The sequence below is a fragment of the Rufibacter sp. JT20002 genome (assembly GCF_056491185.1).
In genome coordinates this window covers 1-57,671 of the sequence record NZ_JBSZJY010000005.1, presented here as the reverse complement: position 1 = coordinate 57,671, position 57,671 = coordinate 1, and the positions used below count along the sequence as shown (strand labels likewise).

Annotated in this window: 46 protein-coding genes and 1 tRNA gene (1 of these 47 running past the window's edge); 19 read left to right on the top strand and 28 right to left on the bottom strand. The window is 48.2% G+C overall.

Features of this window, described 5'->3' with window-relative positions; all coding sequences use genetic code 11:
• Positions 1-1,316: the beginning of an alpha-2-macroglobulin family protein gene (locus ACW9SV_RS19810; RefSeq protein ID WP_479558508.1), read on the bottom strand. It extends 4,066 nt beyond the left edge of the window; only the first 1,316 of its 5,382 coding nucleotides appear in the window; it begins with the start codon at positions 1,314-1,316; its stop codon lies off the left edge, out of view.
• A 546-nt stretch (positions 1,317-1,862) separates the two neighbouring features.
• On the bottom strand, positions 1,863-2,321 hold the full coding sequence (locus tag ACW9SV_RS19805) for a hypothetical protein (protein ID WP_479558507.1): 459 nt from the start codon (positions 2,319-2,321) through the stop codon (positions 1,863-1,865).
• 278 nt (positions 2,322-2,599) lie between these two features.
• Here ACW9SV_RS19805 and ACW9SV_RS19800 point away from each other — a divergent pair, with 278 nt between their 5' ends.
• Complete coding sequence (locus ACW9SV_RS19800; protein ID WP_479558506.1) at positions 2,600-3,736, top strand: glycoside hydrolase family 26 protein; 1,137 nt, start codon at positions 2,600-2,602, stop codon at positions 3,734-3,736.
• Positions 3,737-3,864: 128 nt separating this feature from the next.
• Here ACW9SV_RS19800 and ACW9SV_RS19795 read toward each other — a convergent pair whose 3' ends face one another.
• The 4 genes from ACW9SV_RS19795 to ACW9SV_RS19780 all read right to left on the bottom strand — a co-directional run bounded on the left by ACW9SV_RS19795 (position 3,865) and on the right by ACW9SV_RS19780 (position 8,340).
• On the bottom strand, positions 3,865-4,797 hold the full coding sequence (locus ACW9SV_RS19795; protein ID WP_479558505.1) for a hypothetical protein: 933 nt from the start codon (positions 4,795-4,797) through the stop codon (positions 3,865-3,867).
• Positions 4,798-5,027: 230 nt separating this feature from the next.
• A complete protein-coding gene (locus tag ACW9SV_RS19790; protein ID WP_479558504.1) occupies positions 5,028-6,158 on the bottom strand; it encodes a YsnF/AvaK domain-containing protein in 1,131 nt (376 codons plus the stop codon).
• 45 nt (positions 6,159-6,203) lie between these two features.
• A complete protein-coding gene (locus ACW9SV_RS19785) occupies positions 6,204-6,698 on the bottom strand; it encodes a YsnF/AvaK domain-containing protein (protein ID WP_479558503.1) in 495 nt (164 codons plus the stop codon).
• A 379-nt stretch (positions 6,699-7,077) separates the two neighbouring features.
• On the bottom strand, positions 7,078-8,340 hold the full coding sequence (locus ACW9SV_RS19780; protein WP_479558502.1) for a DUF2382 domain-containing protein: 1,263 nt from the start codon (positions 8,338-8,340) through the stop codon (positions 7,078-7,080).
• A 559-nt stretch (positions 8,341-8,899) separates the two neighbouring features.
• Here ACW9SV_RS19780 and ACW9SV_RS19775 point away from each other — a divergent pair.
• From ACW9SV_RS19775 to ACW9SV_RS19755, 5 genes are all read left to right on the top strand, one after another.
• Complete coding sequence (locus tag ACW9SV_RS19775; RefSeq protein ID WP_479558501.1) at positions 8,900-9,112, top strand: hypothetical protein; 213 nt, start codon at positions 8,900-8,902, stop codon at positions 9,110-9,112.
• 403 nt (positions 9,113-9,515) lie between these two features.
• Positions 9,516-9,926: an SPW repeat domain-containing protein gene (locus ACW9SV_RS19770; RefSeq protein WP_479558500.1), complete on the top strand. Its 411-nt coding sequence runs from the start codon at positions 9,516-9,518 to the stop codon at positions 9,924-9,926.
• A gap of 279 nt (positions 9,927-10,205) precedes the next feature.
• Positions 10,206-10,487, top strand: a complete 282-nt coding sequence (locus tag ACW9SV_RS19765; RefSeq protein ID WP_479558499.1) for a hypothetical protein — start codon at positions 10,206-10,208, stop codon at positions 10,485-10,487.
• 256 nt (positions 10,488-10,743) lie between these two features.
• The gene (locus tag ACW9SV_RS19760) at positions 10,744-12,078 is read left to right on the top strand and encodes an NAD(P)/FAD-dependent oxidoreductase (protein ID WP_479558498.1); all 1,335 of its coding nucleotides are present in this window, start codon (positions 10,744-10,746) and stop codon (positions 12,076-12,078) included.
• Positions 12,079-12,547: 469 nt separating this feature from the next.
• Entirely contained in the window at positions 12,548-13,141 is a 594-nt protein-coding gene (locus ACW9SV_RS19755; RefSeq protein WP_479558497.1) for a hypothetical protein, read from the top strand.
• 435 nt (positions 13,142-13,576) lie between these two features.
• On the opposite strand, the gene ACW9SV_RS19750 is transcribed toward ACW9SV_RS19755, so the two are convergent.
• From ACW9SV_RS19750 to ACW9SV_RS19705, 10 genes are all read right to left on the bottom strand, one after another.
• Positions 13,577-14,065: an ankyrin repeat domain-containing protein gene (locus ACW9SV_RS19750; RefSeq protein ID WP_479558496.1), complete on the bottom strand. Its 489-nt coding sequence runs from the start codon at positions 14,063-14,065 to the stop codon at positions 13,577-13,579.
• 269 nt (positions 14,066-14,334) lie between these two features.
• Positions 14,335-14,961, bottom strand: coding sequence for a class I SAM-dependent methyltransferase (locus tag ACW9SV_RS19745; protein ID WP_479558495.1), 627 nt, complete (start codon positions 14,959-14,961; stop codon positions 14,335-14,337).
• 15 nt (positions 14,962-14,976) lie between these two features.
• Positions 14,977-15,594, bottom strand: a complete 618-nt coding sequence (locus ACW9SV_RS19740; protein WP_479558494.1) for a GNAT family N-acetyltransferase — start codon at positions 15,592-15,594, stop codon at positions 14,977-14,979.
• 554 nt (positions 15,595-16,148) lie between these two features.
• The gene (locus tag ACW9SV_RS19735; protein ID WP_479558493.1) at positions 16,149-16,400 is read right to left on the bottom strand and encodes a hypothetical protein; all 252 of its coding nucleotides are present in this window, start codon (positions 16,398-16,400) and stop codon (positions 16,149-16,151) included.
• A gap of 183 nt (positions 16,401-16,583) precedes the next feature.
• A complete protein-coding gene (locus ACW9SV_RS19730; RefSeq protein ID WP_479558492.1) occupies positions 16,584-16,979 on the bottom strand; it encodes a hypothetical protein in 396 nt (131 codons plus the stop codon).
• A 184-nt stretch (positions 16,980-17,163) separates the two neighbouring features.
• The gene (locus ACW9SV_RS19725) at positions 17,164-17,496 is read right to left on the bottom strand and encodes a hypothetical protein (RefSeq protein WP_479558491.1); all 333 of its coding nucleotides are present in this window, start codon (positions 17,494-17,496) and stop codon (positions 17,164-17,166) included.
• A 1,364-nt stretch (positions 17,497-18,860) separates the two neighbouring features.
• A complete protein-coding gene (locus tag ACW9SV_RS19720) occupies positions 18,861-19,184 on the bottom strand; it encodes a hypothetical protein (RefSeq protein ID WP_479558490.1) in 324 nt (107 codons plus the stop codon).
• A 19-nt stretch (positions 19,185-19,203) separates the two neighbouring features.
• Positions 19,204-19,503 carry a hypothetical protein gene (locus tag ACW9SV_RS19715; RefSeq protein WP_479558489.1) on the bottom strand — a complete coding sequence of 100 codons (300 nt, stop codon included), beginning with the start codon at positions 19,501-19,503 and terminating at the stop codon, positions 19,204-19,206.
• Between the two features lie 585 nt (positions 19,504-20,088).
• Positions 20,089-21,270 carry a hypothetical protein gene (locus tag ACW9SV_RS19710; RefSeq protein ID WP_479558488.1) on the bottom strand — a complete coding sequence of 394 codons (1,182 nt, stop codon included), beginning with the start codon at positions 21,268-21,270 and terminating at the stop codon, positions 20,089-20,091.
• Between the two features lie 316 nt (positions 21,271-21,586).
• A tRNA-Arg gene (locus tag ACW9SV_RS19705) sits at positions 21,587-21,658 on the bottom strand.
• A 178-nt stretch (positions 21,659-21,836) separates the two neighbouring features.
• Here ACW9SV_RS19705 and ACW9SV_RS19700 point away from each other — a divergent pair.
• A complete protein-coding gene (locus tag ACW9SV_RS19700; protein WP_479558487.1) occupies positions 21,837-22,256 on the top strand; it encodes an organic hydroperoxide resistance protein in 420 nt (139 codons plus the stop codon).
• Positions 22,257-22,375: 119 nt separating this feature from the next.
• On the opposite strand, the gene ACW9SV_RS19695 is transcribed toward ACW9SV_RS19700, so the two are convergent.
• The 6 genes from ACW9SV_RS19695 to sucC form a co-directional block, all read right to left on the bottom strand.
• Entirely contained in the window at positions 22,376-23,521 is a 1,146-nt protein-coding gene (locus tag ACW9SV_RS19695; RefSeq protein WP_479558486.1) for a VWA domain-containing protein, read from the bottom strand.
• Positions 23,521-25,725 carry a DUF5682 family protein gene (locus tag ACW9SV_RS19690; RefSeq protein ID WP_479558485.1) on the bottom strand — a complete coding sequence of 735 codons (2,205 nt, stop codon included), beginning with the start codon at positions 25,723-25,725 and terminating at the stop codon, positions 23,521-23,523. The genes ACW9SV_RS19695 and ACW9SV_RS19690 overlap by 1 nt, the downstream gene beginning before the upstream one ends.
• Positions 25,726-25,860: 135 nt before the next feature.
• Positions 25,861-26,940, bottom strand: a complete 1,080-nt coding sequence (locus ACW9SV_RS19685; RefSeq protein WP_479558484.1) for an ATP-binding protein — start codon at positions 26,938-26,940, stop codon at positions 25,861-25,863.
• Positions 26,941-26,945: 5 nt separating this feature from the next.
• Positions 26,946-28,412: a DUF5691 domain-containing protein gene (locus ACW9SV_RS19680; RefSeq protein WP_479558483.1), complete on the bottom strand. Its 1,467-nt coding sequence runs from the start codon at positions 28,410-28,412 to the stop codon at positions 26,946-26,948.
• A gap of 2 nt (positions 28,413-28,414) precedes the next feature.
• Complete coding sequence (locus ACW9SV_RS19675; protein WP_479558482.1) at positions 28,415-29,734, bottom strand: SWIM zinc finger family protein; 1,320 nt, start codon at positions 29,732-29,734, stop codon at positions 28,415-28,417.
• A 255-nt stretch (positions 29,735-29,989) separates the two neighbouring features.
• Positions 29,990-31,186 carry an ADP-forming succinate--CoA ligase subunit beta gene (sucC, locus tag ACW9SV_RS19670; protein WP_479558481.1) on the bottom strand — a complete coding sequence of 399 codons (1,197 nt, stop codon included), beginning with the start codon at positions 31,184-31,186 and terminating at the stop codon, positions 29,990-29,992.
• Between the two features lie 472 nt (positions 31,187-31,658).
• Here sucC and ACW9SV_RS19665 point away from each other — a divergent pair, with 472 nt between their 5' ends.
• Positions 31,659-32,345 carry an ABC transporter ATP-binding protein gene (locus ACW9SV_RS19665; RefSeq protein WP_479558480.1) on the top strand — a complete coding sequence of 229 codons (687 nt, stop codon included), beginning with the start codon at positions 31,659-31,661 and terminating at the stop codon, positions 32,343-32,345.
• Positions 32,346-32,483: 138 nt separating this feature from the next.
• Here the strand turns inward: ACW9SV_RS19665 and ACW9SV_RS19660 are convergent, their stop codons facing one another.
• Complete coding sequence (locus ACW9SV_RS19660) at positions 32,484-33,713, bottom strand: MFS transporter (protein WP_479558479.1); 1,230 nt, start codon at positions 33,711-33,713, stop codon at positions 32,484-32,486.
• Positions 33,714-33,831: 118 nt separating this feature from the next.
• On the opposite strand from ACW9SV_RS19660, the gene ACW9SV_RS19655 reads away from it, so the two are divergent.
• From ACW9SV_RS19655 to ACW9SV_RS19635, 5 genes are all read left to right on the top strand, one after another.
• A complete protein-coding gene (locus ACW9SV_RS19655) occupies positions 33,832-34,140 on the top strand; it encodes an HNH endonuclease (RefSeq protein ID WP_479558478.1) in 309 nt (102 codons plus the stop codon).
• 121 nt (positions 34,141-34,261) lie between these two features.
• Positions 34,262-35,329 carry a DUF6687 family protein gene (locus ACW9SV_RS19650; protein WP_479558477.1) on the top strand — a complete coding sequence of 356 codons (1,068 nt, stop codon included), beginning with the start codon at positions 34,262-34,264 and terminating at the stop codon, positions 35,327-35,329.
• Between the two features lie 143 nt (positions 35,330-35,472).
• Positions 35,473-35,871 carry a hypothetical protein gene (locus ACW9SV_RS19645; protein WP_479558476.1) on the top strand — a complete coding sequence of 133 codons (399 nt, stop codon included), beginning with the start codon at positions 35,473-35,475 and terminating at the stop codon, positions 35,869-35,871.
• Positions 35,872-35,972: 101 nt separating this feature from the next.
• The gene (locus ACW9SV_RS19640) at positions 35,973-36,827 is read left to right on the top strand and encodes a universal stress protein (RefSeq protein WP_479558475.1); all 855 of its coding nucleotides are present in this window, start codon (positions 35,973-35,975) and stop codon (positions 36,825-36,827) included.
• A gap of 6 nt (positions 36,828-36,833) precedes the next feature.
• Positions 36,834-37,745, top strand: a complete 912-nt coding sequence (locus ACW9SV_RS19635; protein ID WP_479558474.1) for an EamA family transporter — start codon at positions 36,834-36,836, stop codon at positions 37,743-37,745.
• A gap of 213 nt (positions 37,746-37,958) precedes the next feature.
• Here the strand turns inward: ACW9SV_RS19635 and ACW9SV_RS19630 are convergent, their stop codons facing one another.
• On the bottom strand, positions 37,959-38,750 hold the full coding sequence (locus ACW9SV_RS19630) for a transporter (RefSeq protein ID WP_479558473.1): 792 nt from the start codon (positions 38,748-38,750) through the stop codon (positions 37,959-37,961).
• Between the two features lie 198 nt (positions 38,751-38,948).
• On the opposite strand from ACW9SV_RS19630, the gene ACW9SV_RS19625 reads away from it, so the two are divergent.
• Together ACW9SV_RS19625 and ACW9SV_RS19620 are read left to right on the top strand one after the other, a co-directional pair.
• On the top strand, positions 38,949-39,800 hold the full coding sequence (locus tag ACW9SV_RS19625; RefSeq protein ID WP_479558472.1) for a M28 family peptidase: 852 nt from the start codon (positions 38,949-38,951) through the stop codon (positions 39,798-39,800).
• A gap of 383 nt (positions 39,801-40,183) precedes the next feature.
• Positions 40,184-41,059 carry a WD40 repeat domain-containing protein gene (locus ACW9SV_RS19620; protein ID WP_479558471.1) on the top strand — a complete coding sequence of 292 codons (876 nt, stop codon included), beginning with the start codon at positions 40,184-40,186 and terminating at the stop codon, positions 41,057-41,059.
• 110 nt (positions 41,060-41,169) lie between these two features.
• On the opposite strand, the gene ACW9SV_RS19615 is transcribed toward ACW9SV_RS19620, so the two are convergent.
• From ACW9SV_RS19615 to ACW9SV_RS19600, 4 genes are all read right to left on the bottom strand, one after another.
• Positions 41,170-42,228 carry an NAD(P)-dependent alcohol dehydrogenase gene (locus ACW9SV_RS19615; protein WP_479558470.1) on the bottom strand — a complete coding sequence of 353 codons (1,059 nt, stop codon included), beginning with the start codon at positions 42,226-42,228 and terminating at the stop codon, positions 41,170-41,172.
• 196 nt (positions 42,229-42,424) lie between these two features.
• Complete coding sequence (locus ACW9SV_RS19610; protein WP_479558469.1) at positions 42,425-43,360, bottom strand: pyridoxal-phosphate dependent enzyme; 936 nt, start codon at positions 43,358-43,360, stop codon at positions 42,425-42,427.
• 232 nt (positions 43,361-43,592) lie between these two features.
• On the bottom strand, positions 43,593-45,212 hold the full coding sequence (locus tag ACW9SV_RS19605; RefSeq protein WP_479558468.1) for a catalase: 1,620 nt from the start codon (positions 45,210-45,212) through the stop codon (positions 43,593-43,595).
• Positions 45,213-45,613: 401 nt separating this feature from the next.
• Positions 45,614-46,882 (bottom strand): exonuclease SbcCD subunit D C-terminal domain-containing protein, encoded by a 1,269-nt coding sequence (locus tag ACW9SV_RS19600; protein WP_479558467.1) that lies wholly within the window; start codon positions 46,880-46,882, stop codon positions 45,614-45,616.
• 552 nt (positions 46,883-47,434) lie between these two features.
• Here ACW9SV_RS19600 and ACW9SV_RS19595 point away from each other — a divergent pair.
• The 4 genes from ACW9SV_RS19595 to ACW9SV_RS19580 all read left to right on the top strand — a co-directional run bounded on the left by ACW9SV_RS19595 (position 47,435) and on the right by ACW9SV_RS19580 (position 57,140).
• Positions 47,435-48,985, top strand: a complete 1,551-nt coding sequence (locus ACW9SV_RS19595; RefSeq protein ID WP_479558466.1) for an amino acid permease — start codon at positions 47,435-47,437, stop codon at positions 48,983-48,985.
• A gap of 434 nt (positions 48,986-49,419) precedes the next feature.
• On the top strand, positions 49,420-52,473 hold the full coding sequence (locus ACW9SV_RS19590) for an amidohydrolase family protein (RefSeq protein ID WP_479558465.1): 3,054 nt from the start codon (positions 49,420-49,422) through the stop codon (positions 52,471-52,473).
• Between the two features lie 57 nt (positions 52,474-52,530).
• Positions 52,531-53,826: an amidohydrolase family protein gene (locus tag ACW9SV_RS19585; protein WP_479558464.1), complete on the top strand. Its 1,296-nt coding sequence runs from the start codon at positions 52,531-52,533 to the stop codon at positions 53,824-53,826.
• A gap of 332 nt (positions 53,827-54,158) precedes the next feature.
• Positions 54,159-57,140, top strand: coding sequence for a PAS domain S-box protein (locus ACW9SV_RS19580; protein ID WP_479558463.1), 2,982 nt, complete (start codon positions 54,159-54,161; stop codon positions 57,138-57,140).
• Positions 57,141-57,671 lie beyond the last annotated feature (531 nt).

The following is a 57,671-nucleotide window of genomic DNA, read 5'->3' as shown; positions in this document are numbered from 1 at the left end:
AGCCCTTTGAAGTTGCTATCAAAGTCTAAGTCTTCCAGACCTAGGTGCAGCAGGTGGTTTTTGCCTTGCTTGCGAAGGCTGTTGGTGTCGTATTCCCGCTCAAAAATGGTTTTACCGTTGGTTTCGTTTACCTCGTAATACGCGTTTTCGTGGTACTCCTCGGTTTCCTCGTCATAGTACCCATCATAGGTCTGGCCCTCCTGAAGGTAGCGCAGGATGTTGTTCTCAAACACCTTGCTGATGGTTACTTTCACGCGGGGTACTTGGGTAAGGTTTAAGGCAATATCCCGAGCGCCCTGGCTGCCGAGATAAATGCTTTTCTGGTTAACAAAGGCCACTGTGGGTTGGGTAGAGGCGATGGAAACCGGGTGTTCGTAGGCTTTTCCCAAGGGTTTACCCACTACGCCGCTCAACTCCCCGGAGACCACCATTCTGTAAGTTTGGTCAGAGGCGAAGATGCCGCTCAACACCATGCCGTTTTCCAACCGTTCCACCGTGAAATCACGTCGGCCATTCAAAGACACCAAAGCGTTCAAGTCTGGGTTCACGATGGGCTGGGTCGTGAGTACGTAAATTTTATCCTGGCCTTCTTCCTGCAGCGCAACTACCTCCATGATCTGCATCTGACCCCGGCTGGGAACCGTCACGGTTTGCTGAAGCGGTTCTGGGGTCTGGTAAGTGCTGCCCTGTGTGGAGAGACCCTTGTGCAGCATCACCCGCAGCGGAATCTCCCCCGCTCCTGGAGCTTGGTCTTCCAGACCTTTCACCTTGATGGAGAGGTTCTCCCGACTACTGCTAACCAACTCAACGCCTAATTCAGTGGTGCCTCTATACACTTTCAATTTGTCCCGCAGGTTCTGAAACGAAACCGGATAGTTGAAGTCGAACAGCAGGTTTGCCTCCAATTGGGATGGGTTATTTTCATTTTGGGTCCAGTACGCCTTGGTGGTGGTTAAGGTAAGATAAGGGGTATGGAACTTCACCTCCTGCCCGGCCGGAATCTTAAACTTTGTAGCCGAGTGTAGAAGCAGGTTAGGTGTTAACTTAGCGGTATAATTGGTAGTGGGGGCAAACGCTTTGGTGGGTGAGAAAACCAGTTCGTCTGGGGCTGTCCACTTGAACTTGCCTTCCACTTTGGGGGTCAACGTAAGGTAGGGGATGGTGTCCCATTGGTTCAGGAGAGAATCAGAGACTAGTTCCTTGTCAAAGGTAAAAACCAAGTTCTGCTCCTGGGCGATTTCCGACTCAAAATTCCTTTGCGCCAGCCGGAGTTCGTCACTTTTGCCCCGGCAACTGAAAAGGTGAATAAAGAGCACAAGGCTAAGGCCCTTCAAGAGGGGGAACCAGGCAGAAGTGGTTTTTTGGGGTAACATAGAGAGGAGGAGAGGTAGTATCTTTCTCCTCTAAACTTACAAATAGTTTAAGATGGTGTACATAGGAAAAGGAAAATATTTTAGGAATAACTCTAGCAGGTAAAGAAGCACTTCACCCAAACGTTTTTGGTGCTTTTTACATAAGGAAAGTGACCGGGTTTTCAGCCTTTAACGTACTTGTAAGCCGCATTATAGCGCTTTTGATTTTCCTGTAAATACTAGATGTAGACTTAGAGGAATTCTTCTCCTCTCCAAAGGCAAAAACCTCCTGTTTTGAAGCTGCTTTTCTGAAAGGGGGCTTGGAACTGCTTGGAATAATCTAAGTAAAGAGGAAGCGTCGCAACGAGGTTAATTTGAACATTTCAAAACTCTATGTAAAAGAAAGGCTACAGAACTGCCTTCTTCTGTGGTAGAAAAAGGAACTGGTCTGTAGCCTACATAATTTTAAAGGAAAACTGGTTTATCTTGGGTTAGTTTGTGCCGGATGAGTTAAGGCTTCTCTGGAGAGGAGAGTTCTTTGTCATATTCGGAAAATAGCCAGTCTAAGGCGGCGGCCCGATTGGTGAAAGACTCAAACTCAGTTTTCAAGCCCAAACCTTCATTGATCAGCGAGCTGTAAATCCGGTGAATGTCCAGGAGGCTCATGCTTTCTTTGGAGGACAGACGGGCGAATTTTTTCAGAGAAGAGGTGACGAGTAGGGGTTTCATCTCGCGTAAAACCCAATTCTGATCGCCAAACTCAAGGAAAGGAATTTGTTGGGCATTGCTAAGCCAATACTCGCAGTGGTGTTCAAGGGATAGTGAACCCGCCCTGTAGAAGGCCTGTCTGAACTCCTCAGAACTGGGCGTCTTCAACCATTCTAAATAGATGTATTTGGCGTTCTCGTCAATTTCTACCCTAATGGTTTCATCCAGGTGAATCAACTGCGGGTGTAGATCAATATGCATACGTACCTTATGCCTCTTTTTGGAGTGCTGTTAAATGAACCAAAATGACATTGTCGCCGTCTGTGGGGGCAAGTTAAAAATAATTATATGTTTTTTCCTCCTGTTGGAGGGAAAAACCCTTCAAATTTCAACCTGTTTTCCTGTAAATTTTAGTTTAAAGGCAGTTTTTATAAAATGAGGCTTAATCAGGAAACGTACCATGTCCTGGGCAGAATTGCAGATTGGTAAACGGGTTCTTGCTTGCTATCTTGCAGGTTCTATCGTACAGATAAACTTTTATGCATAAGATCATTAGCTTTTTAGCTGCAGGGGTATTGCTGCTTTCTGGGTGTGCCGGCACCAGGCCCATTGATAAGAAAGCCACCCCAGAAACCAGGGCTTTGTACCGCAACATGGGGAAACTGGCCAAGAAGCATACGTTGTTTGGGCATCAGCACGCCACTGAGTACGGCCACGGTTGGTTTGACGGGAAAGACCGGTCAGATGTGAAGTCGGTTACTGGGTCACACCCGGCAGTGATTGGGGTTGATTTCAGCGGCTTTTCCGGAAGGTCCCCCGAAGCCATAGCCGCGGCGAAAGAAGCGGTGAGGCAAAACGTGGTGGACACCTATAACCGGGGTGGGGTTACTACGGCGGCCTGGCATTTCTCTAATCCGGTGTCAAAGGGAGGTTTTTACTGGGTAGATTCCCTTTCAAAACCGGCCGTGAAATACATCATCCCCGGGGGCGAGGCGCATGAGCAATACAAAGAGATATTGCGCGGAATTGGGGATTGGGCCCACAGCATCAAAGGAGCCGATGGAAAACTGGTGCCCATCATTTTTAGACCTTTCCATGAGTTTGACGGAGGTTGGTTCTGGTGGGGCAAGCCGCACACCAGCAGAGAGGAGTTTGTGGCTTTGTGGCAGTTCACTGTTTCCTATTTGAGAGACAGCTTAGGAGTGCATAACTTTATCTATGCCTTCTCGCCGGACAACAAATTCAGTTCTGAGGAGCAGTTTCTGGAGCGCTACCCCGGCGACAAATGGGTGGATATGGTGGGCATGGACAACTACGGAGACATGGGGCGTGACCGCTACGCCATTGATACCGCCGCTTATAAACTGAAGATCCTTTCAGATTACGCCCGCAAGGCAAATAAGCTGGCCGCGTTCACCGAGACCGGTTTGGAGTCTATCCCTAACACCACCTGGTGGACCAACACCTTATTGCCCACCATGCGCAAGTACCCCATGCGCTTGTCTTATGTACTGGTTTGGAGAAATGATACCCGAAGCCCCACGCACTATTATGCTCCGTTTCCCGGGCAAGCGAGTGAGCAGAACTTTCTCAAATTCTACCAGGACTCGTACACCCTGTTTGAGAAAGACCTGAAGAACATCTACAAAAGGAAGCGTTTCCTAGGCATCTTCTAACCGAAGGAATCAGGAACCATAACCTTCTTATAAACAGGAACTCCGTTTTCAGGCTATTTTCTAAAAGTAGCCTGTAAACGGAGTTCCTGTTTTATGTCCGGGTCAGTTAAGGAACGTAGGTTGTTGTTTTACTCACAGAACGTGTAGCCTTTCGCGCGCTCATTGGTTTTACCGGTGGCGACAATCAGGTGTTCCTGGTTTTTTTGTCCGGCAAGTACGTTATCCAGGAAATTGACCAATATCTGGTGGTTCTTGTGGAACAGTTCCCCGCTGTATTCATGGCCTCCTCCGCAATAGGTTACAAGCCGGGTGTTGCCGTTAAGTTTAACCAGGTGTTCATAAATAGAATGAGAACCAAACAGCATGAGCCAGTTAGAAGCGTTGCTGGGGCAATAGTGGTGAGCAGCGGTTCCGTAGGGCACTACCGGATCGGCATTGCCGTGGAAGAGCAGGACCGGTACCACGGTTTTACGGGTGATGAGATTCAAATCCATGATGGCACCCGAGCCCGAGATGACGCCTTTGTATTTGAAGGAAGCCGGTAAAACGGTTTTTGGATATAGGTTCATGGCCTTATAATCCCAGAAGGCGGCATGCAAGGCGGCCTCGGCTCCGGCGCTGCTTCCGGCCAGGAAAATCTTGGAAGGATCAATGTTGTACTTGTCGGCGTTCTGCAGGAAGAAAGCCGTGGCTAGCCAGAAGTGATTGGCCGCAAACTGGAAGGCTTTGATTTTCTCGGGTAATTTGCCGTCGCACCCAAAGTTCTTGCCTTTCATGTACAGGGTGTACGTAAGGGTAGCCGCTGCGTAGCCCTTATCAGCCAAGTAGGCGCTGAAACTATGCCCACTGCTTCTTTCCCCGCCCGAAAAGCCACCACCATGCTCAAACAGAACCAATGGTAGCTTCTGCTTGCCCGGTTTCTGGGGAAGAAACAAGTCTAGTTCCAGTTTGAGGGTGTCATCCTGGTAGTAGACAAGCGTCTTGAATTTCTGATTCTGGGCGTTAGCAAAGGAAATCATACCGGTTAGGAAGATAGCAATCAGCAGCAGCGATCTTTTCATAGAGGAAGGTTGGGGTTGAATACACGTAAAAACCATGATGGTGGTAAGTTAAGGCATGAACCCGGGCTTTGCCATATTTTAGTTTAGAGATTGGGACCTGAGAAGATTCCTTCAACCAAGCTTACGGCTTTCTTCATTGTTTCTAGCAACTCATTTAAAAGTAATAAAGGCACAAAAAAAAACGGCTACCCCAAAAGGGTAGCCGTTTCAAAATCATTTCCAAATCAAACTTAGATGGAGGTTGATCTGTCATTGTCCAGGTCTGTGCGGCCCGTACGGTTACGGTCTAAATCGCTGTCGGTGGTTCCGTAGCCGGTGCCGGTTGTGCCAGTTCCGGTTCCATAATTGGTGCCGGTAGTTCCTGTATCGGTGGAGCCGGTCAGGTTATCTACGTCTACTTCGGTGGAGCGAACAGTGTCTCTGATTACTTCATCCCGTTCTTCCACTTCTTTGCCTAAGGAAACTTCTTCCACCACACGGGCTTCTTTGTTTACGATAGGCACTTCGGCGTGCTCGGTTAATTCAACTTCTCCCTCACGGAAAGAAGCAAAGTCCGCATCCGTAGCGGGGCGGTCTACGGCGTGGCGCTCTACCCGTACGTGCTCAGAACGAAGGCGCAGGTGCTCTTCAACCGGACGCTCCACAATTCTGCTGCGCAGACGGGCGCCTCCCGTTTCTATTTCGCGTTTGCCTACCTGTAGGTTTTCCTCAATAATTGGAATGTTGGTAGTGTCATTCAAATCAGAGCGGGTGGTGTCTAAGGTTGAGCCAGTATAATCATTTGTGGAACCAACAGTTGAGCCGGTGTAGTCTGTGGTAGAACCTGTAGTGGAGCCACTGTAATCTGTGCTGGAATCAGCTAGGGCGTTGTTGGTGGTAGAACCTGCATAGTTGGTGTCAGCACCGCCAGCATAAGTACCGCCGCTGGTACTGCCACTTCTGTAGCCGTATTGCGTAGCACGTTCGTCAAAGTCAACGGAGCCATACTGATCCAGAATCTGGGCCGCACGGCGGGCTTCCTCATCTGTTTGAGCGTGCACGGTTACAATGCAGTCAGAATGGCGGGCCACATTAGAGTAAGTGGTGGCGCGGTCATCATCGTCACTGAACAACGAGCGGAAGAATCCGCCAATGCCGTCATTATTGTCATGGTCTCTGCTGGTTGTAGCAGAACTGGTTGAGGTGCTGCCATATGTTGAATCGGAAGTGGTGCTGCCACTGCCATAGGAAGAGCTGGAGCTGGAGGTAGATGCGCTGGATACATCTATGCGGTCATCATTGATGCCATAGCTTTTCAATTCTTGAACTGCTTTCTGGGCATCTGATGAACTATCGAAAATTCCAATTACTGTTTGTGCCATAGTTTTGTGGTGTGTTAGTGAATGATTATTGATTTAATGTATTTGTTATTGAAGGTTGTGGTGAGTTTGGGAGTCGTTATTGGCGGGTGCATCTGAGGAAATACGTTCCACCCTAATCTCTTCTTTGCGCAAGCTTACTTGCTGGACATCATTGGTATGAACCCGGTTTTTAGTGATGTGCAGTTCTTCTACCACCATCAGGCGTTTCTGCACTACCATTACCTCCTGTACAATGGGGATGATCATGGTGTCGCCCTCGTACCGGATGGGCGGTGGGGGAGTGTCAACATATTCATTGATAGGTACCCGCTGGATGTCATGCTCTTCCTGGATCAAGGGGATATTCACGGGCACTGCCTGCTCTGATACTGTTTTGGTGACTCTAACGGTGCCTTTCTCAACCACCTCCGTATCCAAATGTACCCGCTCTTCAATGACCGGAATGGTTATTTGCTGCTGGTCTGGCTGGTTCGCAGGTTTTTGGGGCGTGGAGTTTCTGTCTCCGTAAGTTTCATTTCCAAAATTCGTTGTCCGATCCATTTTCTTTTCTCTTTGGGTAAGTAAACGGGTCCTTTTCTGCTAAGTTTCTGAAAAACGGTAAATAAATTGTATTTTAATTGTTTTAGGTTACTTTGTTAGAAGGGTTTGTGAACCGGATGTAATGAGAAAAGTTTAAATAATATGTTAAAAATCAAAATATTATAAAATATAAAATAGAAAGATGCTGTAGGGTGTAGATATGTAAGAATTATAATATATTAAGAAAGGGATATCTTGGTAAATTGGCTGCAGAATGAGGTTTATGACAGGGGTAGACGTGAATAAATCCGGATAAAACTCATTATTTAGGGATAGAAAAATAGCCAGACCTGCAAGTCATATTATATTCTCGCAAGTCTGGCTGTAAGTATTGGATGTATTACACGGTAGGCGAATTGTTTCTTAAAGGGTCAACACTCCTAGAGCCGTCGTTGCTGATATCTTCAATCTGAATCTCCGTACTCCGGATTGTGTCCTGAATAACTTCTTCCCGAACCTCAACATCCTTACCTACGGTAATTTCCTCCACCACATGGGCTTCTTTGGTGATGATGGGCACCTCGGCGTATTCTTTCAATTCTATGGTTCCTTCTTGAAAACTGGCGAAATCTGCATCAGCCACAGGTCTTCCAAAGGGTACCCGCTCAATCTGGATTTGTTCTTCTGGTACCTTTGGGTGCTCCTCTACAGACCTTTCTGTCAAATGGTTGGGGAAGGAAGTGCTATCTACTTCTGTTTCCCTGTGGTTTGTATGCCTTTGTTCTTCGATAACGGATATAGAAGTCGTATCAGAAGCGGGGGGTAGGGTTGAGGCGTTTACTCTGGAAGCGGCATGTTCAACTTCTATGTCTAAGTTAGAATTTCTGGGAGAGTCGAGCAAATAAGCGGCCCGAGTGGCTTCATCCTGTGAGTAGGCATGTACCACTACCAAGGCATTGCTGTTCTGCATTTTTGCCTGGTGCGTAGTCGCTTCTTCTGGGGTGGAGAAAAGCGAGTAAAAAAACTGCTCAAAGTTGGAGGTGGAGTGACCTTCCGGTGTATCTGAAGAATGCCGAAGAGCAACTTCAATGCTATCTTGTGAAAAGCCGCTGTGGATCAACTCCTGCGTAACCCGTTGCGCACTTGCTGCATCTGGAAACAAGCCAATCACGTTTTTGGGTTTGCGGTTCCGGTACAGGTTGTTGTGGTTGAATTGTTCATGGTTATAATAATCCTGCTGGCCGGGCTGCCGGGTAGGAGAAGTGCCGTACACATGTTCGCCCACAAAAATCCGTTGCACCAGCCGTTCAGTTTCTGCGGTGAGGTGGTGAGTTTCATAGCGGGGGAGCGCCTGTATTTGCTCTGCTGTTATGTTAGGAACCGTGACCACATCTTCTGCCTCGTGCACCTCGGCTAACCCAATGGGTACCATAATGTCACGTGCTTCCAGATCTAGGGCGTTCCCAGTAAGATCTACAATAAGGTAGCGAACTTTCAGCGCCTGCGGGTCGCAAAGGAGTTCTTTTACTTTACCCACCATGTTCCCTTGTGAATCGCCTACCTTCCAACCCCTTATGTCCGATTCGCCTTTCGCCACCTCGTACTTACTGTCCCCTAATTCCCGAAGGTGGTAGTTTGTGGCAGCTTGGTTACTTCTTTCCATGGTATGTTGTAGTTAAAAGGAGGACCATTGTTTCTTCTTTTTCATGAATGTTTCAAGCATTTGACGGTAGAAACCTCCATCCATCCACTTATTATCTGAGTAACCAAAGTGCCTCATCCAAGTAATGCATGGAGAATACTAAAGCTTACGTGCCCCTCCATCAGATGTTTGTACCTCTTCTCTACCCTTGGACGGGGCAATTCAGATGCATTTGGCAATTTGGCTTAGAAAATAAAAGGTCAAGGGGGAGTTTTTAGAAGGGGATTTTATCAAAACAACTAGCAAAAACACATATTTGAATAAATTAAAATTTTATTTAAATATTTATATAAAAAGACGATGTAAGTATAATTAAGTTTTTTCGGCTATTAATACAGTTAAATTATTCTTAGCACAGTTCAATGAATACGCGTGAAAGGATAAAAACGTGCATCGTGTAAATCCCCAAAAGCCTTGCGGTAAATACCGTAAATGATTGATTATTACCATTTTCTGCTTTGATCTGGAATTTAAATCAGTTAATTTGGTTTTATCGTGTAAGCAAATCAATCAAATCTGTATGAAGAAAAAGATACCCCTGGAGACGGTGCTTCACATTATTTGTCAGGCAGATTTAGTGGCCTGTTCAGACGCTGTAGATTTCATCAATAGTTTAGATTTTTACGAATATTCGCAGGAAGAGCTGAAAGTGATCAGCGATACCTTGAGCGAACGCCTTACGACCCTCATTCGGTTGGAGCTTAGATCTGCTCACCGAGGCTATTCTGCCTAAAGGGTACTACTTTTAAGGGCTGCTTTCATAAACCAAGACCCAAAACAGTAAGAATTATAAAACGCGTGCCTTGAGGCCAATGTGGGTTTTAGGGTGTGACCTGCTTCTGAAGAGGTCCAATGCCAAAGGAAGCATTGATGGAAGCTTTGTATAAGTGATAGGCGCGTTTAAGCTAAGTCTAGCGGAAAAAATAGGCAAGTTTCTGGGGTATAGCGCCTTATAAGCTCCCATATGAAATTGGATTACGGGCGTTTAAAGCCCTTTTTTGGTTAAACAGCGGTATGATAGTTTTAAGCGGAAGGTACAAGGTAAAAACAAACCAACCTTGGTACCGTACAAATTCCAAAAGAAGAAAGCTGTGAGGTAACAGCTTTCATGTTTCAACTTTAAAACTAGAAAAACTATGTGGCAACCAATCACCCGGCCCATGCACGGTATTGCTGAAGTGGCCTATATCCCCACTGTAGCCTCGGCCCCAGAAGCAGTTGGCTTCACCGAAGAAGAAACCGCAACTACCCTTTGTCGCGCCATTGGAGGTGCTACCCTGGTATCGGCGCTTATAACCAAAGCCGAGTGGGGAGCGGTTCAGGTAATGCCGTATAAAGCCCACCTGGCCATTGATTTCGCCACCAGCGTTTTCTCCCTGGCGGCTCCCTGGATGTTCGGCTTCTCCCAAAACATCAAAGCCCGTAACACCTTCCTGGCCATGGGGCTGGTAGGTTTGGTGGTGGGTACCCTTTCCAGACCTGAAGAAATGGATCCTACCAGAGTGAGAACCCTCAGAAGAAAAGCCGATACGCACCCGGCCTTGTAATTACCGGCAAACAACCATTACGTTTGCCATAAAGCCTACTGCTGATTTTGAGCTGCTTTTATCAAAAGGCCTCCAAACCAGTAGTAGGCTTTTGGCTTATTAGCTTGATTCTTTGGGTGATCAATATATTTTCAAAGCGGTTTGCCAGAAATGGAAATGGGTCTGCTCTGTTCTTTAGCCTTAAAGTTTCCCCTAAGACTCACGTTTAATGTTGAAAAAGGCTGAAAAACAACTTTTTATCTTTAATCGTAAGGATAGGTAAATCAATATGTATGAAAGATGAAGAAGTTATTCAAAACTAATATTCTTGCTTTTGCTTTAACCTTGGTTTTCCCGTTCATGGTGGGCTGTTCAGCCTTAACCGGTATTGGGGGGTATTCCAGTGACCCCATCGTGGCAGACCAGCAACGAAGAATTGAATCGCTCAAGGCGGAGGTAGACAGGGCCGAGCAAGACACTAAAGAAGCCGAGCAACGAGAAAAAGCCGCTAAAAGCCGGTTGAAAGCGGCCCAAGATGAGCTGAAAGTGCTTCAAACAGAGGCTAAGAGAAGAACAAGCTAAAGAAATAACCGGCAAGAAGCGCATGCTAAATGCTGCTCCATTCCCGCCCTGTTGGTGGCCTTTTCAGAAGGGCTACCAACAGGGCTTTTTATTGGCTTCTTAAAACCTAGCCATTTACTTTCTGTATATACCCAGAACAGCACTGGCTTCCCACGTAAATGGACCCAAACCCTAAAAAAGCGTTAAACCAGCAGAAATCTGGGGAAGAGTGCCTTGTTTTAACTAGGTTTGGAGTAGATACGCTTGAAAGAGAATCATGGCAAATTACGCAAGAATCGCGAGTACCGGTAAGCCCAAGATCGTTATTATTGGCGGCGGGTTTGCCGGACTGGAACTGGTGAAATCCCTGAGAAACGCTGATGCGCAGGTGATCCTCATTGACAAGCAGAACTACCACACTTTTCAGCCCCTTATGTACCAGGTTGCTACCGCGGCTATTGAGGCTAACTCCATTATTCACCCGTTCCGGAAGGTTTTTGCCAATCAGAAGAACTTCTTCTTTAGGTTGGCCGAGGTGCAGCGCGTAGACACCCAGCAGCAATTGGTGGAAACCAGCATCGGGCTGATCCGCTATGATTACCTGGTCATTGCCACCGGGGCTACCACCAACTATTTCGGGGATAAGCTCATGGAGGAGAACGCCATCGCGATGAAAAGCGTGGAGGATGCCATCAATCTCCGGAACACCATCCTGGACAACTTTGAAAGCTCCCTGCAGCTAGATGACGATGAACAGCTGAACAGCCTCATGGATTACGTGATTGTGGGCGGCGGACCTACGGGCGTGGAGTTGGCCGGCGCCCTAAGCGAATTGCGCAAACACGTGTTTCCCAAAGACTACCCTGAGTTGGATTTCAAATCTATGGACATTCACCTTATCCAAAGTGGGGGCGAATTGTTGAAAGGCATGTCTAAAGAAGCCTCTTTGAAATCGCAGCAGTTTCTGGAAGAGATGGGAGTGAAGGTCTGGCTAAACAGAAGGGTGAAATCCTATGACGGGTACACCGTCACTTTGGACAATGGCGAAACTTTGATCACCCGTACTCTTATCTGGGCGGCGGGCGTTACCGGAAATCCCGTGAATGGGCTCAAGGCGGAAAGCCTCCTGAAGGGTAACCGGCTGCAGGTGGACGTTTACAACCGGGTGGTAGGCTATGATAATGTATTCGCCATTGGGGATATAGCCGCCATGGTAACCCCTGAGAACCCGCAAGGACATCCTATGCTGGCCCAGCCTGCCTTGCAGCAAGGAGAACTGTTAGGCAAGAACCTGGTCCGGTTATTTTATAATCAGCCGTTAGAGCCCTTTGTGTACAAAGACCAAGGCTCTATGGCTACCATCGGTAAAAACAAGGCCGTTGCCGACCTGAAGCTGTTTGGCAAGGACCTCAAGTCGCAGGGCTTCATTGCCTGGCTTATCTGGATGTTCATACACCTGATCTCCATTGTTGGCTTCCGGAATAAGTTGGGTGTGTTGGTGAATTGGGGTTGGAACTACTTTACCTACAACTCTGATAACCGGCTTATTCTAGGTAAAAAGCAGGAAAACATTCCCATCAGGGAGACCATAACCCACAAGACCGTCATCTAACCTTCCACGTAAAGCTGAAGAGCATTCATTGGGATGTACTCTCTTTCCTGTTGTCTTAAAAGTATAGCCCGCTTTTGTCTCATCAAAATTACCTGCGATCTCTTTTGATTGATAGGGCAGGAGGGTTGTGAAGTTTCTGTTCGTTTAGGTGCAGTTATAGAGATTTTGTTCTTTATACAGGGCCAAGTCACATCGCTCAATTTAAAAGCTTTTACATTTCCCTTCCTCTTAATAAGGTTAAAAGCAAACTTGGCTTAGCCAGACAATTGCAGTAATCATCCCGTCACCACTAAGGTCGCTTTTATCCTTAGTTAAATGCGTATTGCCATTCCTGTTCTAATGATTCACTATTTAAATCCTACAATTTGTGTTTTATGACAAATATGGCCAATAAACACTGTTTTTTATTAGACCTATTGAAAATGAACACGTTATAAATTAATATATAGTTTAATTAAATCTTAAAATCATGAAAAAATCATTACTCACTTTCTTTTTGGTGATGGCTGTAGCTTTAAGTTCTATGGCCCAGACCATCACCCCTCCGCAAACCACGGCACCCGTTCAAAGTACGGCAGTGAGACAAGGAAATTGGATGATTGGAGCAGACCTGGGTTCAATTGGCCATAATTTTAAGTCAGAAACTTTTACTTTTTCCGTACAACCCAGAGCTGGATATTTCATTAGCGACAACGCGGTTATTGGAACGCAGGTGCAACTTGGCCTGGAAATCTTTGACGGCGGGGAGTTTTTTAGTTATGGACTTACGCCTTTTGTGAGGTATTACTTTCCGGAGGGCGCTGCCCCCACGCACCGTTGGTTTGGCGAGGCCCTTGTTGGTTTTGCCGGAAGTAACCTGGAAGATGTCGAAGGTGACCGGTTCTTTTCTACAGTGTACGGGGTTCGTGCTGGTTACGCGCACTTTGTGGCTACCAACGTATCCCTAGAGGGAACCCTAAACTTGGTCCGGAGCCATGCCAACATAGACGTAGACTCAGGTACCACCGGGTTGTCCTTGGGGTTGGGCTTCCAGATTTACTTACCATCTAGAGGCACTCGGTAGCAAAGTAGCTTAGGCGTTTTTTACAAAGTCATAAAGTTCCATTTGACAACCAGAATAAACTCCCACCCTCAACAGGTAATAGTTATTGTGGAGAACAAGATGTTTATTGAAGAGGCTGGTTTTGGAGGGTTTTACAGAAATTGATGGAAAAGCAGATCGGGTGTTTTGGGGTGTTTCTGAAAAAATAGCCATAAAACATCCGAATTGTTTTATGGCTTAGATGAACGGCATTTAAAGATGCTGATAGAAGGTATTTCATCCAGACAAAGCGGTGGTATAGGTTTTCTAAGCTTAACTCAAAAAGAGTGCTCCCGAGCAGGTGTAGAGAAGTTTATCTTAAAGACAACCTAACATCTGCCCGGGAGCACTCTTTTTCTAAGAAGATAAGCGGTTTACCCCTTTCTGATAGAAAGTGAGGAGCGGCGAATGTGGTAATTACCCGTGGCTGAGTACTTTCAACGCTTCTTCGTTGCCAATCTTATCGGCCATTTCTACGGCGGTAAGTCCGCGGCTATCCCGGATGGACTGGTCAGCGCCGTGTTCAGCCACTAGTCTCACCAGTTCATGGCGGCCAAACATGGTCGCGAACATCAAGGCGGTTCCGCCGCTGTAGTTTTGAATATTTAGGTCTGCCCCGCGCGAGATAAGGAGTTCGGCTATATCGGCGTAGCCTTTAAAGCAAAGACCCATCAAAGCGGTGTTGCCGCTCATGTCTTGCATGTTTACATCTGCCCCGGCATCAAGCAGAGCTTTCGTAGCCTCGTAATGTCCCTCGTAGGAAGCCAGAATCAAAGGGGTGAACCCCCGGCCGTTCTGGATGTTGATGTCAGCGCCTTCGGCAATCATTTCCTGTATCGTCACCACATCTCCTTTGCGGGCGGCGTCAAACAGAATATCCTCAATTCTGGTAGATGTAAAGTTCATGGTTAGGCTTGTTTAAAAATACATTCACCTAAATGTTTACGTAAAATATTAAGCTTTGACTATGTCTTAGAGGCTTCTTTGTTGTTGCATCCTGATTCTTAGGCAGAAAATTTGTCAAAAAAGTTTACCTGCGCTTCCCTACTGAAAAACGACACTTGGAATTAACTTTTAGGAGAGCAGGAATAGTCTTTTAAGCCCCGATTTATTCAAACGTGGCTCAAAGCCTTTTGTTTGCAGAAAAGGTCCTTACTCGGGATGTGTGCTGAGGTTTACCTTTTCTGGAAAAGAATAGTGAGGATCCTGGGGATAGAGGCAGGGTCGTTGTTATCAAAGTACTCATTCACGTCTACTAAGGCCAGCCCATGCCTTTTTGCGGTTTGGGTAAATTCTGAAATAGAATGGATAAAGCATTCCGCCTCATGTCTACCTGCAGGGGTGTCGAACCGGGCTTTGGTGCCAGTGTATTGTTTGAACGGATGGAGTTCTCCTACATAAGCATACCCACCCGGTGCCAAGCTGTTGTTGACTTCACGGAAGATGTGATCTAAATGCTGGATATGCTCTAGCACCAGACTAAACGTGACCAGATCAAAAAGCTCCGTCTCGAAGTCCCACTTCTTTGTGATATCGGCTTGTAAGAACTGCACATGGCCCCCGTTTACCTTTTCTCGTGCCTTGTTTAGCATCTCTTCAGAAAAGTCAACAGCGGTAACCTTCTGGGCTTTTTCTGCCAGAAAAACGGTGTTCTTGCCCGTTCCGCACCCTATCTCTAAGCAATTCTCAAGGGTAAGTGAGGCTAGTGTGTTACGTAGGGCCTGTGCTTCCAGGTCTCTGGTTCTGTTTTGGTTGGTGTCATACTGGGAAGCCCAGGTATTATAAGCTTCTTTAGTGTCCATGATTTTATGGGTGGTTTAAAGCCCAGGTTGCCCTTGTAAAGCCTGAAAACGCTCTATTGGCATCTCCCACAGCTTTACGGGCTGTTCAAAGTTAATCCAACCTGGGGTGGTGGTATATTCTTTCACGAACCGGAAACCTGCTTTCTCCAAGGTCTTGTGCGGAGCGGGGTTTAGGGCGTAGGGCTCGCAATAAAGTTTCTTGACCTGTAGGTTTTGGAAGAAGTAGGGAAGGGTTAGGGTCACGAAGGCAGTGCCTAGCCCCATTTTCCGGTTGTCGGGTTTCCAGAGATGCAAATGCATAAAGGCTTCCTGACCAAAGATAATTTTGTTTGCATTGGAGTGCCCTACTAGTTGCCCATCGACTTGCCAGATAAGGCAATAGGATTGCTTCTGGTTAAGAGGGGTTTGTATCTGGCGCATCAGCATTTCTTCCCATTCTGCCCGGGTAGGAAGTTTGGCCAAATCAACCCCCATTCCCTGCAGGTAGGCCGCGTCAGCCTCCAACCAGTAATGAGCCAGCGCCTCAATGTCTTTCTCCTCTAATTCCCTTACCGATAGCTTGGGCATTACCAAGGAGCTACTATTAGTTGAAATTTGGTTCGGCTCTTGGGAGGTAGCTTGCGGATGCGGCATAAAGTAAAAGTTAGCGGTAAGCCTGAAAGTGAAAACCTCTGGCTTGGCTGCCTTAAAAGCAATCTCCTAAGGCAGCCAAGCCAGAGGCTAAGCAAGAATACGTGTAATACAGGTTAATCTCTTTTAGAATCCCGTTTCTGCTGCTTTTCAGCCCGTTTTTCTTTCAGAGTTTTAGCAGGTGCCTTTTTTGAATTCTCTTTGGTGGGTGTCTTTCCTTTGGCCATAATTGTAACGAGTTAGATAAGAAGCACTTGATTAAAGGTAAAAAATAATACAGATAAACCATATACCTTTTTAAGGCAACTATGTTCAAAAAGAAGTAGCCTCCTCTTCAATCAGCAGGAATTTATAAAGCCTTTGCCCACCTGGTGGTTAAATGAAGCCCGTTTATTCCTGAAAAGCACCTTGAGTTTTCCGGCTGAACTCGCCATTAACTAGCTGGGCAAGAAGAAATATATGTCTCTAGAAACGTTTCGGGAAGGTTTGAGGAAACTACCTTCTAAACGGCTTTCGGAAATCTCATATCGCCAATTATTCTTCATGACGCATTTGCTTTAGCTTAGGAGCAAAACTTTGTTGTTTCGGTAGATGTCTATTCCTACCCGGGTGAGGTGCTTGATGCTGATGCGTACTTCGTACTGCACCACCTCCCCGTTTTCTTCCCGCTCAAACCGGTGGTTTTCCCCCAATAGAGATTTCTTTTCAGAGACAATTTCGCCGTTGCATTTGATGGTCTCCAGGCCGGTGAAGGAGTTGTCAACTTCAATCTTAACAGTATCGGTGTAGTTCAGAGTCAAGACGTTCATAGGAAGTTCTTTGTTTTAGATAAACCAATATTAGAAAGCAGGGTTTCTAGCCTCCATAGGGGCATCACCCAGTTGGCCTATTAGTCAGCACCAACAAAGTTTTATTACAGCCAGTAGAAAGACTTCTTTCTGAGGAATGGCAGTCCTTTTATAGGGGAAATGGGTTCTGTAATGATGGATTTTTTAAGCTGTTTTATCGGGTAAGGGGTGCCGGAAAAGAATAATCCCAAAGAGAAGGGCAAACACACAATACCCAACCGTTAGAGCCAGAAGGAGGGGAGAAAGGTTGGCCGAGCGGGAGAACTCTTTACCCAAGGCAAGACCGGCAATAAAGAAATGGCTGAAGTTGGCTAAGGCAATAGGGCGGTTGTAGATACCCCCAATGAGGCTTCCTTTGGCCATCCAGTTCAGCATGCCGAAGGAAAAATACAAGGCCCCCAACAATTGGAAAACAACACGAATACTATCCGTTAGGGGTAACCCCATGGCTTGGACCACTTCCTCGGGAAGAAAGGTAAGGCCCAACCCTGCCATGGCCAGCACCAAAGCACTGGCAATCATTACCCATCTTGTATTCATGTTACTGGTAAGGTCATTCTAAATCACCCATCTCATGGGCCTGATTTTCTTCTGGGGTAAACGCCTGCCTTTTTACACTTCTTCTAAAGCGCCACTCAGGTGTTTATACCTCAGATTTGTTTAGATGGGCTTTAAACAAGCGGTGTTTACTTTTAAAGGAGAAGCTCCCTTCTTGTGAGGGAAGTTATTCGTACTCTTCGGTTTCAACAGGTACTGCCCCAGCCGAGGTGCCATTTAGCAGGAAGGTAATCACCGATTTGCCAAACCAAAGGCCATCTTGAACACCGCCTGCGGCAATCTCCTCTTTGGCCATGTCCAGCATCTTAGACAAGAACGAAATACGTTGCTGGCCCGGAGAGTCTTTTGCAACCTTCTCTGAAAGGTCCTGCATGATTTCCTCTATTTCCTGAAGGGACGCCAGAATTGCCGGCGCTGACTCTGGGGAGTCAGAGATGTTTACTTCCAGCTCCTCTAAAATGGTCTGTAATTTCTGAATAGTCTCTTCCCGAAGTTCCATGATATAGATATTCTTTAATTAAGCTTTTATTATAAAGTCAGGACAAAAGCCTGTTTCTCTGCTATTTTACGAAAATAATAGAAACTTGGTACTGCTTAGCTTACCATAATTTCTCATTAAGTTACAATAAAAAAGCAAAAACAACAGGCATTTGCGGATGTTTAGTATTAAATGAATGATAATAAAATGATTTCTTCTTTCAGGGGAATAGGAGAATCACTCTATTAGGATGACAAGATATTGAAAAGTACAATGTCTTCCATATAATCTTGTGAAACAAAAAAGTCATTTCAACGGCTTTGTAGAAGGACTACTTCTTAGTTGGGATTCAGTTCGATGGACTCGGTGAAATGTTTGGCATTAGAAAACACCCTTCTCTGATTCTCATTCACAAGACATGCTTTATTCATTTTTGCCCAATGGGGGTACAATCAAAAGGTGGCTTAAAGGAGCTTTGTCTTAAATTTTAATGCCATTTTAATTTCATTCTAATCTGATAAGCAAGGTTTTACAGTTGTATGACGTGAAAGATCAAAGAAAAACAAGCTTAACCAAACGCACTTCTAGGGTTCTGATCTAGCACCATTCGGTCGGAATTATCATATTGTGCAGAATGGAGAAAGATAGTGACAGAGCAAAGAAGTAGGTAGAGATTACAACTTCCGTTTAGGACCTTAAGAAGTTATCTTACACTTAAGAGGGTTGGCTGATTTATGGAAATGCCCGACTTGCCAGTCCAAGGCAATTGAGCTTTAAGCCCCTATTTGCTAAATGCTTTCCGTAAGTAGGGCGTTGTGGCTTTTGGCCTGCTTTCTAGAAAAGAAGCCCGAACAAAGAAGTGATTATGTAAGAGCGAATGTTGTTGTGAACCTACAAAGAGGAGACTTCTCCTAAAGCAGTGTTTTGCTAAATAGATTAGGTGATTCGCTTTGAAGTGGGGGTAATCAAAAAGTGGATAACTAGTGATTGCTAACAAAGTTGTCAACATTTAAGGTTTGCTATATATCTTAGCTTCATGTTGTGGCGCGGCAGTGCCTTGGTACCCTTCCAGCAAGTCAAGTCCTTGAACCTAGAGGTTTTGTCGATTCACTTGTATTCTATTAGGAGCCCTTTAGTAATTTACCCCTTATTTAAGCATCAGTACTTGGCTTGTAGATGAAATGGTTGCTGATGATGTATGGCATGCAAGTCAGAAACTGTAAATCTGTAATGAAGCAGATTATTTTTGGGTCCTACCGTCTAGTCCTATACCTGATATTAAAAAACCAACACCCCGCAATGGAGGCGAGGCGTTGGTTTAAAAGGCGACAACTAAATAGAGAGGCTGGACTTTAGTTTCGATTGTCCCTAATGACAAGGATTGGCTAAAGTTTGGATTCTTGAGGTGAAACGGGAGAGGTGCCCTCCAAAAAGAAAGAGATCACTGATTTCCCGAACCAAAGTCCTTCCTGTACGCCACCCCTTTCAATCTGAGTTTGGGCGAGATCCAAAATTTTAATGAAGTATTTGATGCGGTGGTAGGTATGTCCGTACTCCGCAGGGTTTTCAAGGAAGTAATTGATCAGATCTCTTGCTTCGCTTACCGCCGTTAATGAATAAGTATACGCTACTAACCCTTCGTCTTGGCAAACCTCAAGTTCTTGGTACAAGTCCTTTAGCCGTTGAAGGGAGGATTCTTTTAATTCCATTTACAATGTATTGGGGGAGTTAAGAGGCAGAACCATTCATCTTTTTGACAAATTCGGTAAGAGCTGTGTAGGCAATTCTTCCTCCCACCAACGTGGTGCTCATTTTAACAAGGTTTTCTGCTTTGTCTAACTCTTTTACCGTTTTTTTTACCTGGCCCTTTACTTTAGAATCTCCGGTAGCGTCTAACTCCTGTAATGTTTCTTTGGCCTTGGAAAAGATACGGATTGCATCCATTGAGTCCAGCGGACTTTCTGGTTCAAACTCTAGTTCGCCAATTAATTCCTTGAGGGTATTTAAGGCTTCGTGGTTGTCGTTCATTGTTTGTCGTTTGTTAAGTGGTATTAATTATTCTAATGAAATATTTTTGTCTGTAGAAATGCTGCTTTAGGAAGCACTTCAAGTTTTAATTTATCTTTTAGCGTAGTTTGAAAATCCTTTTCCAAATTCTAGCTACACCAAGCGATTCAGAAACTACTTATGTTATCAGAACTAAATTGAAAACAATATCCTGCTACGGCTTTACAAGATCCGCCGTTGCTTAGATGTTGAAACAAGCATGTAGCTTGCCCATGGCTTAAGTCCTCTAAAGGGGCAAGTGAATTCTATAGCAAATTAGATGTTACTATGTTTTACCTTAAGGGCGCAACTAAAGAAAAGAACAATGCCCCAATCAGGAGGTGCTTAAAGGTTAAATCATTTCAATATATAGAAAAAGAGTATCACAAACCAAACTCAGGTAAAAGCGTGCCATCTATAATAAGAGAGCCCCTCCCAACCTGATATTCTCATGTATGTTTTTGGGGGCTTTAGCGAATACTAACCATAAAGCATCCTATTCAGATAAAAGAAAAAGGGTGAACAAACATTCACCCTTTCCTGAGAAGCATAAAGATTTTGAATCTCCTATTTTAGAACAAGTTGCGGAAGCTGGGCATCAAACAATCGGGCAAATTCCTGACTAGTTAAGATATGGCCTTGCTTCTGGGCAGTGTTGGCAAGATTGTAGGCCCATTCTGCAGCAGCCAATCTTTGAGTAGGGGTGCCATGGTGCCCGGTGCTGGTGAAAGAGCAATCTCCTATGTTGAAGAATACTTGCAGGAACTGTTGAACCCTTTTCCACTGCATGGCGGCTCCTCTGGCATGGGAGAGGTAATAGGCAGCGTAGGCATCGGCCATCAGTTCGGTTCTGCGGGTTGACTCAGGGGTTCTGACACCACCGGCGATAATCCCTAAATCATATTGAATTTGGTGCCCAAACTCATGCGCTAATATGGCCTGCGGAGCTACATCGCTGTACCCAATCCCGGCAAAAGCGTCCAGAATCCCATCACCCATGATAATCTTGTCAGGAATCACGCCTATTGGAGACAAAACAAAACTTCTTTGCGCAAAAGCATTGAAGGTGAAGATGGGATGGTTTCCGTCTCTGTATTGAGGGACCTCATCAGCCAACGTTGCTACAATTTCAGCCAGGAGGGTGGCAGTAGCGTGGTCTATACCGAAGGCAACTTCGTAGGTTCTGGTGATCTTGGCTTGGTCAAGCAGCATATTGCCGTGCATGGCAGCCAGCACAATGTCCTCAGACTGAATGTTCCAGAACCGCTGAAGGTCTTTAAATGCTTTAGTCAGTTGTTGACTGTATTCTCCGTTGGCGCCGAAGTATTGGTTTGCGGAGCTGTTCTCAAAAACCAAGGCATCATAAGTGGGAAGATCCAGCATGGCGAAGTCAAGCACATACCCGATGACTTCATTGTTCCAGTCTGCCAGTTGCTGGTTTAGCCAAAGGTTTGAGGGGGTGTTGGCATCACAAGGGGTGGGCTGAATGGCCTTCATTGCCCCAAGAACCAAATTGCGGTACTGAGGATCTGTGTCTAATAGAATGGCTGAGCTTCTTTTGAGCTTTGCCTCAATACCCGCAGGTAGTGACGCCCGCAAGCTGGCCAGCCTTTCTGAAGTTGTAGCCGAAAGCTGATTTGTTTTTTGAAGGGAAGTGGGCTCAACAGAGTTTTCTATTCCGTTTTCACATCCCGAAAGGAAAATAAGGGTTAAGGCGAGGGCCGAAGCCATGTACTTAATTTTTTTCATAAAGAGAATTGGTTTTGAATAAGGTTTAAGTATGAAATGAATAATTGATTTTTAAATGCAGATGTGAGATGCTTAAAAGAGGGTTGTGGCTGTATGTCAGGCAGATGCTGGTTTTTTGCAATTATCTAAACTACCGAATTGGAATGAGATCAACTAACCTTAGTTTAAAAAAAATAATTCCAAGAGAAGAATAGCACGCCAATAAAGTATTTGCCACCAGAAACTTTGTTGAGGTTTGAAAACCAAGGTGGTTATTGAAAGGTAGGAAAGCAGAAAGCCCTCTTAACTAAAAAGTTAAGAGGGCTTTCTGCTTTTGTGGCCGCGCCAGGAATCGAACCTGGATCGAGAGCTTCGGAAACTCCAATACTATCCGTTGTACTACGCGGCCCGGTAATGCGAGGGCAAATGTAGGAAATGCCTGCTTAGAATGAAAGTGCTCCCCGGCGTTTTTTGCCGGGTTTCTGAGAAAGCGCTCAAAATCAGAAGAGAAACGAGGGTGGGGCTAACATTTTTGGTTTAAAATAGTTTACAGAGAATACCACAGTTCATCACCAAAGAGAGAAACTATGAAAAGATTGTACACGGCAGAAGTAACTGCCACCGGAGGCCGTAATGGTCAGGTTAAATCAACAGACGGAATCATTGACATGCCCGTGCGTTTGCCTGAAGGCTTGGGCGGCAAAGGCGGAGCCACGAACCCCGAGCAATTGTTTGCGGCAGGATATTCGGCTTGTTTCCAGAGTGCGCTCCAGTTGGTAGCTAGCAAGCAGCAGATCAAGCTAGATGAAAACTCTACTGTAACCGCACAAGTGGGCTTAGATCAATTTGAGGATGGACGCTACGGCTTGTCTGTACAGCTAGATGTGAAAGTAGATGGCGTAGACCGCGCCAAAGCCGAAGAGTTGGTAGCCCAGGCGCATGAGGTGTGCCCTTACTCAGTGGGTACCAAAGGCAACATAGACGTGAAACTGAACGTGCTTGACTAAATGGGTTTTAAGCCTGTTTCCGCTAAAATAAATCAAAAACGGGAGCCCTGTTCAGGAGCTCCCGTTTTTGATTTATGCTGCCAGATTGTAGGTACAGGTTAGGCGAACAGCGTGAATCATCATGTCACTTTAATGGACTGCGTGGCTGCCCACTGGCCAATATCCTGTTTGCTCAGCGCATGGGCCATCAAGTCTGGGAAGAGGTCTGGGGTGCAGGCAAATACCGGTATCCCGATGGAAGCGAAAAATTCAGCGTTGCGGTGATCATAGGAGGGAGCGCCGTCATCATTGAGGGCTAGCAACGTGATCACTTGCACGCCGGCTTCTACCAGGCGGGCGGCGGTTTTCTTCATCTCTGCTTCGTTCCCGCCCTCATATAAATCCGTGATGAGCACTAGCACAGTGTCAGTGGGTCGGGTGATGATCTGCTGGCAATAGATGAGCGCCGCGTGGATGTCGGTGCCGCCGCCTAATTGCACGCCAAACAGCAGTTCCACCGGGTCTTGCAACTCATCTGTAAGATCAGCCACGGCGGTGTCAAACACCACCATTTTGGTTTGTACTGCTGGGATGGAAGCCATCACCGCACCGAAGATGCCGGAATACACCACCGAAGACCCCATGGAGCCGCTTTGGTCAATGCAGAGCACCACATCTTTCAGAGCCCGACGTTTGCGACCGTACCCAATGCGTACTTCCGGGATGATGGTCTGGTACTGGGGCTGGTAATGCTTCAGATTTTTCTGAATAGTGGCGGGCCAGTCAATCTCATTATGGCGCGGCCTCCGGCTTTTGACAGACCTGCTAAGGCTTCCGGTGATCGCCTGCTGTGTAGGAGCCGCCAATTTTTTGAGAAGGTCATCCACTACTTTTCTGACCACTTGCCGGGCCGTGTCTTTGGTTTTGGCCGGAATCACGCTGCTCAGGCTCATGAGGTTGGCTACCAGGTGCACATCTGGTACCACGGTCTCCAGCATCTCGGGCTCCAGCAACATGGAGGTAAGGTTGAGCCGTTTCAAAGCATCCTGCTGTAGTACCTGCACCACCGTATTGGGAAAATACTCCCGAATGTCTCCAAGCCAGCGGGCTACGTTAGGCGAAGAGGCACCCAAGCCGCCTTTTCTGGGGCCGTTCTGGTACAAGGCTTCCAGTGTTTTGTCAATGCCGGTTTCCAACTGGCTCAATGGCATGGGCAGTTCATCTTTGGTTTCGCTGCCCAAAACCAATCGCCAGCGTTTCAGCTTTTCTGCGTCAGTGTGTTCCATTATGCATGCGTAAGGCCTAATAGGCTATAAAATACCGGCAATACTTTGCGGGCACGTTCCTGATCTATTTCAATATCCTGAGAAGAAACCATGGATACGCTGCCCCCAGACTTTGCCTTGCTGGCCAGTTTGCGTTTTTCTGCCCCGGTATAATCAGCGAAGGTTCTCCTTAGAATAGGAACCAGCTCCTGAAATGTCTCGGGGGAAAGGTCTGTAAGCCAATCGTCGATAATGCTCCAGATTCTGTCGTCCAGTAGCAGGGTAGTGGCACTGTTCTTTAGGAAGCCTTCAATCCAAGAAGAAGCGTAAGTAGGAGCATTGCCACGTGACAAGGCGTTGCTGAAGGCCGTTGCGGTGGTTTCAGCATCAAACACGCCGGCGCTTTGCAGCAACTTGCAGCAGGTACCGCTAATGAGCGCATTTACCTGGTGCGTGGTCAAGACCTGTTCCAGGGCTTCGTACCATTGGGCGTGATAGGCTTCTTCTTCCAGCAGCAATACCGCCTGGTCTAACCGGAGTGTCCAGCCGGCAAGCGTTGTTCCTGTGTCTTCATTGATGTTGGAACAGGCAGCAGGGAGCCCGGCGCAAATACGAGCCATGAGAGAATCCATGATTAGTTGTACCGTACCCGCGTCTGTGTTGCGCACGTTTCCGTAGCGTTTTACCTGTACCAGAGGCAGGAAGGCCTGTATGAGTTCCTGTACGTCTGAGGTATTGGCGGCCAGTACATCTAATCTTTTCATCAAGGCGGCCACTCCCGCAGTCAACTCCGCCGGAATTGCGTGCTCCAGAAGCTCCGTTACTTGGGGTAATTGCCTGGCCTGCGTCGACAAATGAGCTAGGTAAGCGTTGGCGGCTTCCTCCAAGGTATTTCCCCAAGCGGCTTTCTCCAGTAGCTGAATGTGGAGTTCTGGTCTCCAGTGTAATTCCCACTCTTCTTTGAACGTGCCCTTGCCTGATACATCACGTTTCTCGCCCCACGGAATCTCCAGCACCAGCAAGCGGTGTAGCAGAATGCTTCTGAGCAAGCCAATTTCATCCCGCAGATCCAGGGCCTGTACCTTGGGTAGTTCCTGAGGCTTGAGCCTAAGTTTTTTCTGCCAGGCTTCCAGATCCCGCTGCAAGGGCACTTGGGGCGACTCCGCAGGAATGTTCCCGATGTGGTGCCCTACAATGAGTTCTTTCCAGATGAGCTGCAATTGGATGTCATCGCCCATGCACATGACGGTGCGCACCGCTTCGTTGAACTCCAGCAGCCCCGCTTTGTGCTGCCCTCTCAGGCCAGCCAGTGAATGGACCAGCCGCAGGGTTTCAATCACGTGGGCCGAGGAAATCTCTATCTGGTTTTCCCGGAAAACCCGGGCCACATGGATCAGCCACTGCGTGCCGTCATCCTCGGGATGGTGCCACAGGTGCTTGTACCAACCCGGGGAGTTGATGCCTGCCCCGTAACCGCTCTCAAAGGAGAGTCGGCTGTAGGTCCAGGGAATCCAGGTGGTTTCTACTTTGGTTTTGGGCAATTTGCGCAGCAACTCGTCATCTGCTTTCTGCGAAATTACTTGTTGCAACGCAGGAACGTGCCAAGCCCCACAGACCACGGCTATCTGGGCGTACATTTCCTTTTGGGCCGTCCTGATGCCTCTTCGCATGAAGGCTTCCCGAAGCGGTTCCAATGAGTTTTTAAAATCAGGATGGGTTTCGCGCAGCACCTGCATGGCCTCGGCGATGGCCTCAAAGGTGGAAACGGAGTTCTGGCTGAGTTCTACCTGTTGCTCCCACCATAGTTCGGCGTCCTCGTATCCGGCAATGTTCGCCAGGTATTGCAGCGGGTTATGATGGATTTCCTGCGAAATGTCGGCAGTATCCTTTTCCTCTGCTTCCTGCTGAAGGGCAAACTTATGTGTGAGCGGCAAATCAATGAACCGAATGGGCAGTCTGTGTTCCAGACCGTACAAAATGGCCTGCCATTCCGGGGAAAACTCCGCGAACGGATAGAAAACGGCGTGTTGCGGAGAATCTGGACGGTACACCAGCATGGCTACAGGCGGGGCCATCTCTGCGTGCGTGGCCCACCTGACTAATTCTTCTCCTTCTGGAGGACCTTCAATCAGGATGATGTCGGGGCGCAGTTGTTCCAGCGCATGCCGCACGTGCCGCGCCGAACCTGGGCCATGGTGCCGTATCCCTAAAACATGAACCGCCATAATGAGAGGGTGTGAAGTATGGTTGTAAAGAAAGAATATGAACCGCTGAAGCACCAAGGTAACTTAAGTGCCCCAACTGGTTTGAAGCCAGTTTTGAAAAAACAGGCCAGAAACAGGTTTGCAGAGGTGCGCGGCTTACATCATGTCCCGGCAGGAACGGTAAAGGTCTTTCCAGCCTTCCCGCTGTTTCACCACGGCTTCCAGGTACTCTTGCCACACAATCTTATCCTGCACCGGGTCTTTTACTACCGCGCCTAACACTCCGGAAGCCAGGTCGTGGGCTTTCAGGCTGCCATCGCCGAAGTGGTGAGAGAGGGAAAGACCGCTGTTCATTACCGAGATAGCCTCGGCGGTGCTGAGGGTGCCGGAGGGTGATTTCAGCTTGGTTTTTCCGTCCACAGACACTCCACTCCTGAGTTCCCGGAAAATGGTAACAATGCGGCGGATTTCTTCGGTGATGGGTTTCTCCACGGGCAATGCCATGTGCTGACTGAAGGATTTTACGCGTTGCTGCACAATCTCCACTTCTTCTTCCATGGAGTCCGGCACCGGCAGAATCACGGTATTGAAGCGGCGTTTCAAGGCGCTGGAAAGCTCATTTACCCCTTTGTCACGGTTGTTAGCGGTGGCAATCACATTGAAACCGGTAATAGCCTGCACTTCAGTGTTCAGTTCGGGAACGGGCAGTGATTTCTCTGACAGAATGGTGATCAAAGAATCCTGCACGTCTGAGCCAATGCGGGTTAACTCCTCTACCCGGGCAATCTTTCCGGTCTTCATGGCGCGCATCATAGGGGTTTCCACCAGGGCCTCGGGTGTAGGGCCGGTAGAGAGAAGGCGCGCGTAGTTCCAGCCGTACCGGATGGCTTCTTCTCCGGTGCCAGCCGTGCCTTGCACCAACAAGGTAGAGTTCCCCGAGATGGCAGCGGCCAGATGTTCCGAAACCCACGATTTGGCGGTGCCGGGCAATCCGTACAGAAGTAAAGCCCGGTCTGTGGTGAGAGTAGCCACGGCAATCTCCATCAACCGGCGGTTCCCGATGTACTTGGGAGTCACTTGGAAACCGTTGGGAAGGGTATCGCCCATCAGGTACGCGACTACGGCCTGTGGTGAAAGTTGCCAATTGGGCGGTACCTGTTGGCGGTCTTGTTTTTTAAGTTCTTCCAGTTCTTCCGCGAACTGATGTTCCGCGTGTTGGCGTATGACGTTTTGCATAAAGTTTAAAGCAAGGCGTTTATTTGTTCTTTGGTGTGCAGCATGCGGGTCATCTCTGTGCAGACGTTCCGGAAAAAACGCATCTGGTACTCTTCTGATTCTTTGTTGATGTACTCCTGCAGCACAGGCAACATGTCTGGGTTCATCTGAAGGGCCCACCGGTGATACAGTTGCTGCGTGATGGTGTAAGGGTTCTTGACTAGATGTCTGAGCAACTGCTGATTGATCTCTTTTGGAATAATGGTGTACTCCTCTGCCAGTAAGGTCCGCAGGTAAAAGCCAGATTGTCCTTCGGCTAGTCTGGATGCATAGGAAAAGCGTTCGGGCAAAGGAAGGATCGTAAGCAGGTCTATGCTCCTGACTTCTTTGCCGGCTAATAAAGCATGAGCCAATTCTGTATTTTGAAACCGCAAGGCATTTTGGGCCAAGGCCGGAAGGAACAGGTGCTTGCTAGCGTGGTTGCCCCAAAGCTGAACGACCTCTGGAAGGTTGAGGCCGTAAGTTTCCTGCCAGAAAGTTGGCGGAACAATCTCCAAAGCCTGAGCAACCCAATAATCGGCATCATCTACGTTTTTTTGGCTGCTGGTTTTCTCAAACCCTGCTGCAAACAGTTCATCAGAAGGAGAAACGTCTGCATTTATAACGAAAACTTTCTTCTTCGCTAACAGCATCACTCGTTCCTCTTTCAATCGCACCGCTTCTTTCAAATAGGCTTGCACCAACTGGTTTACCCTGGAGCTAGGCAATTGAAGCAGAAGCTTGTACACTTCCTGTCGTACTTTCTGACTTTTATCTGAGAGCTGGGTTTCCAGAAACGGCTCATCTGCCAAGGACAGGTTGGGTAGAAGCAAGGCCAGCAGTTCGGCCCGGGCGTTAGCGCCTTCTTCTTGTAGGTTGGCTTGCAGGAGCGCCAAGGCGTCCTCCGGAGCTTCGGACCGAAGTCTACGGAAGAAGGTTTTCCGCTGCTCCCAACTGCCGGTTTCCCAAAGGTTTTCTTCCTCAGGAGCGTGCAGAATTTGCCAGGCGGGGTTCATCTGGACTAACCATTGTCCGCGGTTTCCGCTCATCTGCAGAAGGGCCTCTCTCACAGCTTTTTTCTCTACCGCCATAGACAGGATCTCAGGCAACAACTCGGGGCGTACTATATGCTGTGCCCCTTGGCATTTGAATAGGAAGTAGTCCAGCAGAAGTTCTTCTTTGTGCAGAATAAACTGCCGCAAAAGGGCATTTGCCTCCGGGGAGATTATTTCTACTGTTTCGGCAGGCGGTGCGTCATGTTGAAGGGTTAGTTCAGGAAGCTGTTTTCCGGCTTCTTCGGCCAAAAAGTACCCAAAGGAGAGTTTAAGAAAAGCATCTTCTTTGTCTTCGGCGGTAGCGGCAATGGCCTGTGCCATCTCCTGCGCCAAAGGAGGCAGGGCAGCGGGAACGTATTGGTTTGTTCCCAGCATGGCTGTCTTTAAAAGGTCTTGCATGTTCAGGCCAGGGAGTAAAAATGTTGGGAGATCCAGTAGGCATGTAGGGTAACTCCTTGCGGTTCATACACCAGGAAAGCGGTAAAGGAATCGGCGCCGGTGGTGGCCAAGGTCCGCCAGCCGTCCACCTCCGGATTAAGCAGCCGCAAGCTGAGGTTCTCTTTGTCTACCAGATACCATGCACCTTTTTGATGCACCACCCGAACTTGCGCTACCAAAAAGGGAATTTGTTCCAGAAAGGGTTGAGTGGAAAGTGCCCCGGCTACTTTCTGCAATACTACTGTGAAATTGGGTTCTGCGATAGGAACTTCAGATGCCCCAATTCCATGCTGGTTTTTGAGAAGCGCCCGCAACGGAAAAACTGCAGGGTAATAGACCACTTCAGCGAAAATGGCAGAACCTACTACCAAGGAAAACTGAGGCATTTGCCCCAATGGATAGAAATTTAGTAACAACCCAAAACGTTGACTCTTCAAACCAAACAGCCAAATGCGTTCTGTGGTAAGCCTGTCTTCTTCTTCCAGTTCGCGGCTTAGTACCAGCCAGGTATCTAACAAACCCTCCTGTTGAAGCAACTGTTCTTTGGCCGTATTCCAACCAATCAAAGTTCTTACTTCCGTCTGAAGCAGGGGAGAGACGCTCTCGCTGTTTTTAAAAGCCTCAGTGAGCAGGTACAGAGAAGACAACTTCCGGAGAAACGGTTTCTGCCAGCCTTCCTGGTGAAAGGAAAGCCGGGACAACCTGTTCAAGGAGTTTGCGATAGCAGGTGCCTGGGCATCTACCATCCGGGCCGTGATGGTACGATGGAAGGAGTGGGAAACCGAGGGTACCTGATGGATTCCGTTCCGCACTAAGTCCTTGAGCCAAACGCGTAGTTCTTCCAGGCCGGCAGCTACTTTCTTTTCCCTTTCTTCTGACCGCTTCTCCTGGGCCCTAGCATCAGGCTTTTTAGGAGTTGCTACCGTTTCTTTTACATCTTTGGCCTCCGCTTTCCCGGCCCGTTTGGAGAGCCATTCCTGCACATCTGCCGCCATGTCTTGCACTGCCTCAAACACCGATGGGGTGCGGGCATGCAGGTACAAAAGTCCTAACCCGTGTTTGCAGGGGAATTTTCGGCTGGGGCAGGAGCACTTGAAGGCAATATTCTGCAGGTCTACTACCGTACGGTACGGGTTTTTGCCGCTGCCCTGGCAATCGCCCCACATGGCTTTTTCATGGATAGCTTTGGTAACCCACTTGCTGTTGGTAGCTAACTGTTGCCCCGCCTTCACGGAAGCCGCGTCTGGGGCCAACTGGGTAATCTGGTCTTCAGTGAGGGGCATGAAATCTTCTTGGAAGTCGCTGCTTAGGTAAGTTTAATTTTGATGGAAAGCGTGAGTAAAATAGTAAAATTTCCCTTCTGTTTCTAGTTCAGCTTCTATACTTCGTGCCAGTAGTTGGAGGATTATCCTAAATACATTATCGGGTTGTAAGGCAACGCATTCTATTTCAGGCCTGTTTTTCATAAAATAGCCCAAAAAACAAGAAAGCCTTCCTGTTTCCAGAAAGGCTTTCTTGTTTTTGTATAGAAGGTAGGCTTACACAGTAGCTAACACGTCTTTTACTTTCTGAGCAGCTTCTTTCAAGGCTACGGCAGAGTATACTTTCAGACCAGACTCGTCAATGATACGGGCGCCTTCTTCGGCGTTGGTTCCCTGCAGACGCACAATGATTGGAACGTTGATAGTGCCAATGTTTTTGTAGGCTTCTACCACACCGTTAGCAACACGGTCGCAACGCACAATACCCCCGAAGATGTTGATCAGGATGGCTTTTACGTTCGGGTCTTGCAAAATCAGACGGAAACCAGCTTCTACGGTTTGCGCGTTCGCTCCACCTCCTACGTCCAGGAAGTTAGCCGGCTCCCCGCCAGAAAGCTTGATGATGTCCATGGTGGCCATGGCCAGACCAGCACCGTTCACCATACAGCCAACGTTACCGTCCAGCTTCACATAGTTCAGGTTGCTCTTGCTTGCTTCTACTTCCAAAGGATCTTCCTCGGCTAGGTCGCGCAGGTCAGCCAGGTCTTTGTGACGGAACAGGGCGTTATCGTCCAGGTCTACTTTACCGTCAACGGCCAGAATCTTGTTGTCTGAAGTCTTCAACACTGGGTTGATCTCAAACATAGAAGCGTCGGTATCCAGATAAGCGTTGTACAAGCTGGTCAAGAACTTTGTAAATTCTTTGAACGCCTCACCTTGCAAACCGAAGGCAAACGCAATCTTATTGGCCTGGAACGGACGAAGACCAACCGCTGGGTCAATCCACTCTTTGAAGATTTTCTCTGGCGTATGCTCCGCTACTTCTTCAATGTCCATACCGCCTTCAGTAGACGCCATGATCACGTTTTGACCTTTGGCTCTATCTAATAAGATAGAAACATAATATTCTTTAGGCTCAGAGTCACCCGGATAGTATACATCCTGCGCCACCAGCACTTTGTTTACTTTTTTGCCTTCTGGTCCGGTTTGGTGCGTTACCAATTGCATGCCAATGATCTGGCCCGCAATATCTTTCACCTGCTCCAGGTTTTTGGCCAATTTCACCCCGCCGCCTTTACCGCGACCGCCCGCATGAATCTGGGCTTTGATTACGTGCCAGCCAGTGCCGGTTTCCTCGGTTAAACGCTTAGCAGCGGCTACCGCCTCTTCGGGGGTCTCTGCCACGATGCCTTCCTGAACGCGAACGCCGTAGCGTTTCAGAATGTCTTTCGCCTGGTACTCGTGTATATTCATGAGGTTAGGTTGATGTTATTAGGTGCACGAAAGTAAGGTATACGGGTTACTTTTCAAAGCAAGCACCGCATTGCGGGAAGTTCTGAGTCCTGAGTCTTGGGTCCTGTAAGAGAATTTGAATAGAAAAGCCTTCTTGAACCCTGACGCGAGTTTGCAGTTGGTACTCATTAGAAAACTGGTTTTTGAAAGGAGCCAAAATATTTAAAGAAAAGGTACCAGTAGGACGTACAAACACAAACCGACAGCAAGCATTGGCATTGACCAACATGAACCAGTAAGCAACTTTTCGGTTATTTTCCTGAAATCAGGCCTAAATCGCATCAAACTGGTTAACTCAGGACTCAGGACTCAAGACTCAGAACTCAGGACTCCTCTAAAAAGAACCCATTCTGCCAAACCTGCGTTGAGACCCAGAGGGCTAATTTGGCGCTTGGGTTGCAATTGCCGTCCCTTCCTTATTGTTTTGTAGTGCATGAGTATAGAGAAACCGATTTTGTTGGAAGCCCGAGGGCTGTTTAAATCTTACGGAAAGCTTCCGGTCCTGAAAGGGATTGACCTGACCATCGGCGAAGCCGAAGTTGTTTCCATTGTGGGCGCCTCTGGGGCGGGAAAGAGCACTTTGCTGCACTTGCTAGGTACCCTGGACGCTCCTGATGCCGGCGATGTCTTCCTGCACGGTCAGAAAATCTCAGGAATGAGCAACAAGGAAGTAGCCCGGTTCCGAAACCGGAACATCGGTTTCATCTTCCAGTTCCACAACCTGCTTCCTGAGTTCACCGCCCTGGAGAATGTCTGCCTCCCGGGTTTTCTGGCCGACCGGCCGGAGAAAGAAGTGGAAACCCGGGCCAAGGAGCTTTTACAAATGTTGAACCTGGACCATCGGATGGACCATAAACCCTCTGAGATGAGTGGGGGAGAGCAGCAGCGTACTGCCGTTGCCCGAGCCCTTATCAATTCCCCCAAGCTTATCTTCGCTGATGAGCCCAGCGGAAACCTGGATTCCAAGAACGCCGAGGAACTGCACCAGATCTTCTTTAAACTTAGGGAGGAGCTTGGCCAAACCTTTGTGTTGGTCACCCACAACCCCGTTCTGGCAGATATGGCTGATCGTAAACTGACCATGAAAGATGGTTTCCTACTGCAGCCAGAACAAGTATAACCCTGTAGAGGAGACACTATATACTAATTAAAAAGCCGATTAGCGCCTGTTTTCTGAAAACAAGCGCTAATCGGCTTTTAATATTTTAGATTCTGCGGTTTATCTCTAAACTAAGAATTTAGGACTCAGAACTACCTTTTAGCTCACCTGCCTCAGCTTCATCACAACGCCCATGGAAACAATGGTGAAGACAGTGGCGATAATTCCTACTGTCCCGAAATGCAGCAGTTCCTGAGAACCCGGAGCATTGGTAATCACCAAACCGGAAAGGAAAGCGGCTAAGCCAGAGGCAAGCTGTTGCACCGATGAGTTCACACTCATGAAAGATCCGCGCAGCCGCGGTTCCACGCTGGAGGTGATCAAAGACATGGCGGGCACAAACCTCGCCCCGAAAAAGATAAAGAAGAAGGTGGTCACTACAAACGCTTGCCAATGGGGTACCCTTGCCAAATGGGTTACCACTAAGATGGGAATCACGGAAACCAAGGCTGCAATTTGAAACACCCTCTTTTTCCCAAACCGGTCCGAAAGCCGTCCGGCCATCTGGGAAGTCACCACGGTGGCCAACCCCCCAAAAAGGTAAATATAACTCAGTTCCGCCTCTTCAAACCCCACGTTGGCTACCATGTAGGGGCTTAGGAAAGGCACCACGGTGAAACCCGCCAGGGAGAGCGTCACCATCAAGGTAAAAGCCCATAAACAATTAGACTGGCTGAAAATGGTGACCAGCACCTTGGCCGGATGCTGGGGAACATGCTGCAAAAGGTGCTGGCGCATGGGAGGGAGCATTCGCCAGGTCAAAAGCAAAACCAGTACGCTCAAGCCTGTGAGGAGGTAAAAGGGCGCGTGCCAACTGGCGTGGCTGGCAAGGTACAATCCCACGGGTATTCCTCCAATAGACGCCACCGAAAACGCTGCCATCACCTTACCGGTTGCGGCTCCCCGACGTTCCTCGGGAATGGAATCGCCAATTATAGCCAGCACCAACGCCCCTAGCACGCCGCCAAAAGCCCCTGCCAGAATACGGGCGATCAGGAGGAACGAGAAGGTAGGGGCCAGGGCACAGGCAAACGTACCCAGCGTGAACCCCAGGTACAAGCCCATTAAAGCGTTTTTCCGATCGAAGCGGTCAATGAAGAAGGCACTCAGTAACCCAGAGATGGCCGCACTAAACGTATACGCCGATACCAGGAAGCCAAACTCCCGCGGACTGATGTTGAAAACGCGCATCAATTGTGGCCCTAAGGGCATCATGATCACAAAGTCCATGATGTGCGTAAACTGGATGGCCGCCAAGATAAAGAGCAACCATTTTTCGCTTAGGGCTGGGCCAGTAGTTTGGGTGGAGGCAGTAGGGGATAGTGACATAAATGAAAGGCATCCGTTTGCTGGGATCAAAAGCTTTACGCGGCACAACGTCAGAGGTTTGTCTCCTTTTTGAAGGGGCCACCCTATGAAGGTAACAAAGAAGGAAGTAAAAAGGAACATGGCAAAAAGAATCAGGAAAAAGGAAGAGAGCGCAGACCCGGTGTGCGCCCTTTGTGAGCGAGAGGTTGGGTTCACCACGTTGCACCACTTGATCCCGCGGGAGGAGGGAGGCCGCCATGGACCTACGGCCCCGTTGTGCCAGCCTTGCCATAGCACGGTGCACCTTACCTACAATAACAAAGAATTGGCGGTGCTGTATAACTCCATTCCGGCTTTGCGTGCCTCTGAGGGATTACAAAAGTATTTGCAGTGGGTGAAAAACAAGCGCTTAGACAAAATCACGAACCGGCGAGGCAAGAGAAGGTGAGGCGTGTATTTGCGTTTCAAACCTTATTTTGCCAAATAGCCTTCAAATCAACTTTCCCTCAACACCTTCAAGCGTGAGCCTGGGTTTCCGGCTCTCGCCCTTAAGGTAAGTATCCCGTAGCATGAACCCGTACACGTATCTCCCTTTTCCCCAAGTCAAAAAGCAGCCTGCCGTAGTAGTTGATAGTTTCCACCCTAATGGCTTGGTGCTTTCGCACTGGCGAGAAGCGCCAACGCCGCCAGGATTGCGGGAAGATACCAGTGCCGGTATGGTGCTCCAGGCGCTTAAGCAAGGATATCCCCAATTGGAGAACTATCATTACGTAACCGCCAACCACTTTGACATTGATGCTTTGGTAGGAATTTGGGCCTTGTTGCATCCTGACTTGGCATTGCAGCACGAAGAAACCCTTCGGCAAATGGCCATCATTGGCGACTTCCGTGAGCTGGATTTAGAGGCTCCTTTTGCGAAAGAAGCCCTGAAACTGGTGTGTTGGATCAATGCGGAGGAAAAAGCCCGGTTTTACCCTCCCTTTGGGGCAGAAGACCTGGAGGAAAACGAGGTAATCGCCTCTATCCCGAAATTCCACTATTTTCTGGGTGCTTTTGAAAAAGTACTCCTGAATCCTGCATTATTTCAACAGGTCTGGGAGCCAGAGTTTAATCAGATTTTGCAAGGGTATCATCAAATCTATGGGAAGGAATCAGAAATAGTCCTAAACGATGCCTTGGGTTTGGTAGTAGTGGAGACCCCTGTTCCCGTTCATTATTACGCCTTGTTTAGCCCTACAGGAGGCTATGACATAGTGGTTTCTTGTTATGCCCAGAACAAGTATGAACTTGAGTGTAAGTACACTACCTGGGTAGACCTGGAAAGTAGGCCAACGTTGCCCCGGCCAGATCTTAGGCCATTGGCCAAAGAACTTACCTTAATGGAGAAATCGGGCTTGACTTGGGTAGCTGATGGTGTAACCGATACAGGGCCTTTGCTGCGCTTGCAGGCGGGTAAGTTGAGTAAAGCCCAACGGTACGGCAATCCGCAGGAGAGGGAGTTTTACTCTTCTTCTATAGAAAAGGACTCGTTTCTACAAACCGTAACTCAATATTTGCAGAATGCATTTTCAAATATCACTCCTAAAAAGAGGTGGACCTGGGCCGAAGTGAAAGCGTTAAATACTGAAAAATTATAAAATTTGATGTTTACATTTGAGAATTTCAAAACAGTTTATAACTTTATAAAAACAAAATTATTTAATATTTAATAAGTCACTTGCCACTCTCCGGTATCCCCCGCCCAGATAGTAGTGCATCTGCAGAAATGTCTGACGCTGCTATGATCAAAATCGCACATAATCCTTTCTACCGGTTAAAAGTAGACCAAGCCAGGAATATCATTTATCTGAAGGTAAAAGGATGCTGGAACACCCCAGAGGAGGTTCCGTTTTACATGCTACACCTCAAGGAAGCCATGGCACTGGTAAAACCAGGGTTTTCCATCCTGACCGATATAAGAGAATTAGAGGAGTATTCTCCTTCCGTGCGCCGGATGCACATTGATGCCCAGAAACTAACGGTAGAGGCCGGCATTTCCCAATTGGCCGAGGTGCACCAACTTAACAATGCCATCAACCAGCTGGCCATGGCTATGGCAGAAGAAAGCCAAGTGCCCCTGAACATCTTTGATTCTATGCAGGACGCCGAGACTTGGCTCGTAGAACTGCAGCAGAAGTAGCCCACGCTTGAAAAGGAAAGTATAACCAAAACGCTATATTCACGTTTTGTAAGGAAGCACAGGTCTACTTTGCCAGCGCTGTGAACCAGACATACGATCCTATGAAAAAGATTCTTTGCCCCGTTGACTTCTCCAAGACTTCTAACAAAGCAGCCGAGTATGCTGCCCATATAGCCCAACGCACCCAGGCGTCCCTTACCCTGCTTCACGTTCTGCATTTGCCCATGATGGACACCACCGAATCGGCTTTGATGGCCAGTCAGGTGTTGGATGAGCAACGTCGCGTGTCTTCTGATAAACTCCACAGTTTGTCGCTGCACCTTCAAAACATGTTTGCCAATGCCGGTGGGTGTGTTTTCTCCTCTGATGTAAAAGTGCAGGAAGCCTTTTTAGCCGATGCCGTAGAGCGGTTGGTGCAGGAAGAAGGGTATGATTTTGTGGTGCTGGGTACTACGGGCGGCGGCAATACTTTGGAAGAGATCCTGATTGGCAGCAACACTGAAAGTGTAATCTCTCAGGTGAAATGCCCGGTACTGGCAATTCCAGCCAAAGCCACCTATCCAGAGATTCACCGCATTGTGTATGCCTCAGACTACCAACCCGAAGATGTACGGGCTCTACGGGAAGTAGTAGGCCTGGCCTCGTTGTTTCAGGCCGAGGTGGAAGTGGTGCACGTAACTTCCAAAGCAAAGTCTGGCGGAGACCGTCATGCGCAGGAATTGATAAGTACCCTGCGGAATGAGTTTGGCGGTTTGCCTATAGGATTCCAGGAAATAGAGCACCCCGAAAAAGACACCGGCCTTAAAGATTACCTTAGCCGTACCCACAGCAACATGCTAGCCATCCTTAAAAAGCGCCGCAGTTTTTTCAAAGACCTTTTTGGCATGAGCCTTTCAGAAAAATTAACCTACCAAACCAAACTGCCTTTGCTGGTTTTGCACGCAGACGCTGATTAACAACCCATGAACGTTTCTTCTACTTCCGGGGCTCCGGCTACCGGATGGCTTAAAATCGCGGCCTTTGCCGCGATTTACATTATATGGGGTTCTACCTACCTGGCCATCGCCTTTGCCATAGAAACCCTTCCTCCGTTCTTGATGGCGGGCCTACGTTTCCTGTTTGCCGGTGCTATCCTTTTTACCTGGGCTAGGTGGCGCGGGGCAGCCGCTCCCTCTCCGGTGCACTGGCGAAATACGGCCATCATCGGCGGATTTCTGCTTTTGATCGGAAACGGAGCCGTGGTCTGGGCCGAACAAAGGGTAGCCTCCGGAGTGGCTGCCTTGCTGGTTACTACAGAGCCTTTATGGGTGGTCATCTTGCAGTGGTTAGGCAAAGGGAAAAAAGCACCTTCAAAAGGCGTGCTCCTTGGGCTCTTGTTAGGCGCCATTGGAATGGTGGTGCTGGTAAGCCCCTGGAAGTTGGAAGGAGGCGTTGACCTGATGGGAAGCGTCATCGTGTTCCTCTCGGCTGGGGCTTGGGCCTGGGGTTCCTTGTATTCTTCCAGAGCCACCTTACCTTCTTCTCCCATCTTAACCACCGGTATGCAGATGCTGTGTGGTGGAGCCTTGCTTCTGTTAGCAGGAACTGCCTCCGGTGAGTGGCAAACCGCCGATTGGGCTTCGGCAAGTCTTCAGTCTTGGTTAGCCTTGGGGTATCTGGTAGTGTTCGGTTCGCTTATTGCCTTTTCTGCCTACAGTTGGCTTACCCGGGTAGCGCCTCCCTCACAAGTCTCCACTTATGCCTATGTGAATCCGGTGATAGCGGTCCTTCTGGGTTGGGCCTTTGCGCATGAGGTTGTCACAAGCCAGACCATCATCGCAGCGGTTCTTTTAGTGGCGGCAGTTGTGCTTATTACTTTAAAAGCCAAACATTGATTAGGTCAAAAGTTCAGTTACTCAAAAGAGCGAAAAATAGGCAGGTTGTGAGAAGCCGCCTATTTTTCGCTCTTTTGAGCTATTAACAGGGGCTTTAAACCAATTTCTTGTTCCTGTTTTTGGCCTTTTTTCATGATAACGGACCAAAAATCCTACTCATTTTCTGATTTCTACTAGCCTGACTAGGAAGGTTGCGGTGAAAAAGGAATAGACTTAGCGGGGCAAACGAAAACTTATGCCGCCGCCCAAAAACATTTCCGGAGCCTGTGAGGAAACCCCGATGCCAACAATCCCATCAAGTTGCAGGTAAGGCAAAATCAAGTATTGAATGTCGGCATCAATCTGGTTTTCGGCGGGGCTGCCTTTGGGCTTCTCTCCAAAAAACTCCGCAGAAACGGTGAGGTTCTCGTTTATTTTTCGGCTGAGCGTGGCCGAGTACTGGAGTTGGTTCTCCATGCCTCCTTCTTCCATCTCGCGCCTGAAACCCGCATTGTACTGAAGTTTTAATTTGTCTGTGAGTTTGTTGGTGAACAGCAGCATGGCTTCGGGGGCAACTTTCCTGGGTTCAAAGGTATCCTGCCCTATAGGCAATTCCAGCATGGCCAGAACAGATACTTCTGGTATGGCCCCCTGGGCTTCTACCACGTTCATTTTCGTTCCTACCCTTACGGTGCTCAACCCTTTGTTCTGCAGTAAAAGAGCATCTCCGTTTCGGAAATCCTCGCGCCGGTAAGTGGCTTCCAGTCGGAATTCAGCAGCTTTGAGAACTCCTAAGCGTATTAAAGCCTGTGGGTAAAGCCACTGTTTGTTTTCAACTCCTTCTTGTCTCTTCTTCTGGTATTGGAAGCCGGTTTCTAGTTGGTAATATCCCTTGGGAACCGTGCTGGAGGCTTGGGTGCGGGTAGGGCGGTCTGTTTCAAATTCTGGTTCTGAACTTGGTGAATCCTGCGCCAGAGCACCTAGCTGCAATAGCCCGAACGAGAACAAAAGGATGGCTTTTTTCATGGTGTGGTTTGCTGTTAACTGCCACAGGTACGGGGAGCCTGGGGGTAGGTTTGCGGCCAAGCCATCCTCCAAATCAGATACTGTATTAACCAATTGAAATTCTGTATTAAGTCATTTAGAAACCGTATTAATTCTAACAAGCTTAAGCAACTTCACTTGGTTGTAGCAGTACAAAGCAGAAACCAATGCCTGCATGCTATGCCTATCCAACGTGACCGCCTCTACGCCGATGTGCAATACCTCACCACTCTGAACCCGCCCCGCAGCATTGGCTATCCTGAGTCGTTGAAAAAGGCGGAAGCTTACATTGAGGCGCAGTTCTGTAAACTAAGCGGGCGGGTAAGCAAGCAGGCGTTGCACCAAGGCTTCAACAACCTCATTCTGTCGTATGGCCCAGAGGAAGGGGAGCGGGTCATTGTGGGTGCTCACTATGACGTCTGCGGAGACACCCCGGGAGCAGATGACAATGGGAGCGCCGTAGCTGGTTTGCTGGAGTTGGCCCGGGTGGTACACGAGGAGAAGCCAGGCGTAAAGCACCGGATTGACTTTGTTGCGTTCAACTTTGAGGAGCCGCCCTACTTTGCCACCGAGAAAATGGGTAGCGCCGTGCACGCCCGGTCTATGAAGAAGGATAAGGTAGACGTGAAACTGATGATCTGCCTGGAGATGATCGGGTATTTCACAGATAAGCCCAACTCACAGGAGTTTCCCCATGAGTCATTGAAGAACCTGTACCCTAACACGGGCAACTTTATAGTAGTAGTTGGTCAAATGGGGCAGGAGAAAACGGTGAAACGGGTGCAGCAGTTCATGAAAGAGCATTCCCGCATAGATGTCCAGTCTATTGCCGCTCCTCCAGGCTTGCCCGGTGTCTCGCTCTCAGACCATCGCAATTACTGGGCGCAAGGCTACCAGGCGGTTATGATCAATGACACCTCCTTCCTCCGCAATCCGCATTACCACCAAAGGTCAGACACCATTGACAAGCTTGATTTTGCCCGCATGACGGAGGTCGTGAGAGGTGTCTATGCCGCCATGTTAAACTTTTGAAAGTTGCCCTTTTAGGAGTATGCAGCTGATTCGCAGTTGGTTGAGTTATCTGATGGTCTCAAAACTGGAAAAAGGCAAATCTAATGGCAAGATCAAAAACTAACTTGAGTATCAAGCTTTGTAGCTGAACCCCTCTCTATTTTGACGTAGAGATGTTTTAGGTATGGCCTAGTTGAATGTACAGGAGTGACAATCATGGGTTTGTATTTGCAACTGAAAAACATAAAGTATTATTTATTACTATTTGACTTAATATTTGTACTTTGCTGGCTATTAAATATAAAATTAAATATATGACAAGGAGTAAAGGTATTTTCTTAGCAGTTTGTTTAAGCTTAAATACAGGTTTTTCCTTTGGGCAAACAAAACTAAAACCCTTGGTTTTGTTGAAGCATGAAGAGAACCTGATGTTTCAGGATGCGGTTTTTTCCCCCGATGGAAACCGCCTGGTTTCGGTGGGCAACCAAGGCATGTTGTACCTTTGGGATGCAGCGCAATCGTTTCCGGTGAGTTTTAAAAAAGTGTTTGAAGGAACAGCCCTGGCCTGCGCTTACTCAAAAGATGGGAAGTATATTGTCACTGGTGGGGAAGAGAAATCCATCAAAATCTTGCAAGCAAAAGACCTGAGTGAGGTGAAAACCATTGCGGGTTTACCGGCCAAAGTACGCCAGATTGCCATGACCGGGAACCGGTTGGTGGCCTTGCTCCAGAACAATGAGATCAGGATTTACAACACCGATACTTGGGAGAAAATAGGTAAGCCGCGATACGCCGCCAAAGACTCCAAGATTGTGTTTAGTAACAAAGGAGATCGGTTTTACGCCTGGTTTTCAAGCCGTATTTACGCTATCTCGGCCCAAAACGGAGAACCACTCAACGTGTTCAACACCAACTACGCCACCCCAACAGATCTAGCCCTCAGCACCGATGATCACTTTCTGGCGGTGGGCTATGGCCAAGCCGATGAGATCATGCGCATTTATGAAACCAATGACTTTAAGCAGGTAAAGGCGGTGAAAAAGAACGGGGCCGGAGATTACGTAACTGGTATGTCTTTCTTTCATACCAGCAATAAACTGCTCTACCTCTCTAATGCCGGCAATGCCACCCTCAAGATTTATGATGTAGAGAAAGACACTAACACCTCGGTGTCAAAGGGAGGAAGCTCTGCGGGTAGAACGTCTATCTCCCGTGATGACTCCAAAGTGATTTTGGCACCCAAAGGATTCAACTCCATTCAGCTAATGTCGATTATGTAAGAATATGTTTCAGGGCTGATTTTTAGAAATCAGTCCTAAAACAGCAGAGCCGGTCTTTTACAAGGCCGGCTCTGCTGTTTTAGAAGTATTTATTTTACACTAGCCCTCAACTAGGCGCTGGTGCTTTCCAAGCTGGACATGTCAATGACAAAGCGGTATTTCACGTCACCGGCCAACATGCGGTCATAAGCCGTGTTGATCTGGTTGATGTTGATGACCTCTATGTCTGACAGAATGTTGTGCTCAGCGCAGTAGTCCAGCATTTCCTGGGTTTCGGCGATGCCGCCAATCAGAGAACCGGCTATTCTGCGGCGCCCGAAGATTAGCGTTCCGGCGTGCAGTTCAGGAGCTTCTGGTGGAACGCCTAGCAAAATCATGGTCCCGTCTCTACGAAGCAGGCTGGCGTACATGTCCAAGCTCACTTTGGCAGACACTGTGTTGATGATAAAGTCAAAGTAACCGGCTACCTGGCTTAAAGCTTCCTGGTCTTTGGTCACTACAAACTTGTGCGCTCCCAAAGCTTGGGCATCGGCTTCTTTGGAAAGGGAGGTGCTTAGCACAGTCACCTCAGCGCCCATAGAAGCAGCCAATTTTACTGCCATGTGGCCCAGACCACCTAAGCCTACCACGCCCACTTTGTGGCCTTGGCCTACGTTCCAATGGCGTAAAGGAGAGAAAGTAGTGATACCGGCGCAAAGAAGCGGCGCCACCCGGGCCAGATCCTGATCTTCCCTGATTTTAAGCACGAAGTTCTCGGAAACCACAATTTGGTTAGAATACCCGCCGTAAGTGGGTGTGTCTAACCCTGGCTCTGGGCTGTTGTACGTGCCAATAAACCCTTTCTCGCAGTATTGTTCCAGGCCGTCGTTACAGCTGGAGCAGCTTTGGCAGGAACCCACCATACAGCCTACCCCCGCCATTTCGCCTACGGCAAACCGGTTTACATGGTCCCCAACTTTTACAATGCGGCCCACAATCTCGTGCCCAGGAACCACCGGGTACAGGGCACCGCCCCATTCGCCTTTGGCCGTGTGCAAGTCTGAGTGGCACACTCCACAGAAAAGGATCTCTATTAAAACGTCATGCGGACCAACATCGCGGCGCTCAAAATTAAAGGGGGCCAGCGGGGAGTTGGGGTCAAAAGCAGCGTAACCTTTGGTTTCTATCATTGTCTTATAGTTTGTTGAACAGTTAAAGCGGTTTACATAAAAGATACGGGAAGAACGGCTTCAGGATATGTTCCTTTTGAAGGTTCTTCCAAAAGCTGTGTTAATGCCTTAACCCTCAACTGCTGTCTTACAGGAAACCTAGCCCATTGGGTTTGCCTTCCTGTACCCGTTTTAAGGCTTTTTTCCTAAAAGAGCTTTAAAAAGGAAGCTTGGTTACATCAATGTTTCCGCCAGAAAGAATGATCCCAACTTTTTGCCCGGCATAGGCTTCTTTTTCCCTGAGCAAAGCGGCCAAGGCTACCGCGCTGGAAGGCTCTACAATAATTTTCATCCGTTCCCAGATCAGGCGCAGGGCATTGGTGATTTCTGCTTCCTCCACCCGGATGATCTTGTCTACATATTTCTGGATGATAGGGAAATTGATGTCGCCTAGTTGCGTTCTGAGGCCATCGGCGAGGGTGTTGGTGCTTTCATTGGACTCTATTTGTCCGCTTAAAAGCGAACGGTAGGCGTCATCGGCTTCAAAAGGCTCACCCCCAATTACCTTGCAGTTCTGCCCGAAGAAATGGGCAGCAAGTGCCGTTCCACCTATCAGTCCGCCCCCGCCTACTGGAGAGAAAATGTAGTCCAGATCAGGTTGGTCTTCCAAAAGTTCCATGGCCGCCGTTCCCTGCCCCAGAATAACCGCCAGGTCGTTAGACGGATGAATGAAGAAGGCACCGGTTTCTTTTTCAACCTGCGCAGCTACTTCTTCGCGGGCGATGGGATTGGAGGCGCTTTCCACGATCTGACCACCGTAGCCTCTGACGGCAGCTTTCTTTACCTCCGGCGCATTTTCTGGCATTACAATGTACGCCTTTATGCCTACGCTTTGCGCTGCTAGGGTAAGGGCTTGGGCAAAGTTGCCTGAGGAGTGAGTGACTACCCCGCGGGACTTCTGGTCTTCAGAGAGTTGTAGTACGGCGTTCATGGCACCCCGCATCTTGAAGGCTCCCATTCGCTGGAAGTTTTCACATTTGAAATAAAGGTCTGCCCCGGCAATGTCATTCAGCAGGCGAGATGTCAGAATGGGGGTACGGTGGATGAAAGGGGAAATTCTTTGTTGGGTGGCTAGTAGGTCATCTTTTTGCATAGTCAAAGGAAAGGAAGAAGTATTAAGGCAAGTTCTTCGGCTTACTTGCAAAGGAAATAAATACTGGCAGAAAAGGTGAAATCCGGAGCAAGAAGTTATGGCTTACCTTTAGGGATTGGGGACAACTGCTTTGGTGAACCAGGAAACTCCTCTCTTGGTAAACAACTAAAAAAGCCACCCCAGTGGAGGTGGCTTTTCTGATGTATGATTTAGAAAATGAATTAAAAACAGATTAATACGGGTTTGCCGGATGCGATTTCTCTTTTGCTGCTTCCACGCCTTCTTTTGGAGAAATTGCCCCAATAGGTCCTTTGTCTGATTGGTCCTTGATACCCGCCCGCAGTCCTTCGGCTACGCGTCTGCCGTAGTCTTCATCGGCTAGGGTAAAGTGCTCAATCATTTTATCCTGAATGCGCTTGTCGCAGGTGCTCAGGGTAGACACCAAGTTAAAGATCAAGTCATCGCGCTCCCAATCTTCAAAGTTGCGGTAGGTTTCACCGGCTTGTTTGAAGTCGTTGGTGCGGTCAATTTTCTGGCGTACCAGGTTGGCCTCGTACCGTGGCTCGTAGTCTTTCCCTGCTTTAGGCGCTTCTTTCACATTGTTCAAGGTAGACGGCTCATAGTTGATGTGTGGATTCTGCCCATCCCCAAAATCAGAGTGGAAAGACATCTGCCCACCTCTTTGGTTGGTGACCACCTTATTCTTAGGCGCGTTGATAGGCAATTGCAGGTAGTTGGCTCCTACGCGGTACCGCTGGGTATCTGAGTAAGAGAAGGTGCGTCCCTGCAGCATTTTGTCATCAGAGAATTCCAGGCCGTCTACCAACACCCCTGTACCAAACGCAGACTGCTCTACCTCATTGAAATAGTCAACAGGGTTGCGGTTCAGGGTCATTTTACCTACTGGTAAGAATGGGAATTGGTCCATTGGCCAAAGTTTGGTATCATCCAACGGATCGAAGTCCAATTCTGGATGGTCATCGTCGCTCATGATCTGCACGCAAAGCTCCCACTCAGGGAAGTTTCCTTCTTTGATGGCCTCAAAAAGGTCTTGGGTAGCGTGGTTGAAGTTTTTAGCCTGGATGCTTTCGGCTTCGGCTTGGGTAAGGTTACGGATGCCTTGCAAAGGTTCCCAGTGGTATTTCACCAGCACGGCCTGACCCTCGGCGTTCACCCATTTGTAGGTGTTCACTCCTGAGCCCTGCATCTGGCGGTAGTTGGCCGGAATACCCCATGGAGAAAACAGGAACGTAGCCATGTGGGTTGATTCTGGTGTATTAGAGATAAAGTCAAAGATGCGCTCTCCGCTCTGGATGTTGGTTACCGGATCTGGCTTCTGGGAGTGGATCAGGTCTGGGAATTTCATAGCATCCCGGATGAAGAAAATCTTAAGGTTGTTGCCTACCAGATCCCAGTTACCGTCTTCGGTATAAAACTTCACCGCGAATCCGCGAGGGTCACGCAAAGTTTCTGGGGAGTGCCCGCCGTGGCCTACGGTTGAGAAACGAACAAAAACCGGTGTCTGCTTTCCTTTTTGCTGGAACAGCTTGGCCCGGGTGTATTTGGCGATGGGCTCATTACCCACGGTGCCGTATGCTTCAAAAACTCCGTGAGCCCCAGCTCCTCTGGCGTGTACCACACGTTCCGGGATGCGCTCACGGTCAAAATGACTAATTTTCTCGATAAAGTGGTAGTTCTCTAACGTAGCTGGTCCACGGTTACCAATTGTCCTGATGTTCTGGTTGTCAGTAACCGGATGCCCTTGCCTTGTTGTTAGGTTTTGTCTCTCCTGGCCGTTTCCGGCATGGTTGTTTCCAGATTGACCATTGGATTGATTTTGATCTTTTTCCATAGAATGACTGGGGATTAAGGATGATAAATAATATTAACGCGGTACAGTTAAGTAAGTTTTGCCAAAAGGGGCCTCTTTGCCCACCTCCTGCCGGTAAAACACCCAAGAATATAAGCCTAAAGGTCCCGGATTGGCTTTTATTTGTCAAATTGATAATTGCTATTCCTTTATAGGGTGCCTCTATAAGGAGCCTTTTATTGATTTTATAAGGGAGAGAGGAGGGGGCGGTAGAATAAATTAGGGAGAGCTTTTTAAGATTTCTTGTTTCAAAAAAAGGACCTCCTTATCTATACGCTTGGAGCAAAACAGAAAAGCCGTCAAAAGCCACGGCCCTTTATGCCTGCTTTTTGGAAAACAGGCATAAAGGGCTGTAGATAATTACCTTGACTTGACGGTAATCTTTAAAGAATCTTCATCCCTGGGGCGGAGACCTCCAGCGGTTCTTCGTGCATTTGGGGCATCAGTTCCAGCAACTCGTCAAAGGTGGAGACAAGACTTTGGTAACTATCGGCTTCCAGGGCTTCCTCGCACTTCTTCAGGAAAACCTCTTTGGGTTTTAGGTCGGCTAAGTCTTGGTCTGGTTGCACTTGTTGATCCAGGCTCTGGGTGTCAATGGTGCGCAAGGGCCGATGGATGAGGAGCTGGGCTTGAGGTTGGAGCGCAAAGGCTTCGTGTAGCCGGTTGGTATGGTCCTGCAGATTGTGTTCGTATTGAAGTTGCACCTCGGCCCAGGCTGGGTAAGGGCGGTCGGCGTTGTCAAAGGCGATGATCTTGGGGAACACCTCGTCAATGGTTCCTTTGAACCGCACCAGCTTACGCCAGCAGGGGATCTCCACTTCCTCAATCTGGCTGAGTTTCCCGTCTTTAAATTCAAGAATTACCACTTGCTTTCGGTCTGTGATTTCTGAGAAGCTCAGGGGAATGGGGGAGCCGCTGTACCGGATGTGCTCCATTTTATGCACCACCTGAGGCCGGTGCAGGTGGCCCAAGGCTACATAGTCAAACTCTTTGGGGAATTGATCGCCGCAAATCTGGCCCAGGTTCCCCACGTGGATTTCCTTTTCACTGTCTGAGGAACTGCCCCCGGCGGCAAATAAATGGCCCGTCGCCAGCACCGGAACGCCCTGCAGCTTGAATTCCTGAATAAGTGGCACCAGTTGTTTGTAGTGGTCACAGATTCCTTGTTTAAGCCGGGCCTCCCGCTCTTCGCTGGTTTCGCCGGGCACTGAGAGGCGCACATCTTTGTCGCGGAGAAACGGGACGGCGCACACCACCGCTTTAGGGGTGTTTTCGTCATCGGTGAGCACAATCACTTGGTCCTGGGCATTGGCAGGAGCGCCGCCCACCACGTGTACATTAAAATGACGCAGGAGTTCGGCTGGGGCGTTAAGCGTGGAAACGGAGTCGTGGTTTCCGCCAATGATCACCAGTTCACGGCAGCAGGTATCTTTGACTTCGCGCAGGAAATCATAGTACAGTTTCATGGCCGTGTTGGAAGGGAACCCCGTGTCAAATACATCGCCGGCAATGAGGAGCATGTCAATCTTTTGATCACAGATGGTTTGGCAAAGCCAGGTTAAAAAAGCGCGGTGTTCTTCGGTACGTTCCTGGTTGGCCAATCGCTGGCCCAGGTGCCAGTCTGCAGTGTGTAGTACTCGTATCTTCCCCATTCTTTGCTGCGCTAGTAACTATCTGTCAGACGAAGATACAAAAAGGCAATAGGATCGCTAGGGGTAAATACGCGGCAAAATGTTACGTGTTGATTCTCAATTGGTTTAAGTGTTGTATTCCGATTTTAAGCTTCTATGTAGGGACTTTGCTGATGGGGAAACTTTAAATTATGGGACCTTTTTCTTGATATCAGCCTGCAAATTAGGGTTGATCAGAAATCCCTTCTTTCACAAGGCTTCCATAAACAGGGTAGGGTGAATTAAAGTACGAAGCTCAAAGGCGTGCTAAGGCAGGTTTTTCATCAGAATGTGCGTTCCTCAAACTGGACTATTCCTATTGGCTCCTATATACCAATAAGTTGATGTTCTGGGCCTGCTTTCAGGAAAAGAGCCTTTAAACGTGACGCTTGTTTTTAGGACTAGGGCTTTTCTTAAAACCACCCTAAAAAGTGCAAGCCGCATGAGTTCTTGCGAAAAGTACTTATATTAGCCCCTTTCAAGCCTTTTACAAACGAACTACAAACAAACTATTCCCTAACTTTTACGCATTTTATGGCAAACCAACTTTTCGCTAGGAAGTCAATTGACAAACTTAGCGCAGACGCCTTTAGTGAAGGGGCGCACAACCTGAAACGAACCCTGGGGCCGGTCAATCTGGTGGCTTTGGGGGTAGGGGCCATTATTGGTACCGGTATCTTCGTATTGACGGGGAGTGCGGCGGCTCAGTACACAGGCCCAGCCATTGTGTTGGCTTTTATCTTGGCCGGTTTAGGCTGCGCGTTCGCAGGTCTTTGCTATGCCGAATTCGCTTCCATGATTCCGATTGCCGGTTCTGCTTACACTTACGGCTACGCCACTCTGGGTGAGTTTGTAGCCTGGATCATTGGTTGGGATTTGATTTTGGAATATCTCTTCGGGGCAGCTACGGTGGCCGTAGGTTGGTCTGGCTATGTGGTTTCTTTCCTCCGTGACTTGGGCGTAAATATTCCGCCGGAATGGAGCAACGCTTCTGGCGTAGAATTGATCCAGTTACCGGGTACAAGTTCTTGGGTACGCGTGACCGAGCAATTATCCGCTTCTTTGGCTGAAGATGGTATTGACATTACCACTTTACCGCACGCAGTTGGTATCTTCAACCTGGTGGCGGCCGTTGCTATCGCGTTGGTAACCATTTTGTTGGTACGTGGGATGAGCGAATCTGCCAAGTTCAACAACATTGCCGTTATCATTAAAGTAGGCGTGGTAATCTTGTTTATTCTGGCCGGGGCTAACTACCTGTTCGGTCATCCTGCCGAAGCTGCTGAAAACTGGACTCCTTTCCTGCCTGAGAACAAGGGTGGTTTTGGTGAGTACGGATGGAGCGGGGTAATCAGAGCTGCTGGGGTAATCTTCTTTGCCTACATCGGTTTTGACGCCGTTTCCACCACTGCTCAGGAAGCCAAGAACCCACAGAAAGACATGCCAATTGGTATCTTAGGTTCTTTGATTATCTGTACTATCCTCTATATTCTAGTGTCTGGTATATTGACGGCCATGGTGCACTACAGCCAGTTGAACGTGGCTGAGCCCATTGCCATTGGTATTGAAAAAACCGGATATACCTTCCTGCGTGACTTGATCAAAATTGGGGCTATTGCGGGTCTTTCTTCTGTAATGCTGGTAATGTTGATGTCGCAGCCGCGTATCTTCTACACCATGGCAAACGATGGTCTTTTACCTCCTATCTTTGGTAGATTGCACCCTAAATTCAGAACGCCGCACGTAAGTACTATTTTGACTGGTTCTATCTGCGCGGTGGTAGCAGGTGCTTTCTCGGTTGATGAACTGGGTCACCTGGTATCAATCGGTACGTTGCTGGCCTTCGTGATTGTGTGTGCCGGGGTATGGTACTTGCGCGTGAAAGAGCCAAACCGTCCGCGTCCGTTTAAAACACCGTTGGTACCGTTGGTGCCCATCTTAGGTATCTTGGTGTGCCTTGGTATGATGGCCGGCCTTCCGGCCGAGACCTGGTACCGTTTATTGGGCTGGATGGCCATTGGTATCATTATCTACTTCGTTTACGGAAAGAAACACAGTGTTATCCGTCAGGAAAATAACCTGTAAACTTCTTAGCTCATAAAAGAAAAGCCCTCTCCTGCTCAGGAGAGGGCTTTTCTTTTGTTGGAGTATCCTATTAGTACCCGGACTTTACATAGCTAAGTTCTTCACTAACAAAGTCAAAAAAGTGGAGAAATTGATAATGAGGTAAGGAGTAAAACCAATGTTGCTGCAAAAGTGATCACTCCATGCCTTAAATACTCCTATGAGTCCTAAAGTTAGCTCTTAGGTTAATCCGGTAAGCACTTTCAATTGAGAAAAGCCTGGTCCTAAAAACCGGGCTTTTTGTTTGCCAATTCTATCGTGTTTTAAGGCCGTTTTGGTTAAAGCGTCACCAAAAGGTACTATCTACTTGGTCTGTTTTTTTAAGGCAGAATTTTTTTCTACTTTTCCATTTTGCAGACCAACCTATCTCACAAACAAACCTTTATTAATTGCTCATGAAAAAAGTATTTCTCTCCGTGCTGGTAGTAGCGGCCATGTCGCTGCAAAGTCGGGCGCAGGAGACCTTCCCCCGCAATGGCGTGTATGATGAACGGTCCGGGTTAAGGGCGTTCACCAATGCCACCATTTACGTGGATTACCAAACCAAACTGGAGAACGCTACCCTGGTCATCAAAGACGGGAAAGTAGTGGCCGTGGGTCCCAAGGTAGCCGTGCCCCGGGGCGCCATGGTCACTGACCTGAAAGGCAAAACCGTGTACCCGGGTTTCGTGGATCCGTTCACCAGCTACGGTGTTCCCACGCCTCCACCTCGTTCGTTCAGTTTCAACAGCCCGCCCCAAGCCGATACGAAGAAAGAAGGAGCTTTCAACTGGAACCAAGCCATCCGGCCTGAGACCAATGCCGTGGAGCTGTTCAAGGTAGACGCCAAAGCCGCCGAGGAGTTGCGTAAACTGGGATTTGGAGCGGTGTTAACCATTCACCAGGACGGTATTGCTCGCGGAACTGCTTCTTTGGTTACTTTGGCCAACAAGCGCGAAAACCAGGTTATTTTATTGGACAAAGCCGCCAGTGCTTTGTCTCTGGACAAAGGTTCTTCCACGCAGGAATACCCAAGCTCTATCATGGGCTCGGTCGCCTTGTTGCGCCAGACCTATCTAGACGCCCAGTGGAATGCCAAAAACCAGGACAAAGAGCAAAACATCTCCCTCAAGGCTTTCAACGAAGGAAATAGCCTTCCCCAGATTTTTGAAGTAAGCAACAAACTCAACGCCGTGCGCGCCGATAAAGTGGGCGATGAATTTGGCTACCAATACGTCTTCAAAGGTCAGGGCGATGAGTACCAGATGTTGCCGCAGATTAAAGCCACCAACGCTGCCTATATCCTGAACGTGAACTTCCCGGACCCCTACAACGTGGATGATCCGTACGATGCCCGCCGGGTTGGGATTGAAGAAATGAAACACTGGGAAATGGCTCCTGCTAACCCAGCGCTGTTGGCGAAAGAAGGAGTGGTGATTGCCTTTACCTCGGCTGATTTACGTGATAAAAGCAAGTTCCTACCTAACGTGCGCAAAGCCACGCAGTACGGTTTGCCTGATCAAGAAGCTTTGAAAGCCCTCACGTACACACCCGCCAAATTACTCAAAGCCGACAAATACGTGGGCAGCCTGCGCGAAGGCATGCAAGCCAACTTTGTAGTAGCCACCGGTAACTTGTTTGACCCTACTACGCTTCTCTTGGAGAACTGGGTACAAGGCCAGGGCTATACCATCAGTGAAACTCCGGCTGATTTCCGCGGCGTGTACACCCTGAAGGTGGGTAGCCAGCCCGAGCGTCGCATGCTCATCAGCGGAACACCCGAGAAGCCAGAACTGAAAATAGTCGCCCAGGATACCCTAAAAGGTTCTCTTTCTTTTAGTGGCGAAATGCTGACCATGGCGTTTGAGCCCGCTAAAAACGGAAAAGAAAGCATTAGGCTAACCGGTTGGTACACCGGCAAAGGCTTCCAAGGCGAGGCCCAATTGCCCGATGCCCAGACCGTTAAATGGACCGCGCTGCTTTCTGAAGCCGCTACCCAGCAAGCCAAACGCGACACCGCTCGTTCCCGCTCCAATAACGCCCTGGACATGGGCAAACTGACATTCCCGTTTGCGGCCTTCGGAAGAACTGAGTTACCGAAAGCCGAGACCGTGCTGATCAAAAATGCCACTGTCTGGACGAACGAGAAGGAAGGCAAACTGCAGAATGCCGATGTGTTGCTGAAGAACGGCAAGATCGCGCAGGTAGGCAAGAACCTGTCTGCCAACGGTGCCAGAATAATTGACGGAACCGGCAAACACGTCACACCCGGCATCATTGACGAACACTCGCATATTGCCTTAGATGGCGTGAACGAAGGAACGCAAGCCGTTACTTCCGAAGTACGCATGGCCGATGTGGTGAACCATGAACAAGTAAACATTTACCGCCAATTGGCCGGTGGGGTAACTACTTCCCAGTTGCTGCACGGCTCGGCCAACCCCATCGGGGGACAGTCGGCGATCATCAAACTGCGTTGGGGACAAGCTCCCGAGAAACTGTTGTTTGAAGGCGCAGATCCGTTCATCAAGTTTGCTTTGGGCGAGAACGTTAAACAGTCTAACCGTTCTCCGCAGTACAATGTGCGTTTCCCGCAGACCCGCATGGGCGTGGAGCAGGTGATGGTAGACGCGTTCCAGCGCGCCAAAGAATACCAGAAAGCCTGGGGCAGCTACAACAAACTTTCTAAAGCTCAGAAAGCCAAAACCCCAGCCCCACGCCGCGACCTGGAACTGGAAACCCTTTCCGAAATCCTTAAAGACGAGCGTTTTATTACCTGCCACTCTTACGTGCAGTCTGAGATCAACATGCTCATGAAAGTGGCCGACCAGATGGGCTTTAAAGTGAATACGTTCACCCACATCTTGGAAGGATACAAAGTAGCCGATAAGATGAAGGCCCGCAACATTGGTGCTTCTACCTTCTCTGACTGGTGGGCCTACAAAATGGAGGTGAAAGACGCTATTCCGTACAACGCCGCCATCATGCACAACGTGGGCGTGACCACGGCCATCAACTCAGACGATGCCGAGATGGCCCGCCGCCTGAATCAGGAAGCCGCCAAAACCATGAAGTACGGCGGAGTTTCTGAGGAAGATGCCCTGAAAATGGTGACCCTGAACCCGGCCAAACTTCTCCATTTAGATGACAAAGTGGGTAGCCTGAAAGCCGGCAAAGACGCTGATGTGGTAATCTGGAACGAGCACCCGCTGTCTATCTATGCCCGCCCCGAGAAGACTTTTGTAGACGGTGTTGCTTACTTTGACCTGGGGGAAGACCAGAATTTGCAGGTAGAGCAGGAAAAGGAGCGCCTGCGCCTCATCAACAAGATGTTGGCTGCCAAGGCGCGCGGAGAGCGTACCCAAACGGCTGCCCCGGCACGTCGCGGAGGTGCGCAAGTGCTGCACTGCGAAGACCTGACCACCGAAGGAGAAGAAACTTACCAAGAATCTGAATACAGCCAAAAATAAGGAGACCCAGCTATGTCAATTGTAAAGAAATCTGTGGTATCCCTTACCCCTAAAAACATGCAACATCGTCTATTGCTTGCGGCGGCTTTGTTCGTGAGCACCACGGCCGCCTGGGCCCAGGTTCCGGTTCCGGCCGCCAAACAATCTAAACCTACCGTGCTTACCGGAGGCACCCTGCACGTGGGCAACGGGCAGGTAGTAGAAGGAGCCACGGTGGCCTTCACCGACGGTAAAATCACCTATGCGGGTCCGGCTTCTGGGTTTAACGCGGGCGGCACGTCTTACGAGACCGTGAAAGTAAGCGGCAAGCACATTTACCCGGGCATGATTCTGCCCAACAGCCAACTAGGCTTAACCGAGATCGAGTCGGTACGGGCTACGCTGGACCAGCAGGAGGTGGGTTTGTTTAACCCCAACGTGCGGGCCGTGGTGGCCTACAACACGGATTCTGACATTACTCCAACCTTGCGTTCCAACGGCGTGCTGATGTCGCAGGTAACCCCAGTAGGCGGCATGATTTCCGGTACTTCCTCGGTGGTGCAGCTGGATGCCTGGAACTGGGAAGACGCCTTAGTAAAAGCCGATGGGGGCGTGCATCTGCGCTGGCCAGCCATGGTGCAGGCCGGAGACAACACTCCCGTAATGGTGCAGCGCCGCCAGGCCCGGCAAACCAGCCTTCAGGAATTAGAGGCATTGCTGGCCGAGGCCAAGGTGTACAAAGACCAGAAAAATGACCGCCAGAACTTGAAACTAGCTTCTTTGGGAGGTTTGTTTGATGGTTCCAAGAAGCTGTTCATCCACACCAACTACGGCAAGGAGATTGTGGAATCCGTGCGGTTTGCGCAGAAAGCAGGTGTGAAGGACATGGTGATTGTAGGCGGCGGCGACGCCTTAGTAGTCGCCGATTTCCTGAAGGAGAACAACATTCCGGTGGTGTACTCAGGCGTGCATGCGCTGCCTACCCGCGCCGGCGATGATGTGTACTTGCCGTACAAAATGCCAAGTATGTTGCAGCAAGCCGGTGTTCTGTTCTGCCTGGACTATGACGCCAGTTTGCACGGCACCCGTAACCTGCCGTTTATCGCAGGTACGGCCGTAGCCTTCGGGTTGCCCAAAGAGCAAGCCCTTTCCTCCGTTACCCTGAACACCGCCAAAATTCTGGGTGTAGACAAGCAAATAGGTTCTGTGGAAGTAGGCAAAGATGCCAGCCTGGTAGTTTCTGAAGGAGATATCCTGGACATGCGTACCAACAAAATCAGCCACGCATTCATCCAAGGCCGCAAACTCAACCTCACCGACAAGCAGCAGTACCTCTATGAGAAATTCAACGGCAAATACGATTTAGGTAAATAGATTAGTTTGTTTATTTCTGAAGCACCAAGAAGGGCCATCTACTAGATGGCCCTTTTGTTTTAGTTAGGTTAAAGAAAACAACCTATAAACGGATATTGTGATTGAGTAAAGTGAAATAGTTTTATTTTGTATTAGCCTAGTTAAGTCGTCTTGATCTATGTCACTATTCATAGTGAAAGTATCTATTGTGCTTAGTGTTCACTTTCTTAATTGAAATTATCTAAATGTAATGTACTTTTGTAATAGCCCTCCCTTAACTCAAAAAGGAAGGGTTACCATATAAGTTAAGTCCACTTTTAAGCAGTTGGATTGTGGCTTAGTGAGCATGCAAGATGAACAATACTTTTAGATCTTCCCCAGTTGCAGAGTTGTCAGACGCCACCTCTTCACAAGTGAATTTTGAATTGATGTACGCTTTGGCGGAGCACAGCCATGAACCCATGTTGCTGGTGCACCCAGATGGGACTTTCCTGTTTGTCAATTCTGCCATTTGCCAGTTGGTGGGGCAAACGAAAGAGTTTCTTTTAAAAGAAGGACGCAAAGGCTTCATTGATTCTAATGATGCCAGGTGGGACATCGCTTTAAAAGCTAGAAAGGAATTTGGGCAATTCAAGGGCGAGGTGAATCTGGTACACAAGTCTGGCATGAAGATTCCGGTTGAATTAGGCTCAAGAACATTTTCCACTTCTGAAGGTGATCAGTTTGTGAGTGTGCATGTACGTGACTTAAGAGCTGAAAAAGATTCTCAGGAGTACATTGATAAACAGCAGCAGGAATTAAAAAACACGGTTCGTGAACTCCAATTGGTGCTGGACTCCACGGCAGATCTTATCTGTACTTTTTCCTTAGATGGATATTTGCTGCATATCAACCAAGCCTGTCAATCCATTTTAGGGTATACCCCCTCAGAAATGATTGGCCAGCACTGTACTAAGTTCATCCACCCAGAAGATGTTGCTAGCACGGCAGAAGATGCTAAACAGGTGGTGCAGCATTCCTCTACTTTGAATTTCAAGAATCGGTACCTCCACAAAAATGGGGCTGTGGTTTACTTCTCTTGGTCTTCCTCCTTAATAAAGGAAGAAAGCAAGGTTTACTGTATTGCCAGAGACATCACAAAAGAAGTTACGGTAGAACAAAAGGAGCAGGAAAACCAGCACCGCTTAGAGGCCTTATTGCAAGAAGGCAATGATATGGTCTGTATCATGGATAAAGATGGGCTTTACTCCTTTGTGAGTGGCAGTGTCAGGCAAGTGTTAGGGTTTGAACCCCAGGATCTTTTAGGAAAAAGCGCCTTTGACTTCATCCACCCCGAAGACGTCTCTCTTATCTTTAATGATTTTGAACAGGTGTTATTAGGAAAGGATGCCAAAACAAAGCCTTTCCGCTTCCATTCCAAATCAAATGGATGGCGCTGGATAGAAACAAAAGGTGTCAATTGTTTTCATCTTCCGGCTATCAACGGCATTATCATAAACTCCCGTGATGTCACCGATCGGTTGGAAGCACAGCGGCAATTAGAATTAAGCGAAAAGATGTACAAAGCTCTTTTCGAAGACAATCCCGACAGCGTGTATTCACTTAACAAAGAGGGATTCTTTACCTCTGTGAACAGCGCCACTGTTTCTTGTAGCGGTTATTCAGAAGAAGAATTACTTAAAATGAACTTTGTGGAGTTGCTGCATCCAGATTGTGTGGCAGAAGCAACTGCAGATTTTTCAAAAAGCCTAGCCGGAGAATCTAATACTACAGAAACTGTCGTCCTCACTGCCCAAGGAGCCCTGTTGAATTTGGCTATTACCAAAGTTCCAGTCATGGTAAATGGAGAGTTGGTGGGCATCCATGGAATTGCGAAGGACATTACTGAAAACAAAAAGCAGCAGCAACTCCTGACAGAGACGGCTAATAGACTGAACAGTATTCTGGAAAGTATCAAAGATGCTTTCTTCACCTTGGATAAGGGTTGGCGCTTCACTTATGTAAACCATGAGTTTGAAAGAGCGATGGGGCTAAAAGGGGAGGAACTAGTAGGTGTAGACATACGGGAAATCTTTGGTGCCACTGAATTTGAGAAATTCTACCAGAAACTGAGTAGAGCGGCCATTTTGCAGCACCCCGTTCATTTTGAAGAGTACTCTGAACAACTCACCAAATGGCTTGATGTAAGCGTCTATCCCTCTGATGAAGCACTTTCCGTTTTTGTAAAAGGAATTAATGCCCGCAAGAAAGTGGAGGCTGAACTTCAAAAGCTATCCCTGGTGGCAAGTAAAACGGTGAACTCCGTTTATATTACTGATGAAGCAGGTCGTATTGAATGGGTAAACGACGGTTTTACCAGAATTACAGGATACACCTTAAACGAAGTCATTGGTCAGAGACCCGGTGATTTGCTTGCCGGGCCAGAAACCAATCAGGAGAAGGTATCCCAGATTAGGGAAAAGTTAACCTATGACAAGCCTTTTGTGCAGGAAGTGCAAAACCGAAGCAAAACCGGAGAAATCTACTGGTCAAAGCTTGATGTCACTCCTATTATAGATGACCTTACCGGGAGCGGAAAGAAGTTTATTGTGATAGAGACCGAAATCACTCAGCAAAAGAAGGCTGAAGAGGAGCGGGCTAAACTTACCGAAGAACTGTTGCGCCGGAACCGGCACTTAGAGCAGTTTACATACATCGTGTCCCACAATCTCCGTTCTCCCGTTGCCAATATCCTGGGGTTAACTTCTTTGCTAGATCCGGCAGGTAACAATGACTTCCAAGAAGGGCTTAGAACCCGGCTTCGGCAAACTGCCCAAAATCTAGACTATATAATAAGAGACCTTAATGAAATGCTTAGCCTTCAGGCGGGAGTGCTAAATGAACGAGAAAAGATATTCCTTCCTCAACTAGTAGAGCAAGCACTTCAGGTTCTGCCAGAAGGAAACATAGAGAGGGTAGAGGTTGATTTAAATGGGATAGAGGAGATCGGCTCCATCAGGAGTTATGTGAGTAGCATTGTCAGCAACTTGTTAACTAATGCGGTAAAGTATAAGTCTCCTGAACGTCCCTTGAGGGTCTCGATCAAAGCAGAGCTAAATGAGGAGGAAGAGATGCTGTGCCTTATTGTCGCTGATAATGGTTTAGGCATCAATTTAAAAAAAGAGGGCAAAAACCTGTTTGGTCTATATAAACGCTTCCACTTTCATGTTTCAGGAAGAGGGTTGGGGTTATACTTGGTTAAAACGCAAGCAGAAGCTTTAGGCGGGTACGTAAAAGTTGAAAGCAAACTGAATGTAGGGTCAACATTTAAAGTGTGGATTAAAAACTACAAATAGAGGTCTGTAAAACTTTCGATAATAGTGTTGTTGAAACTTCAACTAGTTAGTCTGTTTTCTCACAAGCTCTATAATAAGGATGTCTTTTTTGCTAAGGCAGCTCTATGATGCTTGTTTATAGTTCAACAAAGGGGACGACAGAAGGTAATGTTTGGAGTCTTAGTAAATTTCTAAAATGTTGGAACTTCCCGGCACTTAACCATGGTTCTTGCTTAGGCTCCGTAAGGGAGCCACCCCAAAGAGGGACGCTAATAAAATTCTTAGCCGTTCGGGAACCAACCGGCACTTAACCATGGTTCTTGCTAAGGCTCCGGTTGGGAGCCGCTACCAAAGCCCTCCTTAAAAAAAATCCGCTATAAGGAACTAACCAAGAGCCGATTGGGGTTCTCCCTTGGTCCCGGGAAGGAAACCTCGGGGAAAGCGCTTGGAGATCGGGGATCTTTGCTTACCTTTGCAGCCCGCTCGGCAGGAGGGGAACGGAACTTAGGGCAAACGAAAGGCGAGGAAAAAAGTTTTCCGCATCCCTTGCGA

Excerpts from the sequence above, each read along its gene's own strand:
- ACW9SV_RS19580 (WP_479558463.1), top strand. The coding sequence starts at position 54,159 with ATGAACAATACTTTTAGATCTTCCCCAGTTGCAGAGTTGTCAGACGCC.
- ACW9SV_RS19665 (WP_479558480.1), top strand. The coding sequence starts at position 31,659 with ATGAGTATAGAGAAACCGATTTTGTTGGAAGCCCGAGGGCTGTTTAAA.
- ACW9SV_RS19750 (WP_479558496.1), bottom strand. The coding sequence starts at position 14,065 with ATGAACTTTACATCTACCAGAATTGAGGATATTCTGTTTGACGCCGCC.
- ACW9SV_RS19680 (WP_479558483.1), bottom strand. The coding sequence starts at position 28,412 with ATGCAAGACCTTTTAAAGACAGCCATGCTGGGAACAAACCAATACGTT.
- ACW9SV_RS19740 (WP_479558494.1), bottom strand. The coding sequence starts at position 15,594 with ATGCCGCATCCGCAAGCTACCTCCCAAGAGCCGAACCAAATTTCAACT.
- ACW9SV_RS19640 (WP_479558475.1), top strand. The coding sequence starts at position 35,973 with ATGAAAAAGATTCTTTGCCCCGTTGACTTCTCCAAGACTTCTAACAAA.
- ACW9SV_RS19730 (WP_479558492.1), bottom strand. The coding sequence starts at position 16,979 with ATGAATACAAGATGGGTAATGATTGCCAGTGCTTTGGTGCTGGCCATG.
- ACW9SV_RS19770 (WP_479558500.1), top strand. The coding sequence starts at position 9,516 with ATGTGGCAACCAATCACCCGGCCCATGCACGGTATTGCTGAAGTGGCC.
- ACW9SV_RS19685 (WP_479558484.1), bottom strand. The coding sequence starts at position 26,940 with ATGCAAAACGTCATACGCCAACACGCGGAACATCAGTTCGCGGAAGAA.
- ACW9SV_RS19660 (WP_479558479.1), bottom strand. The coding sequence starts at position 33,713 with ATGTCACTATCCCCTACTGCCTCCACCCAAACTACTGGCCCAGCCCTA.
- ACW9SV_RS19795 (WP_479558505.1), bottom strand. The coding sequence starts at position 4,797 with ATGAAAAGATCGCTGCTGCTGATTGCTATCTTCCTAACCGGTATGATT.
- ACW9SV_RS19755 (WP_479558497.1), top strand. The coding sequence starts at position 12,548 with ATGAAAAAATCATTACTCACTTTCTTTTTGGTGATGGCTGTAGCTTTA.
- ACW9SV_RS19725 (WP_479558491.1), bottom strand. The coding sequence starts at position 17,496 with ATGGAACTTCGGGAAGAGACTATTCAGAAATTACAGACCATTTTAGAG.
- ACW9SV_RS19790 (WP_479558504.1), bottom strand. The coding sequence starts at position 6,158 with ATGGCACAAACAGTAATTGGAATTTTCGATAGTTCATCAGATGCCCAG.
- ACW9SV_RS19700 (WP_479558487.1), top strand. The coding sequence starts at position 21,837 with ATGAAAAGATTGTACACGGCAGAAGTAACTGCCACCGGAGGCCGTAAT.
- ACW9SV_RS19720 (WP_479558490.1), bottom strand. The coding sequence starts at position 19,184 with ATGGAATTAAAAGAATCCTCCCTTCAACGGCTAAAGGACTTGTACCAA.
- ACW9SV_RS19655 (WP_479558478.1), top strand. The coding sequence starts at position 33,832 with ATGGCAAAAAGAATCAGGAAAAAGGAAGAGAGCGCAGACCCGGTGTGC.
- ACW9SV_RS19600 (WP_479558467.1), bottom strand. The coding sequence starts at position 46,882 with ATGGGGAAGATACGAGTACTACACACTGCAGACTGGCACCTGGGCCAG.
- ACW9SV_RS19585 (WP_479558464.1), top strand. The coding sequence starts at position 52,531 with ATGCAACATCGTCTATTGCTTGCGGCGGCTTTGTTCGTGAGCACCACG.
- ACW9SV_RS19615 (WP_479558470.1), bottom strand. The coding sequence starts at position 42,228 with ATGATAGAAACCAAAGGTTACGCTGCTTTTGACCCCAACTCCCCGCTG.
- ACW9SV_RS19760 (WP_479558498.1), top strand. The coding sequence starts at position 10,744 with ATGGCAAATTACGCAAGAATCGCGAGTACCGGTAAGCCCAAGATCGTT.
- ACW9SV_RS19625 (WP_479558472.1), top strand. The coding sequence starts at position 38,949 with ATGCCTATCCAACGTGACCGCCTCTACGCCGATGTGCAATACCTCACC.
- ACW9SV_RS19800 (WP_479558506.1), top strand. The coding sequence starts at position 2,600 with ATGCATAAGATCATTAGCTTTTTAGCTGCAGGGGTATTGCTGCTTTCT.
- ACW9SV_RS19775 (WP_479558501.1), top strand. The coding sequence starts at position 8,900 with ATGAAGAAAAAGATACCCCTGGAGACGGTGCTTCACATTATTTGTCAG.
- ACW9SV_RS19610 (WP_479558469.1), bottom strand. The coding sequence starts at position 43,360 with ATGCAAAAAGATGACCTACTAGCCACCCAACAAAGAATTTCCCCTTTC.
- sucC (WP_479558481.1), bottom strand. The coding sequence starts at position 31,186 with ATGAATATACACGAGTACCAGGCGAAAGACATTCTGAAACGCTACGGC.
- ACW9SV_RS19650 (WP_479558477.1), top strand. The coding sequence starts at position 34,262 with ATGAACCCGTACACGTATCTCCCTTTTCCCCAAGTCAAAAAGCAGCCT.
- ACW9SV_RS19695 (WP_479558486.1), bottom strand. The coding sequence starts at position 23,521 with ATGGAACACACTGACGCAGAAAAGCTGAAACGCTGGCGATTGGTTTTG.
- ACW9SV_RS19805 (WP_479558507.1), bottom strand. The coding sequence starts at position 2,321 with ATGCATATTGATCTACACCCGCAGTTGATTCACCTGGATGAAACCATT.
- ACW9SV_RS19710 (WP_479558488.1), bottom strand. The coding sequence starts at position 21,270 with ATGAAAAAAATTAAGTACATGGCTTCGGCCCTCGCCTTAACCCTTATT.
- ACW9SV_RS19595 (WP_479558466.1), top strand. The coding sequence starts at position 47,435 with ATGGCAAACCAACTTTTCGCTAGGAAGTCAATTGACAAACTTAGCGCA.
- ACW9SV_RS19645 (WP_479558476.1), top strand. The coding sequence starts at position 35,473 with ATGATCAAAATCGCACATAATCCTTTCTACCGGTTAAAAGTAGACCAA.
- ACW9SV_RS19735 (WP_479558493.1), bottom strand. The coding sequence starts at position 16,400 with ATGAACGTCTTGACTCTGAACTACACCGATACTGTTAAGATTGAAGTT.
- ACW9SV_RS19690 (WP_479558485.1), bottom strand. The coding sequence starts at position 25,725 with ATGGCGGTTCATGTTTTAGGGATACGGCACCATGGCCCAGGTTCGGCG.
- ACW9SV_RS19745 (WP_479558495.1), bottom strand. The coding sequence starts at position 14,961 with ATGGACACTAAAGAAGCTTATAATACCTGGGCTTCCCAGTATGACACC.
- ACW9SV_RS19630 (WP_479558473.1), bottom strand. The coding sequence starts at position 38,750 with ATGAAAAAAGCCATCCTTTTGTTCTCGTTCGGGCTATTGCAGCTAGGT.
- ACW9SV_RS19635 (WP_479558474.1), top strand. The coding sequence starts at position 36,834 with ATGAACGTTTCTTCTACTTCCGGGGCTCCGGCTACCGGATGGCTTAAA.
- ACW9SV_RS19785 (WP_479558503.1), bottom strand. The coding sequence starts at position 6,698 with ATGGATCGGACAACGAATTTTGGAAATGAAACTTACGGAGACAGAAAC.
- ACW9SV_RS19675 (WP_479558482.1), bottom strand. The coding sequence starts at position 29,734 with ATGCCCCTCACTGAAGACCAGATTACCCAGTTGGCCCCAGACGCGGCT.
- ACW9SV_RS19780 (WP_479558502.1), bottom strand. The coding sequence starts at position 8,340 with ATGGAAAGAAGTAACCAAGCTGCCACAAACTACCACCTTCGGGAATTA.
- ACW9SV_RS19715 (WP_479558489.1), bottom strand. The coding sequence starts at position 19,503 with ATGAACGACAACCACGAAGCCTTAAATACCCTCAAGGAATTAATTGGC.
- ACW9SV_RS19765 (WP_479558499.1), top strand. The coding sequence starts at position 10,206 with ATGAAGAAGTTATTCAAAACTAATATTCTTGCTTTTGCTTTAACCTTG.
- ACW9SV_RS19605 (WP_479558468.1), bottom strand. The coding sequence starts at position 45,212 with ATGGAAAAAGATCAAAATCAATCCAATGGTCAATCTGGAAACAACCAT.
- ACW9SV_RS19590 (WP_479558465.1), top strand. The coding sequence starts at position 49,420 with ATGAAAAAAGTATTTCTCTCCGTGCTGGTAGTAGCGGCCATGTCGCTG.